General features: G+C 64.2%; 57 protein-coding genes (1 of these 57 only partly in view). 31 read left to right on the plus strand and 26 right to left on the minus strand.

Annotation, left to right across the window (positions count from 1 at the left end):
• Nucleotides 1–287: 287 nt before the first annotated feature.
• Together Hhyl2_RS09700 and Hhyl2_RS09705 are read left to right on the plus strand one after the other, a co-directional pair.
• On the plus strand, nt 288–1016 hold the full coding sequence (locus tag Hhyl2_RS09700) for an IS630 family transposase (protein ID WP_483550570.1): 729 nt from the start codon (nt 288–290) through the stop codon (nt 1014–1016).
• A 170-nt stretch (nt 1017–1186) separates the two neighbouring features.
• Nucleotides 1187–2296 carry a glycosyltransferase family 4 protein gene (locus Hhyl2_RS09705; protein WP_483550571.1) on the plus strand — a complete coding sequence of 370 codons (1110 nt, stop codon included), beginning with the start codon at nt 1187–1189 and terminating at the stop codon, nt 2294–2296.
• 41 nt (nt 2297–2337) lie between these two features.
• Here Hhyl2_RS09705 and Hhyl2_RS09710 read toward each other — a convergent pair whose 3' ends face one another.
• Complete coding sequence (locus Hhyl2_RS09710) at nt 2338–3426, minus strand: glycosyltransferase family 4 protein (RefSeq protein ID WP_483550572.1); 1089 nt, start codon at nt 3424–3426, stop codon at nt 2338–2340.
• 99 nt (nt 3427–3525) lie between these two features.
• Here Hhyl2_RS09710 and asnB point away from each other — a divergent pair, with 99 nt between their 5' ends.
• Nucleotides 3526–5370, plus strand: a complete 1845-nt coding sequence (gene asnB / locus Hhyl2_RS09715; protein ID WP_483550573.1) for an asparagine synthase (glutamine-hydrolyzing) — start codon at nt 3526–3528, stop codon at nt 5368–5370.
• Nucleotides 5371–5490: 120 nt separating this feature from the next.
• Here the strand turns inward: asnB and Hhyl2_RS09720 are convergent, their stop codons facing one another.
• Complete coding sequence (locus Hhyl2_RS09720; RefSeq protein WP_483550574.1) at nt 5491–6693, minus strand: glycosyltransferase; 1203 nt, start codon at nt 6691–6693, stop codon at nt 5491–5493.
• A gap of 13 nt (nt 6694–6706) precedes the next feature.
• On the opposite strand from Hhyl2_RS09720, the gene Hhyl2_RS09725 reads away from it, so the two are divergent.
• The gene (locus Hhyl2_RS09725; RefSeq protein WP_483550575.1) at nt 6707–7924 is read left to right on the plus strand and encodes a hypothetical protein; all 1218 of its coding nucleotides are present in this window, start codon (nt 6707–6709) and stop codon (nt 7922–7924) included.
• A 71-nt stretch (nt 7925–7995) separates the two neighbouring features.
• Here the strand turns inward: Hhyl2_RS09725 and Hhyl2_RS09730 are convergent, their stop codons facing one another.
• A complete protein-coding gene (locus Hhyl2_RS09730) occupies nt 7996–9105 on the minus strand; it encodes a glycosyltransferase family 4 protein (RefSeq protein WP_483550576.1) in 1110 nt (369 codons plus the stop codon).
• 276 nt (nt 9106–9381) lie between these two features.
• Between Hhyl2_RS09730 and Hhyl2_RS09735 the strand changes: the two genes are divergently transcribed.
• Entirely contained in the window at nt 9382–10836 is a 1455-nt protein-coding gene (locus Hhyl2_RS09735; RefSeq protein WP_483550577.1) for a sugar transferase, read from the plus strand.
• A gap of 7 nt (nt 10837–10843) precedes the next feature.
• Here the strand turns inward: Hhyl2_RS09735 and Hhyl2_RS09740 are convergent, their stop codons facing one another.
• The 5 genes from Hhyl2_RS09740 to glmU form a co-directional block, all read right to left on the minus strand.
• Nucleotides 10844–11815, minus strand: coding sequence for an NAD-dependent epimerase/dehydratase family protein (locus Hhyl2_RS09740; RefSeq protein WP_483550578.1), 972 nt, complete (start codon nt 11813–11815; stop codon nt 10844–10846).
• Nucleotides 11802–12743, minus strand: coding sequence for an NAD-dependent epimerase/dehydratase family protein (locus tag Hhyl2_RS09745; RefSeq protein WP_483550579.1), 942 nt, complete (start codon nt 12741–12743; stop codon nt 11802–11804). The genes Hhyl2_RS09740 and Hhyl2_RS09745 overlap by 14 nt, the downstream gene beginning before the upstream one ends.
• Nucleotides 12740–13915, minus strand: a complete 1176-nt coding sequence (locus Hhyl2_RS09750; protein ID WP_483550580.1) for an NAD-dependent epimerase/dehydratase family protein — start codon at nt 13913–13915, stop codon at nt 12740–12742. Before Hhyl2_RS09750 ends, Hhyl2_RS09745 begins: the two co-directional genes overlap by 4 nt.
• Before the next feature lie 130 nt (nt 13916–14045).
• Complete coding sequence (glmS, locus tag Hhyl2_RS09755; RefSeq protein WP_483550581.1) at nt 14046–15842, minus strand: glutamine--fructose-6-phosphate transaminase (isomerizing); 1797 nt, start codon at nt 15840–15842, stop codon at nt 14046–14048.
• Nucleotides 15842–17032 carry a bifunctional sugar-1-phosphate nucleotidylyltransferase/acetyltransferase gene (gene glmU, locus Hhyl2_RS09760; RefSeq protein WP_483550582.1) on the minus strand — a complete coding sequence of 397 codons (1191 nt, stop codon included), beginning with the start codon at nt 17030–17032 and terminating at the stop codon, nt 15842–15844. The genes glmS and glmU overlap by 1 nt, the downstream gene beginning before the upstream one ends.
• Nucleotides 17033–17356: 324 nt before the next feature.
• On the opposite strand from glmU, the gene Hhyl2_RS09765 reads away from it, so the two are divergent.
• Nucleotides 17357–17638 carry a DUF8150 family protein gene (locus Hhyl2_RS09765; protein WP_483550583.1) on the plus strand — a complete coding sequence of 94 codons (282 nt, stop codon included), beginning with the start codon at nt 17357–17359 and terminating at the stop codon, nt 17636–17638.
• 35 nt (nt 17639–17673) lie between these two features.
• Here the strand turns inward: Hhyl2_RS09765 and Hhyl2_RS09770 are convergent, their stop codons facing one another.
• Complete coding sequence (locus Hhyl2_RS09770; RefSeq protein ID WP_483550584.1) at nt 17674–19581, minus strand: ABC transporter ATP-binding protein; 1908 nt, start codon at nt 19579–19581, stop codon at nt 17674–17676.
• 133 nt (nt 19582–19714) lie between these two features.
• Nucleotides 19715–19894, minus strand: a complete 180-nt coding sequence (locus tag Hhyl2_RS09775) for a hypothetical protein (RefSeq protein ID WP_483550585.1) — start codon at nt 19892–19894, stop codon at nt 19715–19717.
• Nucleotides 19895–20233: 339 nt separating this feature from the next.
• On the opposite strand from Hhyl2_RS09775, the gene Hhyl2_RS09780 reads away from it, so the two are divergent.
• The gene (locus Hhyl2_RS09780) at nt 20234–20560 is read left to right on the plus strand and encodes a DUF7344 domain-containing protein (RefSeq protein ID WP_483550586.1); all 327 of its coding nucleotides are present in this window, start codon (nt 20234–20236) and stop codon (nt 20558–20560) included.
• Between the two features lie 251 nt (nt 20561–20811).
• On the opposite strand, the gene Hhyl2_RS09785 is transcribed toward Hhyl2_RS09780, so the two are convergent.
• A complete protein-coding gene (locus tag Hhyl2_RS09785; RefSeq protein ID WP_483550587.1) occupies nt 20812–21672 on the minus strand; it encodes a CheF family chemotaxis protein in 861 nt (286 codons plus the stop codon).
• 248 nt (nt 21673–21920) lie between these two features.
• Here Hhyl2_RS09785 and acs (Hhyl2_RS09790) point away from each other — a divergent pair, with 248 nt between their 5' ends.
• The 8 genes from acs (Hhyl2_RS09790) to Hhyl2_RS09825 all read left to right on the plus strand — a co-directional run bounded on the left by acs (Hhyl2_RS09790) (nt 21921) and on the right by Hhyl2_RS09825 (nt 32482).
• Nucleotides 21921–23864 (plus strand): acetate--CoA ligase, encoded by a 1944-nt coding sequence (gene acs / locus Hhyl2_RS09790; RefSeq protein ID WP_483550588.1) that lies wholly within the window; start codon nt 21921–21923, stop codon nt 23862–23864.
• A 141-nt stretch (nt 23865–24005) separates the two neighbouring features.
• Nucleotides 24006–25676 carry a bacterio-opsin activator domain-containing protein gene (locus Hhyl2_RS09795; RefSeq protein WP_483550589.1) on the plus strand — a complete coding sequence of 557 codons (1671 nt, stop codon included), beginning with the start codon at nt 24006–24008 and terminating at the stop codon, nt 25674–25676.
• 78 nt (nt 25677–25754) lie between these two features.
• Complete coding sequence (gene acs, locus Hhyl2_RS09800) at nt 25755–27749, plus strand: acetate--CoA ligase (RefSeq protein ID WP_483550590.1); 1995 nt, start codon at nt 25755–25757, stop codon at nt 27747–27749.
• Nucleotides 27750–27866: 117 nt separating this feature from the next.
• On the plus strand, nt 27867–28331 hold the full coding sequence (locus Hhyl2_RS09805; protein WP_483550591.1) for a DUF4212 domain-containing protein: 465 nt from the start codon (nt 27867–27869) through the stop codon (nt 28329–28331).
• Between the two features lie 65 nt (nt 28332–28396).
• Complete coding sequence (locus Hhyl2_RS09810) at nt 28397–30004, plus strand: sodium:solute symporter family transporter (protein WP_483552019.1); 1608 nt, start codon at nt 28397–28399, stop codon at nt 30002–30004.
• Nucleotides 30005–30006: 2 nt separating this feature from the next.
• Nucleotides 30007–30468, plus strand: coding sequence for a universal stress protein (locus Hhyl2_RS09815; RefSeq protein WP_483550592.1), 462 nt, complete (start codon nt 30007–30009; stop codon nt 30466–30468).
• Nucleotides 30469–30476: 8 nt separating this feature from the next.
• Complete coding sequence (locus Hhyl2_RS09820; protein ID WP_483550593.1) at nt 30477–30707, plus strand: DUF8119 family protein; 231 nt, start codon at nt 30477–30479, stop codon at nt 30705–30707.
• Nucleotides 30708–30763: 56 nt separating this feature from the next.
• Nucleotides 30764–32482 carry a histidine kinase N-terminal 7TM domain-containing protein gene (locus Hhyl2_RS09825; protein ID WP_483550594.1) on the plus strand — a complete coding sequence of 573 codons (1719 nt, stop codon included), beginning with the start codon at nt 30764–30766 and terminating at the stop codon, nt 32480–32482.
• A 148-nt stretch (nt 32483–32630) separates the two neighbouring features.
• On the opposite strand, the gene Hhyl2_RS09830 is transcribed toward Hhyl2_RS09825, so the two are convergent.
• From Hhyl2_RS09830 to Hhyl2_RS09840, 3 genes are read right to left on the minus strand one after another with little or no spacing between them, the layout of a single operon-like run.
• The gene (locus Hhyl2_RS09830) at nt 32631–33491 is read right to left on the minus strand and encodes a CheF family chemotaxis protein (RefSeq protein WP_483550595.1); all 861 of its coding nucleotides are present in this window, start codon (nt 33489–33491) and stop codon (nt 32631–32633) included.
• A gap of 56 nt (nt 33492–33547) precedes the next feature.
• On the minus strand, nt 33548–33823 hold the full coding sequence (locus Hhyl2_RS09835; RefSeq protein ID WP_483550596.1) for a hypothetical protein: 276 nt from the start codon (nt 33821–33823) through the stop codon (nt 33548–33550).
• Between the two features lie 38 nt (nt 33824–33861).
• Complete coding sequence (locus Hhyl2_RS09840; RefSeq protein WP_483550597.1) at nt 33862–34674, minus strand: undecaprenyl-diphosphate phosphatase; 813 nt, start codon at nt 34672–34674, stop codon at nt 33862–33864.
• Between the two features lie 91 nt (nt 34675–34765).
• Between Hhyl2_RS09840 and Hhyl2_RS09845 the strand changes: the two genes are divergently transcribed.
• The 6 genes from Hhyl2_RS09845 (at nt 34766) to Hhyl2_RS09870 (ending at nt 39046) form a co-directional block, all read left to right on the plus strand.
• Nucleotides 34766–35875: a mechanosensitive ion channel family protein gene (locus Hhyl2_RS09845; protein WP_483550598.1), complete on the plus strand. Its 1110-nt coding sequence runs from the start codon at nt 34766–34768 to the stop codon at nt 35873–35875.
• Between the two features lie 143 nt (nt 35876–36018).
• A complete protein-coding gene (locus tag Hhyl2_RS09850; RefSeq protein WP_483550599.1) occupies nt 36019–36705 on the plus strand; it encodes an AzlC family ABC transporter permease in 687 nt (228 codons plus the stop codon).
• The gene (locus Hhyl2_RS09855) at nt 36705–37064 is read left to right on the plus strand and encodes an AzlD domain-containing protein (protein WP_483550601.1); all 360 of its coding nucleotides are present in this window, start codon (nt 36705–36707) and stop codon (nt 37062–37064) included. The genes Hhyl2_RS09850 and Hhyl2_RS09855 overlap by 1 nt, the downstream gene beginning before the upstream one ends.
• A gap of 116 nt (nt 37065–37180) precedes the next feature.
• Nucleotides 37181–38458 carry a tRNA pseudouridine(54/55) synthase Pus10 gene (locus Hhyl2_RS09860; protein WP_483550602.1) on the plus strand — a complete coding sequence of 426 codons (1278 nt, stop codon included), beginning with the start codon at nt 37181–37183 and terminating at the stop codon, nt 38456–38458.
• A gap of 85 nt (nt 38459–38543) precedes the next feature.
• Nucleotides 38544–38711 (plus strand): hypothetical protein, encoded by a 168-nt coding sequence (locus Hhyl2_RS09865; protein ID WP_483550603.1) that lies wholly within the window; start codon nt 38544–38546, stop codon nt 38709–38711.
• 158 nt (nt 38712–38869) lie between these two features.
• Nucleotides 38870–39046, plus strand: a complete 177-nt coding sequence (locus Hhyl2_RS09870) for a type II toxin-antitoxin system RelE family toxin (RefSeq protein ID WP_483550604.1) — start codon at nt 38870–38872, stop codon at nt 39044–39046.
• Between the two features lie 59 nt (nt 39047–39105).
• On the opposite strand, the gene Hhyl2_RS09875 is transcribed toward Hhyl2_RS09870, so the two are convergent.
• Nucleotides 39106–40356: an RNA-guided endonuclease InsQ/TnpB family protein gene (locus Hhyl2_RS09875; RefSeq protein ID WP_483550605.1), complete on the minus strand. Its 1251-nt coding sequence runs from the start codon at nt 40354–40356 to the stop codon at nt 39106–39108.
• A gap of 211 nt (nt 40357–40567) precedes the next feature.
• Between Hhyl2_RS09875 and rnhB the strand changes: the two genes are divergently transcribed.
• A complete protein-coding gene (rnhB, locus tag Hhyl2_RS09880; RefSeq protein WP_483550606.1) occupies nt 40568–41203 on the plus strand; it encodes a ribonuclease HII in 636 nt (211 codons plus the stop codon).
• A gap of 531 nt (nt 41204–41734) precedes the next feature.
• Here the strand turns inward: rnhB and Hhyl2_RS09885 are convergent.
• From Hhyl2_RS09885 to Hhyl2_RS09895, 3 genes are all read right to left on the minus strand, one after another.
• A complete protein-coding gene (locus tag Hhyl2_RS09885) occupies nt 41735–43288 on the minus strand; it encodes a preprotein translocase subunit SecD (protein ID WP_483550607.1) in 1554 nt (517 codons plus the stop codon).
• On the minus strand, nt 43285–44154 hold the full coding sequence (secF, locus tag Hhyl2_RS09890) for a protein translocase subunit SecF (RefSeq protein WP_483550608.1): 870 nt from the start codon (nt 44152–44154) through the stop codon (nt 43285–43287). The genes Hhyl2_RS09885 and secF overlap by 4 nt, the downstream gene beginning before the upstream one ends.
• Before the next feature lie 61 nt (nt 44155–44215).
• Nucleotides 44216–44683: a DUF5812 family protein gene (locus tag Hhyl2_RS09895; RefSeq protein WP_483550609.1), complete on the minus strand. Its 468-nt coding sequence runs from the start codon at nt 44681–44683 to the stop codon at nt 44216–44218.
• Between the two features lie 134 nt (nt 44684–44817).
• On the opposite strand from Hhyl2_RS09895, the gene Hhyl2_RS09900 reads away from it, so the two are divergent.
• Together Hhyl2_RS09900 and Hhyl2_RS09905 are read left to right on the plus strand one after the other, a co-directional pair.
• Nucleotides 44818–45186, plus strand: coding sequence for a MarR family transcriptional regulator (locus tag Hhyl2_RS09900; RefSeq protein ID WP_483550610.1), 369 nt, complete (start codon nt 44818–44820; stop codon nt 45184–45186).
• Between the two features lie 3 nt (nt 45187–45189).
• Nucleotides 45190–45408: a hypothetical protein gene (locus tag Hhyl2_RS09905; RefSeq protein WP_483550611.1), complete on the plus strand. Its 219-nt coding sequence runs from the start codon at nt 45190–45192 to the stop codon at nt 45406–45408.
• Nucleotides 45409–45544: 136 nt separating this feature from the next.
• On the opposite strand, the gene Hhyl2_RS09910 is transcribed toward Hhyl2_RS09905, so the two are convergent.
• The 3 genes from Hhyl2_RS09910 to Hhyl2_RS09920 all read right to left on the minus strand — a co-directional run bounded on the left by Hhyl2_RS09910 (nt 45545) and on the right by Hhyl2_RS09920 (nt 46749).
• The gene (locus Hhyl2_RS09910; RefSeq protein ID WP_483550612.1) at nt 45545–46060 is read right to left on the minus strand and encodes a DUF8056 family protein; all 516 of its coding nucleotides are present in this window, start codon (nt 46058–46060) and stop codon (nt 45545–45547) included.
• Between the two features lie 63 nt (nt 46061–46123).
• A complete protein-coding gene (locus Hhyl2_RS09915) occupies nt 46124–46477 on the minus strand; it encodes a type II toxin-antitoxin system PemK/MazF family toxin (RefSeq protein ID WP_483550613.1) in 354 nt (117 codons plus the stop codon).
• Between the two features lie 5 nt (nt 46478–46482).
• Entirely contained in the window at nt 46483–46749 is a 267-nt protein-coding gene (locus Hhyl2_RS09920; protein ID WP_483550614.1) for an AbrB/MazE/SpoVT family DNA-binding domain-containing protein, read from the minus strand.
• Between the two features lie 158 nt (nt 46750–46907).
• Here Hhyl2_RS09920 and Hhyl2_RS09925 point away from each other — a divergent pair, with 158 nt between their 5' ends.
• The 3 genes from Hhyl2_RS09925 (at nt 46908) to Hhyl2_RS09935 (ending at nt 49278) form a co-directional block, all read left to right on the plus strand.
• Nucleotides 46908–48203 (plus strand): glucose-6-phosphate isomerase, encoded by a 1296-nt coding sequence (locus tag Hhyl2_RS09925; RefSeq protein ID WP_483550615.1) that lies wholly within the window; start codon nt 46908–46910, stop codon nt 48201–48203.
• Between the two features lie 89 nt (nt 48204–48292).
• Complete coding sequence (locus tag Hhyl2_RS09930; protein ID WP_483550616.1) at nt 48293–49084, plus strand: lysostaphin resistance A-like protein; 792 nt, start codon at nt 48293–48295, stop codon at nt 49082–49084.
• 47 nt (nt 49085–49131) lie between these two features.
• Complete coding sequence (locus Hhyl2_RS09935; RefSeq protein WP_483550617.1) at nt 49132–49278, plus strand: CopG family transcriptional regulator; 147 nt, start codon at nt 49132–49134, stop codon at nt 49276–49278.
• 12 nt (nt 49279–49290) lie between these two features.
• On the opposite strand, the gene Hhyl2_RS09940 is transcribed toward Hhyl2_RS09935, so the two are convergent.
• Both Hhyl2_RS09940 and Hhyl2_RS09945 read right to left on the minus strand, forming a co-directional pair.
• Nucleotides 49291–49749 carry an NOB1 family endonuclease gene (locus tag Hhyl2_RS09940; protein WP_483550618.1) on the minus strand — a complete coding sequence of 153 codons (459 nt, stop codon included), beginning with the start codon at nt 49747–49749 and terminating at the stop codon, nt 49291–49293.
• Complete coding sequence (locus Hhyl2_RS09945; RefSeq protein WP_483550619.1) at nt 49750–49989, minus strand: PRC-barrel domain-containing protein; 240 nt, start codon at nt 49987–49989, stop codon at nt 49750–49752.
• 93 nt (nt 49990–50082) lie between these two features.
• Here Hhyl2_RS09945 and Hhyl2_RS09950 point away from each other — a divergent pair, with 93 nt between their 5' ends.
• From Hhyl2_RS09950 to Hhyl2_RS09965, 4 genes are all read left to right on the plus strand, one after another.
• Nucleotides 50083–50619: a plastocyanin/azurin family copper-binding protein gene (locus Hhyl2_RS09950; RefSeq protein ID WP_483550620.1), complete on the plus strand. Its 537-nt coding sequence runs from the start codon at nt 50083–50085 to the stop codon at nt 50617–50619.
• A 100-nt stretch (nt 50620–50719) separates the two neighbouring features.
• Complete coding sequence (infB, locus tag Hhyl2_RS09955) at nt 50720–52528, plus strand: translation initiation factor IF-2 (protein WP_483550621.1); 1809 nt, start codon at nt 50720–50722, stop codon at nt 52526–52528.
• Nucleotides 52529–52574: 46 nt separating this feature from the next.
• Nucleotides 52575–53489, plus strand: coding sequence for a response regulator (locus tag Hhyl2_RS09960; protein ID WP_483550623.1), 915 nt, complete (start codon nt 52575–52577; stop codon nt 53487–53489).
• Nucleotides 53490–53527: 38 nt separating this feature from the next.
• The gene (locus Hhyl2_RS09965; RefSeq protein ID WP_483550624.1) at nt 53528–53722 is read left to right on the plus strand and encodes a DUF8015 family protein; all 195 of its coding nucleotides are present in this window, start codon (nt 53528–53530) and stop codon (nt 53720–53722) included.
• 1 nt (nt 53723) lies between these two features.
• Here the strand turns inward: Hhyl2_RS09965 and Hhyl2_RS09970 are convergent, their stop codons facing one another.
• The 3 genes in view from Hhyl2_RS09970 to Hhyl2_RS09980 are tightly spaced (at most 49 nt apart) and all read right to left on the minus strand, a layout consistent with a single transcriptional unit that may run on beyond the window.
• Nucleotides 53724–54077, minus strand: a complete 354-nt coding sequence (locus Hhyl2_RS09970; protein ID WP_483550625.1) for a DUF5811 family protein — start codon at nt 54075–54077, stop codon at nt 53724–53726.
• Between the two features lie 49 nt (nt 54078–54126).
• Nucleotides 54127–54597 carry a pyruvoyl-dependent arginine decarboxylase gene (locus Hhyl2_RS09975; RefSeq protein WP_483550626.1) on the minus strand — a complete coding sequence of 157 codons (471 nt, stop codon included), beginning with the start codon at nt 54595–54597 and terminating at the stop codon, nt 54127–54129.
• Between the two features lie 39 nt (nt 54598–54636).
• Nucleotides 54637–55683, minus strand: the 3' portion of a protein-coding gene (locus Hhyl2_RS09980) for an outer membrane protein assembly factor BamB family protein (RefSeq protein ID WP_483550627.1). 171 nt of this gene lie beyond the right edge of the window; 1047 of the gene's 1218 nt are visible here — the last part of the coding sequence; its start codon lies off the right edge, out of view; its stop codon occupies nt 54637–54639.

A 55683-nucleotide genomic window follows, 5' to 3' on the forward strand; every position in this document is an offset into this window, starting at 1 on the left:
AGATGCTGCTTCGGTGATCGAATCACCGGCGTAGAGGTTCTTAATAAGGCATAATCGCCGAACTACGCGTGTTTCTTCGTTTGATTGAGCTTCGTCGATCGCGGCGTCAAGCTCTGATTCATCCAGATGTTTTCTCACCTCTTTCGACGGGCCAGGCATTATTGACCCAACTCACTGTGACAATACAAAAGTTTCGGCAGTCACTAAAGGGCGCGCTCGCTGGACACTCCACCTCCTCGCAGACACCCTTGTCACTCTCGATGAGATCGATGTCGAGTCGATCTCACATGAGACCGTTCGACAGATTCTCAAAAAACGAACTGCAGCCTCACCGATCCACCCAGTGGGTGATTCCCCCCGGCCAAAACGCCAAGTTCGTCTGCCGGATGGAGGATATTCTCGCCCTCTACCACGAACCGTATGATGAGGATCGGCCGGTCGTCTGCTTCGACGAAACCAACAAACAACTTCTCACCCACGTCCGCGACCCGCTCCCGGCGAAACCGGGAGCGGTCGCTCGCACTGACTACACGTACCGAAGAGGCGGAACGCACAACCTCTTCGTGATCAGTGAACCACTGGTCGGCTGGCGTCACATCGATGTGACCAAGAAACGAACCAAGGTCGAGTTCGTCGAGCAGATGCGCCAACTCGTCGATGTGCACTACCCGGATGCAGATCGTATCCGGGTGGTGCTCGACAACTTCAGCACTCACACCGAGTACGCCTTCTACGAGTTTCTCCCGCCAAAGGAGGCTCGGCGGTTGCTTGCGAAGCTAGAGTTTCACTTCACACCACCGCACGGAAGTTGGCTCAATATGGCAGAAATCGAGCTCAGCGCACTCGCGTCTCAGTGTCTCGACCGCCGGATTCCCGACGCAGCGACGCTCCGTGCGGAGGTCGCTGCGTGGGAACGGAGCCGGAACGAAGCGGATATCTCTATCGACTGGCAGTTCACAACCGACGATGCCCGCATCAAACTTCGCAGGCTCTATCCCGTCTCAAGTGACGCTTGAAGCACCACTAGACAGTGCCCCACTTATAGATGTTTCAATTTGCGTTAGTACTGTGTTCTGGGGTCGTCTTCCGCATACCAACATCCTATAAGGGAAAGATTGTAAGTGTCGCGCGCAAATTAAAGATAGGGTTAAAGCGAACGACAATACTCAGTTACACTGATAGAGCGATGGTACCGACTATCTGTTTTATCTGTCTCCGCACGTACGGATATTTCAACCCGAGCATTACCTTTCAGGGTGGTGGTGCGGAACGACAAATCTATCTCCTTAGTCGAGCGCTCGCGGACGAGTTCGATGTCCACGTAATCGTTGGCGACTATGGCCAAGAGAAGCGAGAGCAACGTGAAGGAGTCACGATACACCGTGCGTATCCGCTCCACGACCGCCAGAATCCCCTCCAGCCGATAAAACATCTGGCGATACTCGGCTTGGCGATGAGACGAGCCAACGCTGATGTATACATCCACCGGGGGTTTCTCCGCGCGGCCGGTCTGAGCTACCTGTTAGCCCGGGGGCTTCGAACTCGATGGGCCTTCAACATCGCAAACGATTCTCACATCTCGAAGGATCCAGCAGCGCTTCCAGCCCCTCTTCGCCGGCTACACCACTGTGCGATGTCGGACGCGGATGGAATCATTGCTCAGACACCCCATCAGAAACGCGGGCTCAAGGACCAATACAGCGTCGATGCGACGGTCGTCTCAAACGGATACCCGCCAGCCGACGGCACTCCCCGGTTCAGCCGGCGCGAGCGCTTTCTCTGGGTCGGAAGACTCGCCGAGGGGCAGAAGCGTCCACATCTACTGTTAGATATCGCGAAACGGATTCCCTCAGAATCGTTCGCAATAGCTGGCCCTGCTGACCAGCACGGGCAGTATGCTCAAGCAGTCATAGATAGGGCTGATTCGCTACCAAATGTCGAGTACTTGGGTCTGCTCAACCCCGACGAGATACACGAGGAATATCGCCGCGCAATAGCTCTCATCAATACATCTACGCACGAAGGATTTCCGAACACGTTTCTTGAAGCATGGCGTCAGGGTACTCCCGTCATCAGTCTCGACGTGGACCCAGATCGGTTTCTCGAAACGGAAGATCAGAGAATCACTGCAACAGATGATATCAGAGCTACCGTCCAAAGATGTCGAACCCTCGCTGAAGACGAAAATCACTGGACCGAAGTGTCCAAACTCAGTTTGACCGCGTTCGAATCGAAGTACACAATTACCGCCGTGTCGAACAAGTATGCATCTGCCATCGAATCAATACTTAATTGAGGGGAACGTCTTCAACCGCAAATTTGGACTGTTCGACTGGATCACAACGATCGAATCATCGTTTCATACTGCTTTCCAACAGTCGACATTCGGTACTTCTTTTCGAAGGTCATCCGACCAGATTGCCCCAGCTGGCGTCGTACTGTTTCGGACTCCGCAACTCGACGGGCTAGTGAACAGAGCACGGATAAATCCCCACTTGCATAACACCGGTTGTCGGGTTCGGAAAGGAATCGATTCGGGTCAACAGACAGTCCTAAGACAGGCGTTTCGTACCGCCACGCCTCTAAAAAAGTATTCGGGAACCCCTCTACCAGTGACGTGTTTACAAGCGCAAGCGAATTTCGATAGTATTCATGAACCTCGTCCGGATTAACCGATCCGAGGTAGTCAACGTTGTTGAGTTTCTTGGCTCGGTCCAGTAAACGGTCGGTATAGCCGGAATCCTCTTTGGGTCCTGCAAAGAGGAATGAATATTCTGGCATTTTTTCGGCGATATCAAGGTATAGATGTGGACGTTTGTTCTCTCGGGTGAGCCGGCCTATCCATAAGAAATACTCCCTAGTGGCGTGGGGAAGCGTATTCTCGACAGGTGAATATCCGTTTGGGATCGTCTTTGAACTCTGCCCGTGCAGAAGCTTTAGAGTAGTCTGCTGATAGTCAGTTTGTGATACAATTTTGTCAGGAACAGCTAATGCGCGACGGAACAGAGAAGCCGTAATTGGACTATATATAACCGACGGCGTCTCGATAAACTGATCCGAGACGACGTGATAAACCAGCATCGAATTTTCGATTCGGATAACAGGAGAAAAAGTTAGCAATTTTTTCGGTCCGCCTTCAATGATGTATACGTCAGCGTCAGCGTTGCGGACTGCGCACCAGAATCTTTTCAGATTCGATGCCTGTTCAACGGGCGAGCTCTGTGGTGAAGGTGCGTAAGACCGGTGTAGAGTTACATTTTCTTGCTGTTTTCGTTTTTGCTGCCCGTAGTCGCCCACAATAAAGTGCATGTCGAAACTATCTGCAAGGTGCTTACTTAGCAGATAGAACTGGCGGGATCCAAATGCATCATCGCCCGAGAAATACCCATATGCGGAATGAGAGATAAAACAGACACGCTTTGTCATCTACCGGATACAGTAGTTTGTTGTATATAAGGGTGTTTGGCTGCAAGCGTAGCTGTTCCGGATGATTGACGATAGTGGGGGGAAAACATTGGAGTACGCATGTGTGGAATCGGAGGTAAGGTATCTTTTAACGCACGTCCCGACGTGGCAGTCGCTGAGCGAATGGCCGCTCGGATGACCCACCGCGGACCCGACGACTCGGGTGTCTACGCAAATGGTCCGGCCGTCCTGTCTCACCGACGCCTCTCAATTATTGATCCTTCACCAGCCGGTCAACAGCCGATGGCAAACTCCGACGGAACCGTCCATATCGTTTTCAACGGAGAGATATATAATTATCAAGAGCTGCGCAACCAAGTTGACCATTACCGATTCAATTCTGAGACGGATACTGAGGTCCTGCTGCATCTCTATGAAGAGTATGGCACAGATTGTCTTCAGTACCTCCGCGGGATGTTCGCGTTCGGTATCTGGGACGAAAATCGCGAGCGTCTTTTTCTGGCACGCGATCGGCTGGGACAGAAGCCGCTGTTCCTTCATGAGGGCAACGAAAGTGTTGTGTTCGGTTCGACGATCAAAGCAATCGCAGCCGACGAGAACGTCTCAATGGGACCGGACTACGATGCGCTTCAGTCGTTCCTCACCTACCAGTACGTCCCCCACCCACTAACTGGATTTCAGGACGTAGAGCGCCTTGAACCGGGCGAGTACGCCGTCGTCGACAGAAACGGAATCCACCGCAACCACTACTGGTCAGTGTCGTTCCGAAACAAGCGTTCTTCCTCAATGGCCCAAACGGCGGGGGCCCTCCGGACAAAACTCGAGGAGGCCACACGACTCCGAATGCGTAGCGACGTCCCTCTGGGCGTGTTTCTATCGGGCGGGCTCGATTCTTCTATCTTAACCGCGTTGCTCGCGGAAATGAGTGACGACACAGTAAGCACATACTCCGTCGGCTTCGAGGAGGCCGCGTACGACGAACTGGGCCACGCCAAAACTGTGGCCGAAATGTACGACACGGACCACCACGAGTATACCGTGACGCCGGATGCTGCCGAGGTTTTGCCGAAGCTAGTTACCGAATATGAGATGCCGTTCGGCGATCCGTCTGCACTGCCGACCTACTACATCTCCGAGGTAGCAAGCGACGAGGTGAAGGTCGTTCTCGGTGGTGATGCCGGTGATGAGAACTTCGCTGGTTACGACCGCTACTGGTGGGACCAAGTCGCGAGCGAACTCGAACGACTGCCAGAAGTGCTCAGGCGAGCCGGCGTCGCCGCATTCTCAATCGCGCCCGAATCGGTTCGCGATCATTCAGCAGTTCGGTATCCTCGGGAAGCCCTCGTGACAGCAGGACTGGACCCTGTCGAGCGGTACGCAATGTTTATTTGCCACGCTGTTGGCGAGGATTTAACATCAGTTTGGGACAGGACTGGTGAGGATACCCTCGCCCCACTCCGTGCAGCCTTTGAGACGACCGATGGGCCGACCCGACTCGATCAGCTACTGCAGGTCGACATAACCACGTATCTACCGGACGCCCTCTTAGTCAAGGTTGACAGAGCGAGCATGGCCCACTCCCTCGAAGTTCGATCACCGTTCCTGGATCACGAACTCGTTGAGTTCGCCGCGACCATACCTGCGAGCCAGAAGCGACAGCGGTCGAACGGCAAGCGCGTTCTGAAGCGCGCCTTCGCAGAGACACTGCCAGAGTCGATACTATCGCGCGAAAAATCAGGATTCAGTGTCCCCATCAACGAGTGGTTCCGGGGGGAACTGCGGTCATTCGCCAGAATCCGACTGAATCGACTCGGCCGACGTGAACGGTTCGCCGACTCAGGCATTGATCGCCTCTGGCAGGAACATCTCGACGGGACAGACCATGGATTCCGACTGTGGGACCTGGTCGTGCTTGAGGAGTGGTTCGAACAGTGGATCGATTAGTTATCGTGTGATGAACTCCGCGAGAGCGACGACAACGGTCCAGAAACATCAATACGAAAGAGGTGGAGATCAACGTACTGTAGCACGATCCTCATCGAAGAGCGTTGAGAAGGATGCTATTCATTCACACAGTCGTTCGTCGTACAGTCTCTGGAAGTTTTCGACCATCACATCAATCTCGAACTCCGCGGCCGCACGTTCGTGGGCAGCCACGCCGTGCTCAGTTGCCAATTCGTCATCTGTGATATACTTCGAGATAGCTTCCGACAGGGCAGTAACATCCTCGGCTGGAACGTGGGTTCCGTGAACCCCGTCTTCAACCAGTTCCGAACAGCCGGCTACAGGAGTAGTTACAATTGGCAACTCGGCGCACATTGCTTCCAGAAGCGCACCCGGGAGTCCTTCGAAGTGGGAAGGGAACGCAAACACATTGAACAGCGCCAAGAGCGACGGGACATCTTCACGCTGGCCCAGAAGGTGTATTGAGTCGGTACAACCCAGTTGGTTGATCTGCCAGCGGAGACGGTTGTAGACCGGACCATGACCGACAACCACGAGCTGGGCCTCTTCATGATCTGCCCTTACCGACGGCCAGGCAGCCACCAAATCGTGGTGGCCCTTCCTACGGATGAGCCGTCCGACCGTACCGACGACCGGACCCGGGGGGATTCCCAGACTCTCGCGGTAGCCCTCCGGCACATCGCGGTTGTAGTGGTCGACGTCACGCCCGTTGTGGACGACAGACACTGCTTCAGGTGGTGCGCCTCGGTCAATAACCCACTCGGCGCCAGCCCGGGAATTGGAGACGATGGCGTCGGATAGCCTCATGGTCGCGCGGTCGATCAGGGCTCGATGGTACGGGCGGTCGTCAGGGACAGCACGTACGCCCGTGATTACTGTCGTTTCTGGGCTAGCAATGCCAGCCAACCGGGACAGCGTATTGTCGAAGTAGAGGAATGACTGGAGAAGCGGTGGCCGCTGGCGACGGAGCGCGCGGGTGAACCGCAATGGAGCGCGGAAATCAACCTTCGAAGTTGCACCTAGCGAGCGGACTGGGATGTCTGGCGGCACGTCATCCGCGAGCGGCCCTGGCTCTGTGATAGTCCAGATTGTCGGCTCGAACCGATCGTCCAAACCCGACACGAGGTCAACTAGCGTCCGCTCGGCTCCTCCAACTGCAAGTGTTCCAATCAAGTACCACACTGGTACTGGTTGACTCTTGCTCGTTCGCGGATCACCGTGGCCTCCAGAAGGCACACTGTCGAGTGCGTTGGGGTCCGGATTAGGTCTGTCGCTCCCCGCAGCTATTTGAGTGGACATCATATATCTTCAACCTGTGTTGTTGGCACTCGTCGTGACGCTCGTCGTTCTCGTTGCAGTCTTCTATCTGTTCGATGACTGGATTTATACCATCACCGCCGGAATCGCATTCCTACTTCACATCGTCGCCGCCGTCGCCGCCCTCGAAGTATTCCCTTACCAGTGGGATATCGACCTCTATCACCAGACAGCTCTCGAATTGCTCGCTGGACAGCCCACCGGCGAGACGCTATCGACGGTCGCGTTCGGCTGGGTCGTCGCCGGTCTGTATACAGTATTCGGCGTCGACGTCCGTGTCACCGCAGTATTCAACAGTCTGCTCGCGGTCGTCCTCGTCCTCCCGCTGGCGATGCTTGCCCGTCGACTCTACCCTGATCTCGATGAAACCGACGGTCTTCGGACAGTCGCGCTGTTTCTCCCCCTGTCGTTTCTGTTCACGAGCATCCCGATGCGGGATACGCTCGCCCTAGCGTTGTTCGTCGGGACGCTGGCGGCCGCAGCGACCGCACTGACGCGGCGTCGACTCGCGGCGCTGCCTGCTGTGGTTGGACTCGTCACACTCGGACTGTTTCGGGTTGAACTGGCTGGGCTAATTCTGACCGGGGGTTGTCTGGCCGTCGCCGTCGCCATAGTCGAGTGGCGACTGAAACGGTCCGTTCGGATATCTGAATTATTTCTGGGCGTCGGTCTCACCGGCCTTATCGGGCTCGTTCCGTTCTCGATGCGATACAGTATCACGACACTCAACACGCAGTTGTCGATACGCGGCGTCGGCGGCGCGGTCTACTTTCCACAATTTCGCTATGGCTCCTGGTTAGATGTCATATTTGCGGCCCCGGTGCGGGGTATATATTTTCAGTTCGCACCCTTTCCCCTCCACGTGAACGGACTGTTCGATTTCGCGGCAGCACTGGTACTCCCGCTGCTCATTGTGCTTGTCATCGCCGCGGGCCGCTCGCTCGCCGCCAGAGAGTGGCGAACCCCGGTCGGTGCAATGCTGGGATTGGTGTATGTCGGTGGCGTCCTAGGCTACGGCCTGGTCGATACTAACTTCGGGACGACTGTCCGCCACCGTGTCCCGTTCGTCTTTGTCCTGCTCGTGTTCGCTGCGCCGGTCGTCTCACGATGGTGGGCTGCCCTGCTCGGTTGGCTTCGTGTAACGCCAGGTGACAGCGGTGACCACCGCGGCGACCAGCAGGAAACTCCCGAACGCGACGGCCTCGACGGGGCGTGACCACAGGATGGCGATTATACTCAGTACGAACCACGCGCCACAGCCGAGTATCAGCGATAGGTCGAGGCGGTTCACTCGTGTCCTCCCGCAATCTCTTCGAGAGCAGCCGTCGTCCGTTCGACTGTATCAGTCCAGTCGTACTGACCGGCAACAGTCTCGGTTGGCGAGTACGAATCGCGGGCATCCAAGACGGTTGCCAACGCTACGGCGAACCCTCGTACATCACCAACTGGAACGGTCTCACCTCCCTCAGGGTTAATGATAGGTGCGACTTGTTCGAGATCACTCACTACGACCGGCGTCCCCGATGCCATCGCCTCCAAGACCGTCCGGGGGAGTCCTTCTGCGCGACTCGGCAACACCAGCACGTCGCCAGCGCGATACACTGCAGGCATCACGTCGTACGGAAGATGACCGAGAAATGAAACTGAATTATCAAGACCGCATTGACGTGCTTCTGCTTCGAGATCGTCACGCAACGGTCCCTCACCACAGATGTTCAATACTGCGTCAGGGAACCGGTCACGGAGCTGGTTAAATGCTGCAAGCGCGTCGCCGGGTCGCTTGCCTTCGACCAACCGGCCGACAAATAGTACGGCCGGATCACCGCGTATCGCGTCGTGAGCAGATCCACCTGGAGTGAACCGATCAGTGTCGATCCCATTGTGGATGACCGCAATATCCGTCGAAATTCCACGCTCGCGAAGCCGATTACGGTCCTCCTCGGTGTAGCAGAAGACGACATCAGCCGAATCGAACGTCCACCGACCCAGTGTCCGTAGATACATGTCAAACAACCATTCGGGCGCAGTCTGGGAGTACAGACCGTGGTTAGTGATCGCCAGCGGTGTAGAACCGAGACGTCGGCCGAGCGCGGCAAGATTAGTTGAAAAGTACAAGTGAGAATGGGCGTGTATGACATCGAATTCGTCAGCGTTGGCGAGGAAAGACGCCACGTCAGATGATACCGCATTTCCGAGGGGCTGAGCGATCGATGGATAGCGTACGACAGTGTACCCATCACGCTGTTCAACGTGTGGCTGTTCGGTATCCGTTCCGACCGTCAGGACGGTCACGTCATGGCCCATCTTTGCCTGATCACGGCTCATCGCATGGATGTGGTAGGACCCACCACCAACGACATCGGGATATACTTTCTGTGCAACTCGAAGAATTCGCATTTATAAGTTCATTCCCGGATCCCTATATTGTATATCGATTGTCCGCCACTCAAGCACCCGAGTTTCGTACCGAGCGGGATATCCAAAGGTATCTGCCCACTCACTGCCGGGAGATTGTTGGGAGATATACTAAAGCCGCCCGGTCCAAGCAGTCCGAATTGATAACAGCGGCTTACCGAACAAGCGTGGGCCGGATCCAAGGAGGGACACGGGTCGTTCTCATCGGCGATAGCAGGCCCGATGGACTTATTCCCCGGCATAAACCATGACCTACTAATGACCGGTGGCTGGCGGTACCGACTCGCCGGCGGGCTGGGGGCGGTGACACTCACCGTCCTGTCAATCGCGGTCGCGTACCAGCCACTGGTACAGGACCTCATCGTCCTTGTCCCGGTCGTCGGCAATCTCCCGATCCGGTCGGCGACACCCCAGGAGTTCGCGTTCGAGGCGCTGACGACAGCGACCGTCGTCGCCATCGCGTTCGCGCCGCTGTACAAGCCACAACCGCGTCGACTGCTCGACACCTGGCTGTTCGCGGTTCGTCGGACGGCCATCGCCGTGCTCGCGCTCGCGACGGTCGGGTACTTCGACTACACGTACAAACTCCCCAGGTTGACCCTCATCACGGCCGGAGCGGTCCTCGCAGCGACGCTGCCAGCGTACTTCGTCGCGATCCGCCGTCGCCCCGCCGATGGCGAAGAACGGACGGTGATCGTCGGGAACGCCGCGGAGCGGATCCCGAGGATCAACCGTGCAGCGGACGCGAACGTCGTCGGATACGTCGCTCCACAGGCCGTCGGGGACAGCGAGATCGGTATGACCGATGGTGGTCACGTGACTTCAGTCGACATCCCACGCCTCGGCGGGCTCTCGCGACTCGAAGAGGTGTTGCTCTCACACAACGCCGATACGGCGGTCCTCTCGTTCGCCGGCGAGGACCGCTCGGAGTTGTTCGGCGCACTCACGACCTGCCACGAGAACGGCGTCCAGGCACAGATCCACAGCGATTACGCCGACCCCGTCCTGACTCGCGAGGTGGGGAGCGAGCCGCTCGTCGAGGTCGATCTGGAACCCTGGGACCCACAAGATCAGGTCCTCAAGCGATTGTTCGATATCATTTTTTCGGCCGTCGGACTCACCGTCCTGACCCCGGTCATCGCCGTCATCGCCACTGCGATCAAACTCGAAGACAGCGGCCCGGTCCTCTACTGGCAGGACCGAACGGCGGCATTCGGCGAGACCTTCACCATCGCGAAGTTCCGCAGTATGGTCCCGGACGCCGAAAGCGAGTCCGGCGCGACCATCTCGGTAGAGGACGAAGGTGGGACCGATCCCCGCGTCACTCGTGTCGGGAAGGTACTGCGGACGAGCCATCTCGACGAGATCCCTCAGCTCTGGTCGGTGCTCCGTGGCGACATGAGCGTCGTCGGCCCTCGCCCGGAACGACCCTCGCTCGACGCCGACATGGAGTCGACGGTCGAGGAGTGGCCCAACCGGTGGTTCGTCCGGCCTGGCCTGACGGGGCTCGCCCAGATCAACGGCGTCACTGGGGCCGATCCGGAACGGAAACTCCAGTACGATATCGAGTACATCCGACGGCAATCGCTGGCCTTCGACGGGAAGATCGTCATCCGGCAACTGTATCAGGTGTTCGTCGATGTCGTAGGCCTCCTCCGGTCTGATACCGCAAGCGGAGAGGATCGGATGGACTCCGGCACCTCGGAGCGGTAGCGCTACATCATTCAAACGCCGCTTGGACCGCGTCGGCGACGGTTCGCTCGGCCACCCAGCCCAACCGGTTCCGAGCGGCGCTCGTGTCGACAGTGAACGACTCGACGAGCGTCTCGTCGTCCGCGCGCGGGTTTTCGACAAACGTGACGGGGACGTCGACTCCCAACTGTTCGGCAGCGCTTCCCTGGACGAGTTCGGCAACACCCTCCACGCTTGGGTCCTCGCCGCTCGCCAATTCGAACTTCTCGACGCCGGTCGCGCCATCGGCACGCTGTGCGAGCAGTCGCTCGGTACTCCGGACGTACGCTCTGGCGACGTCCGTGACGTGGACGAAGTTCCGCGACTGGCTGCCGGGTTCGTAGACGGTCAGAGGCTCTCCTGCCCGCGCTCTGTCGACGAAGAAGTTGATGACCGTCCCCTTCGAGACCGTGGTTCCGTCGACCTCGTGGCGCCCGTAGACGTTCGAGATCATGTACTGGTGGGCCGGGAACGCACCGGCGGCGAACTCGTCGATGGCGCGTTCGCTCAGCAATTTGGTCCGGCCATACCAGTTCACGGGGTCCCGTGGATGGTCGACGGTGATCGGGAACTGTTCGGGGTCGCCGACGACGGCCATCGAGAACGGGAAGACGAGTGCTGCACCCGTCTGCCGGCAGAACCAGGCAACGTTGTTCGTCCCTCCGACGTTGACCTCGTAAGCCAGATCAGCGTTCTCGTCGCAATCGTCGACACCCGAGATAGCGGCCAGGTGGAGGACGACATCGGCGCCCGAGAGTGCCGTCTCGAGCCGTCGTCGGTCGCGGATGTCGACGTGGTCGATCGCGACATCGCCGACCGAGTCGAGTGTCCCCTCGTAGAAGTTGTCGATGGCGATGATCTCCCAGTCGGGGTGCTGTGACTGGAGTTCGACGAGGATGCGACTCCCGATGTAGCCGGCGGCCCCTGTCACTGCGATCTGGGGCGTATCAGTGCGGACCATCGGTGAACCTCCCTGCGATATCCAGGATCCCCTCTCTGAGTGTCCATTGTGGACGGTATCCGGTCGATCCCAACCTGTCGAACTCGACGTGGTAGGACGGCCCCGGGTGTTCGTCTTCGAGATACGTGATGTCGACCGTACCGACCGCCTCGTCGACGATCTCGGCGATCTTCGAAATCCGGTAGTTCTCGTCCGTACTGCCGACGTTGTAGACGCGTTCGTCCCAGTCGTCGGGGGAAAGCGCCGCGTGCTTGTAGGCCCGAGCGGCGTCCGAGACGTGGATGAACGGCCGCCAGTTCGAGCCGTCGCCGTAGACGGTCAGCGTCCGGCCGGTCAGTGCCCGGAACACGAAGTAATTCACGACGAGGTTGAACCGGACGCCGGGGGAGTAGCCGAAGTTGGTCGCCATCCGCAGTGCGGTCCCGTCCATCCCGAACTCCGCGCAGTACTCCGCGAGCAACGTCTCCGAATCGAGTTTCGTCTCGGCGTAAGGGTTGATCGGGTCGGGGTCGACCGTCTCGTCGATGTGCGTGCTCGTCGCCCGCCCGTAGACGTTACACGAGGAGGCGAAGACCACGTTCTCGACGCCGAGTTTCCCGGCGGCGTTCAGAATGTTCTCGGTACCGTCGTAGTTCACTGCGACCGTCTCCGCGCGGCGGTCGTGAGTACTATCAGCGCCGGTGATCGCCGCGAGGTGGACGACGGTGTCGGTCCCACGCATCGCGCTCTCGACGTCACCGTACTCGCGGACGTCGCCGCGCCGGAAGGTGAGGCTGTCGTCGACGGCGCCCATCAGGACGCGGGGCGACCCCGACGTGAGACTGTCCAGGACGACTACGTCGCCGACGCGCTCGTCGGCCTGCAGGCGCGGGACCAGGTCGCTCCCGATGTACCCACAGCCGCCCGTGACCAGGACGTCAGTCGTCATTCGTCGTCGACGAGGACGCCGGGCAGGAACCGGTCTTCGTAGGACGCGATGGTGTCGTCGTAGCGGGTCAACGTCTCGAAGATGTCACGGACCCCCTCCTCGAAGGTCTGGTCCTGTCCGCCGATGAGGTCGGCGTACCGGTCGTTCTCGATCTCCATCTTGTGGGTCTCGTCCTCGTCACGCGGGTTCTCGAAGTGCTCGACGGCGACGTCGAGATCGAACTCACTACCCACATTGGCGATGGTTTCGGCGATCTCGACGATGCTGATCGCGCGGGTGACCTGGTTGTAGACGGTCAGTCCCTCTGGCCGGTCGTCGGGGTCTTCGAGTGCGACCTGTGCCAGCCCCTCGACGGCGTCCTCCAGCGAGATGAACGGCTTGCGCTGCTCGCCCTTGCCGTAGACGGTGACCGGGTAGCCCGCGACCGCCTGTGCACAGAAGCGATGCCCCACGGTCCCGAAGTAGTAATCGAAGTCGAACCGGGTCTTCAGCCGGTCGTCCTCGCGGGTCTCGGCGGTCTCGGTCCCATAGACGATGGCGGTGCGAACGTCCGAGATCGGAATGTCGAACTGCTTGTGTGCCAGTCGGAGGTTCGCCGCGTCGTGCGATTTCGTGAGGTGGTACCAGCTCCCGGCCATCGCCGGGAACGGGACGTCGTCGGCCTCCCCCTGGTTCTCCATCGTCGCGCCGCCTTCGGGGATGGGGAACTCCGGCGCGCCGTAGACGCCCGTCGTCGTCGTCTCGACGAAGTGCGTGTCGGTGAGGTCGTGTTCCTCCAGCCCCCACAGGAGGTTCCGCGTGGCCTGCATGTTGTTGTGCTGGGTGTAGTTGGCCCGCTCCCCGTTGATCTGGGAGTACGGCGCGGAGGGCTGAGCCGCAGCGTGGACGACGACGTCGGGTTCGTGGACCGCCAGTAGTTCGTCGACGAAGGACTTCTCGACGAGGTCGCCCTCGACAAAGGAGAGGTTCGAGAGCCCGTGAACCTCGCGCGCGGCGTCGAGACGCCGGTCGATGCTGGAAACGGGTGTCGCGCTCGTGGCGCCGACCTCCTCGACCCACTCACGGCGGGCGAAGTTGTCGACGAGGACGACTCGGTCGTCGGTCCGTGCAGCGATTCGGAGTGCCGTCGGCCACCCGAGATAGCCGTCGGCACCGGTTAGCAGGATCGACATCGGTGGTCTGCCCGAACCCACACCACTGCGCCATTTGTTTATGAACGTGCTACCCGGCGGTAGCCGTCTCCTACGGTATGTTTCCGGAAACAGCGGAACAGTTCGGCAGAATAGTGGCGGGACCGTCGGTCTATTCGACGGTCACGCTCTTGGCCAGGTTCCGTGGCTTGTCGATGGGCCGCCCGAGCAACGCGGCCGTGTGATACGACACTAGCTGGAGGTGGATGTTCGCCAGTACGGCCGCCGCCCGCGGGTGGGTCTCGGGTAGTTCCAGTACCTCGTCGGCGTAGCGAGCGGCGTCGTTCTGGCCGTCGGTCACCGCGACCACGGGGGCATCCCGCGCTTCGACCTCCTTGATGTTGCCGACCGTCTTCCGCGCGCGCTCGTCGTCGCCGGTGACGACCGCGAAGACGGGTGTCTGCTCGGTCACCAGCGCGAGCGGGCCGTGTTTGAGTTCGCCGGCCGCGAACCCTTCGGCGTGTTTGTAGGTGATCTCTTTCATCTTCAGGGCGCCCTCCAGCGCGACCGGGAACTGCTGGCCCCGGCCGATGAAGAAGTAGGCGGTGGCGTCCTGGTAGAGTTCGGCGACCGCCTCGGCCCGAGAGTCGTCGAGGATGGCCTGAACCTGACCGGGCAGGTCCCGCAACGCGGCGATGACCTCGCGGCTGTCGTCGGTCGAGGTCGTCCCGAGCGCGAGCAGGTTCAGCGCGGCCAGTTGGGAGGCGAAGGTCTTGCTCGCGGCGACGCCGATCTCGGGGCCGGCCCGGATGTACAGTGCGTGGTCGCACTCGCGGGCCGCGGTCGATCCGACGACGTTGGTGACGGCCAGCGTGCGCGCGCCACGCTTGCGGGCCTCCCGGAGTGCCGAGAGCGTGTCGGCCGTCTCGCCACTCTGGGTGACGCCGACGACGAGGGCATCGCCGATCGGCGGGACGCCGGTGGCGTACTCGCTGGCGAGGAAGGCCTGGGCCGGGATGCCCGCTTCCTGGAACAACTGTGCGCCGTACAGCGCGGCGTGATAGGAGGTCCCGCAGGCGACGAACTGGACGCCCGTCGGCGAGAGGTCGCCGAGGTCGCCGATGTCGACGGACGCGGTGAGTTCGTCGACTCGGCCGCGGAGACACTGCCGGAGCGCACGGGGTTGCTCGTGGATCTCCTTGAGCATGTAGTGGTCGTAGCCGCTCTTGCCGGTCTCCTCGGGGTCCCACTCGACGGTGTCGATCTTCTTGTCGACGACGGTCCCCTCACTGTCGGTGACCGTCCAGCCGTCGGCGTCGAGGCGGGCGAACTCGCCGTCGTCGAGGTAGACGACCTGGTCGGTGAAATCGCGGAACGCGGGGACATCGCTCGCGAGGAACGTCGCGTCCTCGGTGAGTCCCAGCACGAGCGGCGAGTCGTGGCGCGCAGCGAAGACCGTCTCCGTGCCCGCGACGACGACGGCGACGGCGAAGCTCCCGTCGAGTTGGCGGATCGCCGTCCTGACCGCAGCTTCCGGGTCGGCGCCGCCTTCGAGTTCCCGCTCGATGAGGTGGGGGATCACCTCGGTGTCAGTGTCGGAGGTGAACGTATGGCCGGCGGAGACGAGTTCGTCGCGGAGGTCCTGGTAGTTCTCGATGATGCCGTTGTGGACGACGGCGACCGAGCCGTGACAGTCCTGATGGGGGTGAGCGTTCGCGTCGGTCGGCGGTCCATGGGTGCTCCAGCGTGTGTGACCGACGCCGACAGCACCCGACAGCGAGACGCTCTCCAGGGTCGCTTCGAGTTCGTCGATATCGCCGGCGTTCTTGCAGATGCTGACCGGCTGGTCGGCGCTCGTCAGCGCGACCCCGGCGGAGTCGTAGCCGCGGTACTCCAGTTTCGAGAGGCCGTGGACGAGCGTGTCGAGCGTCTCGTCGCCGCGGCCGACACAGCCGATGATCCCACACATCAGCGCATCACCTCCACGCCGTCGCCGACGTTCTCGCCGACGGTCACGCCCGCGTGCAGCGTCGCATCGGTCCCGACGAGAGTGCCTGGCGCGATACTGACGTCGCCGTGCGCGTCGGTCCAGTCACCGATGACGGCACCGAGGCGCTGGTTCTCGAAGACGGTCGTCCCGACCTGCACGTCGGCCGATCCCCCGGGAGCGACGGTGTTGGCACGCAGGTCGACGTCCTGGCCGGTGACCGTGTCCACCAGCGTCGAACTCGGGCCGACGCGCGTGTCGGCGTCGAGCACCGACCGCTGGACGACCGCGTTGGCGCCGATCGTGACGTTGGCGCCGACGGCCGTGTCTGGACCGACGACCGCTCCGGGGCCGATCTCACAGTCCGGGCCAATCACGACCGGACCCCGCAGGACAGCCTCGTCGTGGACGTGGGCCTCTGCGTCCACCCAGACGTGTTCGTCGCGTGCGATCTCGATGACGCGACCACGGTTGAGAACCTCGCGGGCGACGGTCAGCAGGTCCCACGGGTACGTCGCGTCGACCCACATCCCGTCGACCTCGACCCCACGGACGCGCTCGTGGGCGACCAGTCGCTCGATGGTGTCGGTGATACCCAGTTCCCCTGCGGTCCGGGGCGTCTCGTCGATCGCCTCGAAGATACTGCCGGGGAAGGCATAGACCCCAGCGTTGATCAGCCGGTAGCCGTCGTCGCGCGGTTTCTCGACGAAATCGGCGATGTCCCCGTCTCGGAGTTCGACCGCGCCGTAGCGGCTCGTATCCCGCCGTTCGGTGACGGCGATGCTCGGATCGCCGGTCTCGGCGAAGGAGGCATCGACCGCCTCGATCGTTCCGGCGTCGATGAGTCGGTCGCCGTTGAGGACCAGCAGCGGGCCGTCGACCTCGTCGCGTGCCTGTGCGAGTGCGTGCCCGCTCCCGAGTTGCTTCTCCTGGAGGACGTACGTGATGGGGACGTCACGGTAGGTCGGGCCAAAGTGGTCCTGGACGCGGTCGCGTTTGAACCCGACGACGACGACCAGCCGCTCGATCCCCGCATCGACGAGTGCGTCGAAGACGTGTTCGAGGATCGGCCGGTTCGCCGCCGGTAACATCGGTTTCGGCCGGTTGCGTGTCAGCGGCCGGAGCCGGGTCCCCTCGCCGGCAGCGAGGATCACCGCGGTATCGATGTGCATACCTCACCCTGTGCACGGTGCGGTTTCAACCTTCTGGGCTCGGCGGCTTTCGCGCCGTGGCTGTTCGTTCGGTCGGTCGCTGTCATCGTCCGTCCGTACGGCTCGGGGTACTTCGTTTGGCTCCAGTTACCGCCAGTTTCGAGCGGTGAATATCCAAGAGTACTACACATGTTCAGAAATGCGAGGGATTCCCACACGTACGGACCCCATCAGTCCACATGGGGACGCAGAAAGACGTCGAGGATGCTATCTACCCCTTCGAGCAAAGCCTTAGTGTCCCGCGACTCGAAACCTGGGTAACACGACTGGACGTCGAAACCGAATATGAGCGACTCAAACGTTCGTGAGCAGTTCGATCGGAAGCACGAGCGGAACCAGAAGGAGCGCATAGAGGGGATCAAGCGCTGGGTGGAGTATATCGAATCGAACCCGCCAGAAGTGTGGGGTCCTCAACAGAACGCTGTCGTCGATGGCCAACTCGACGCCGCACAGAGCGCTGGGACGACGGCCGAACAGCAGCAGCACGTGACAGACGTCGCAGCCGAAATACTCGACACCAAAGCCGACTCGGAAGACACCGCAGAGCCGGATCGCGAGTCCACCTAATTCTTCTCACGCGGCCAGCCTTCGGACCTCCCCGACTACTCCGTGTCGTCGGTATCTCTGACGATAGCCGACTGCCGTTCCAGCGCGCGTTCGAGGAACTCCCGGGGGAGTGACTGGATGTCCCCGACCTGCACTCGCCAGAGGTTGGCGTACAGTTCGTCCGCCCGGAGCAGTTCCGCGTGGGACCCGTCCTCGACGATGCGGCCGTCGTCGAGGACGAGGATCCGGGCGGCGTTGCGGATCGTCGACAGCCTGTGTGCGATGACGAACGTCGTCCGGTCGGCGGCGAACTCCTGGAGACTGGCCTGGATGAGCGCCTCCGTCTCCGTGTCGACGGCGCTGGTCGCCTCGTCGAGGATCAGTATCTCGGGATCTTTGAGCATCGTCCGGGCGATCACCAGGCGCTGGCGCTGCCCGCCGGAGAGCTTCACGCCGCGCTCGCCGACCATCGTGTCGAAGCCGTCGGGGAGGTTGCGGATGAACTCGCCGGCCTGTGCGCGCTCGGCGGCCCGTTCGACCTCGGCGTCCGTCGCGTCGAAGGTCCCGTAGCGGATGTTGTCGGCGACGGTCCCGTAGAACAGGAACGGCTCCTGACTGACGTAGCCGATCGACCGGCGCAGACTCCGCAGAGTCACGTCCCTGACGTCCTGACCGTCGATGCGGACCGCGCCAGTCTCGACGTCGTAGAGCCGCGGCAGCAGTTTCAGCAGCGTCGACTTGCCGGCCCCGGTCGGGCCGACGACGCCGACGGTCGTGCCGCCCTCGACCGCGATATCGATGTCCCGGAGGACGGCCTCGTCACCGTAGGCGAACGTGACGTCCTCGAACGTGACGGCGCCGTCGGTGGCCGTCAGTTCCGTCGCGTCCTGGGCGTCGCCGACGACGGGGTCGCGGGCGAGCAGTTCGTCGACGCGTACGCCGGCGGTCTTGGCCCGCTCGTAGTCGTCGACGACGTCACCCAGCCGGATGATCGGCCAGATGAACTGCTGGGCGTAGATGACGAACGTCACGAACGCGCCGGGTGTGAGCGTCCCCGCGATCCCGAGCGGCGCGACGCCGAGCACCCACAGGCCGCCGACCAGGAAGGTGATCGCGAAGCCGACGCCGGAAATGATGTTCAGCCCCGGGAAGTAGGTGATACGGACGCGGATGGCCGCCAGACTCGCCCGGAGGTAGCTGTCCGAGGCCTGGCGGACCCGCTCGGTCTCGAAGCGCTCGGCGCCCTGTGTCTTGACCACCTCGATGCCGCTGACGCTGTTCTCCAGGCGGGCATTCAGATCACCGATCTGTTCACGGATGCCGAGATACCGCGGCTCGATGATCCGCGTGAACGCGAGCGTAAAGAGCGCCAGCACCGGGATCGGCAACAGCGTGATCGCGGTCAGCGTGGGATTCAAGCCGATCAGGATCGCACCGATGCCGCCGACGGTGGCGAGGATCCACACCGTCGCGCTCAGTCCGTCCTCTAGGAACGTCTCCAGAGCGTTGACGTCGTTGTTGAGCACGCTCATCAGATCGCCCGTCCGTCGGCGGGTGAAGTAGGCGAGTTCCTGTCCCTGGAGAGCGTCGTAGGCGTCGACGCGGATATTTCGCTGGACGCGCTGTGCGAAGACGCTCCAGCCCCAGTCCTCGACCCACGAGGCGACCGCACCGCCCGCCGTCGCGATCAGCAACACTGCGATGGAGAAGTAGAGCTGCCCGACCGACTGGTCGGGGACCAGCACGCCAGGGACGAACGGCAGCACGTAGGGCCGCTCGGAGAGGAAGACGGCGTCGACAGCCAACCCGATCACCAGCGCCGGCACCAGGCCAAGCGCCCTGCCGACGAGCGTCGCGACGGTCCCGAGGACAGCGTATCCCCGTCCGCCCCGAGCGTACTCGGTGTACAGCCGCCAGACGACGTTTCCGGACCGGGGTGGAGAGGACAGGTCCCGCTCAGTCATGCGTCGAATTGGGCTCCCACGTGTATCAGGATGGGGGCAGAGCGGGACCCGAGCGACCAGCGTGGGACGACACCCCAGCTCCCACCGCAGGAGCGTCGCGACCCGCCCAGGCGCTCACCGCTCGGTGGATCGATCAGTCGGACGTCTCTACCTCGACGAACTTCTCTCCCATCCAGTCGGCCTCGCTGGGGGAGAGTGCCAGCAGTCGCTGACTGAGTTCGCTCTTGCGGTGGGCGGTCTGGAGGTGTCTGTAAACGATCTGTTCGTCGGCTCTGAACTGACAGAGTGGACAGCGGCGACTGGGTGTACTCATCGGATTCGTTCTCGCTCGGATGGGAGCGCAATTAGGTATACGGCCGCTACTCGAAACCGCCGATAGACCGGTTTATTTCACAGAAGAGAAGCACATGTAATCGACTGTCGGCGGTCTGGACGTGTGCTGTAAGTTACCCGTAGTGTGACAGCCACTCACGCCTATCCGCGGTTGTGCCACACCGAGCGACGACGGTCGAATCGAACAGGGTGTCCCACTCGGTGGCGCGCCAGTCGACGTCGATAATCAGGTCTTAGCAGCGCAGTGGGTCTGACGCCGGGTCCCCTAGCTGCTACCTACACGAAGCATTGATATCGGGGGCGCCAGGAGTGGCCCACGATGTGTGAGGTCGACGAGATATTCACCGCGGTCGCGAACGAGCGACGGCGTCTCGCGTTGTCCCACCTGGAGCGCCATCTCACCGTCACGCTCCCGGACCTTGCTGAACTCGTCGCCGAGACGGAACGGCAAGAAAACGTCTGTGACATCAGCGGTGAGCGGGTCAAGCGCACGTACATGTCGCTGTACCATCGTCACCTCCCCCGCCTGGAGACTGCGGAGCTGGTCCGGTACGATCAGGAGACAGACGTCGTCAGCCGGACAGAAGCCACCCCGGACGCGCTCGCTGCCGCTCGCGAGGCGCTCCGACAGATCGAGACGAACTGAGAGCGTGGCGCCACGTCGAACGCCGGAAGGGCGTGGTGTCGGCCGTTCGCGTTTGGAGACTCCTCGTGATACTCGGAGTCTCCCTGCTCACGGCTCCGTCGTCGCCGTTCGCTTTCGAGGGCCGCTCCCGTTGGTCGCGCCCCTCGCCCTGGTCGCGCCCCTCGCCCCGGTCGCGCCCCTCGCTACTGCTCGCGGTTCCCTGCGGTCACCGCTGCGCTTTCCCGAGACCCCTCACTCCGTTCGGGCTCTCGTCACTGCTCTCCCATCCGTTCCCCAGCAACCCGCCGCCCTTTCGTCGTCAGGTTCACCTCGGTCCGCTCGCGGACGACACTGATGACGTCGAGTTCGATGAGGCGATCGAATATCTCCTCGGTCTTCTCGACGTCGATGCCGACGAAGTTCGGGATGTCGAACGGGGAGACACCGGAGTGCAGCGCCATGATGACGCGTTTCTCCGTCGAGGAGAGGTCCAGATCGGCCCGGTTCTGCTCGGCGCTCTCCTCCAGCATCACCTGCAACACCGTCGCGTGGAACTCCTCGCCGGCCAGGTGGGTCTCGACGCTGATCCCGTCCTCGGAGTGTTCGACCTCGATGACGGCCCGTTCGTCGCCGTTGACCTGTTTGTCCTCGACGACGAGGTCGCCGATGTCCGCCCTGTCGATGGTGACCGCTTGCCCGTCGGCCATCGCGACCCGCAGCGCCTCGTCGCTGACCTTGAGTCGGCCCTTGGTCCACTCGGCGTTCTGGACGACGCCACCCTTGAGCGCCGGGTGCTGGACGCGGATGACCTCGCCGTTGAGACTCGCTCGATAGAAGTCGGTCTCGAACTCGGCGTGGTTCGACGCGGAGACGAGGATGACGTCCTCGCCGACGTGGAAGCCGACGTACTCGGAGACGCCGGCACTCTGCTGATTGACGTCGAAGCGGTCGGCGATGCGGTCGATGTCGGCCAGCGCGACCTGGCGCTTGCCGTCCGACATCAGCGCGATCCGCTCGGTCGTGAGGATGATCCGACAGTTCTGCCACTCGGCGTCGGTCAGCCGCTGGCCCTGTGACACCGCGAGCAGGTACTTGCCCTGGGTGTCGGCGATCTTCTTCTCCGTGTTGCTCATCCCCGGAACTGCCTCGTTGGTGCCTGTTGTCGACAGTGGGAAGTATAAGTTCCGCCGCGAGTATCGCCTGCGACAATTGGGGCTTTCTCCCTGTTGTATGAATCTAGCGACCCTGAATGCAAACAAGGGCTCTCTGTACACGCCATCGTTGCATACCGACAGGGAAGATGCAACGATCGCGTGACCCATCGCTGCCCCCGAACTGCCTAGGAGGAACGTTTTTCCCCGGCGGGACGAAGGATACACCGATGACAGCGGGCGACGGGTCGGGCCGTGATACGGCCCTCTCCGACCGACCAGCCCTGGACCCTCCAGCGTGGTTCACCGAGCAGGCCAACGTAACCGACCTGTCGATCACAGAGCGGTTCGAGCGGGAGTGGCCCGACTGCTGGCGGGCCGCCGCCGACATTCTGGAGTGGGACCGCGAGTACGACGCCGTCTTCCGGGGCGAGGACGGGCCGCCGTTCGAGTGGTTCCCCGGCGGGCAGCTCAACGCGTCGTACAACTGCCTGGATAGGCACCTCCCCGAGCGAAAGAACCAGCTGGCGCTCATCTGGGAGGGGCACCTGGGCGAGTCCCGGAGCTACACCTACCGGGAGCTCTACCGCGAGGTCAACGCCTTCGCCGCGGCGCTGCGTGAACGGGACGTCGCACAGGACGACGTGGTGACGGTGTACCTCCCGATGGTGCCCGAACTCCCGGTGGCGATGCTGGCGTGTGCCCGCCTGGGCGTGCGCCACAACGTCGTCTTCGCGGGCTTCTCCGCGGACGCGCTGGCCGAGCGGATGGAGCGGACGGGCTCGGAGTACCTGGTGACCTGTGACGGCTACTACCGACGGGGCAGCGCGGTCGCACAGAAGAACAAGGCCGACAACGCCCGTATCGCGGTCGACCAGGACGTGGACGTGGTCGTCGTCGACCGCCTGGGACTGGACGTCCATCTGGGCGACGGCTACCACGACTACGACAGCCTGCTCGACGGCCACCGCGGGACCGAGATCGAACCCGTCTCGCGGGCCGCGAGCGATCCGCTCTTCCGGATCTACACGTCCGGAACGACCGGCGAACCGAAGGCCGTCGACCACACGACCGGCGGCTACCTCGCCCACGTCGCCTGGACCAGCCAGAACGTGCTGGACATCAAGCCCGACGACACCTACTGGTGTTCGGCCGACATCGGCTGGATCACCGGCCACTCCTACATCGTCTACGGCCCGCTCGCGCTCGGGACGACGACGGTGCTGTACAACGGGACGCCGGACCACCCCGAGAAGGACCGCCTCTGGAAACTGATCGACCGCTACGCCGTCGACGTCTTCTACACAGCGCCGACGGCGATCCGCGCGTTCATGAAGTGGGGGGCGGAGTATCCCGCCGAACACGACCTCTCCAGCCTGCGCCTGCTGGGGACCGTCGGCGAACCCATCGACCGGCGCGCCTGGGAGTGGTACCGCGAGCACATCGGCGGCGGGGACTGCCCGGTCGTCGACACCTGGTGGCAGACCGAGACCGGCGCTATCCTCGTCTCGACGCTTCCCGGCGTCGACCGGATGAAACCCGGCTCTGCAGGTAAACCCCTACCCGGTATCGAGACGGCTGTCGTCGACCCGGCGGGCCAGGAGGTCGACCAGGGCACCGCGGGCGAACTCGTCGTCACGCGGCCCTGGCCGGGGATGCCCAGGTCACTCCTGGCCGGCGAGCGCTGGGGGGCCGACGCCGCCCGGGGCGAGGAGTGGCGTTACTACCCCGAGGACGGCGTCGTGGAGGACGACGACGGCTACCTGACGTTCCTCGGTCGGGTCGACGACGCCATCAACGTGGCCGGGCGGCGGTTCTCGACGATGGAACTGGAGTCGACCATCGCCAGCGTCCCCGGCGTCGCGGAGGCCGCCGTCGTCGGCGCCGACGACCCGACGACCGGGACGGCCATCTACGCCTACGTCTCGCCCGAGCGCGGCCGCTCCGAACAGGACCTCCGGGACGAGATCGAGGTCGCCGTCGCCGACGCCATCGGCGAGATGGCGACCCCGTCGGAGATCGTCTTCACGCCGGACCTCCCGAAGACCCGGTCGGGGAAGGTGATGCGACGGCTCCTGACGGCGATCGCCAACGACGAGGAACTGGGCGACATCAGCGCGCTCCGGAACCCGGCGATCCTCGGCGAGTTGCGGACGACGACGTCGAAGCGCTGAGGGGGATTCGCTGTTCTCGATATTTCCGAAATATTTCTGGGCAGTTCCGTCGCCATTTCTGCCAGTCTTTCGCCGTTGCTGCCGTCCAGGGTAGATACCGCCGGTACACTTATTTCGTTTTTCTGTGAATAGGCGAACTGTATGACCGACGGCCCCGACGTGCTCGGCCAGGACGGCTACCGACAGCTCAGGCGGGCGGCCGACAGCTACCGGGCCGACCTGGTGCTCAGACTCGGTGGGGAAGTGGGACTCCGACCGGCCGAGATGAGTCGTCTGCGTACCGCAGACGTCAGAGCTCACGGCGACGCGTTCTTCCTGGCGGTCCGGGACGAAGACGGCGTCGCCCGAGAGGCGTACCTCCCTGCGCCGGTCGAGCACGACATGCGGAAGTTCGCGGGCGCGAACGATCGGAGCGACGACGAACCGCTGTTTTCGGTCTCGACACGCCGCCTCCAGATGCTCGTCAGCGAGGTCGCGGCCCGTGCGGGCGAGGACAATCCCCGACTCACGGACGTCTCCGCTCGGGACCTCCGCTGGCGGTTCGCCGCGTCGCTGCTCGACGACGGCGTTCCGCCCCACGTCGTCTGTGCGCTTGGTGGCTGGGACCGACTCGACAGGCTGGCACCGCTGCTCTCGGTCCCGGACCGTGAGACGGTCGTCCGGGCCGTCGACGGCGGCGACGAGGACGGGCCACCGCCCCGACTCCGGCAACTCATCGCCGTCGTCGCGGACGTCGGCGAGACGCTGGTCGGTGCCGGGACGGGCGCGGAGATCGAACAGACCGTCTGTGACCGACTGACCGACACCGACGGCTTCGAGTTCGCCTGGGTCGCCGAGCGAACCGGTGACGGACTCACACGGCGGGCAGTCGCCGGAACAGCCCCGGAGACCGCTGCAGCACAGCTCCAGACCCACCGGGACGCGCTCGCCACTGCACTCGACACGCGTGCTGTCCGCGAGGTCGAGGCGGGCGGATTCGTTGCGGTCCCCATCGTCCGGGGCGACACCGTCGTGGGTGTCCTGGCGGTCGGAACGGAGAGCCACGTCGGTGACGCGACACAGAACCTCCTGGCCGCGCTTGGCACCCAGGTCGGACATGGCCTCGCCGCCGTCGAGCGGAAGCGGCTCCTGCTGGCCGATACGGTCACGGAACTGACCTTCGAATGCACCGACGACCACGCAGTGACCGTCGATCTCTCGCGTCAACTGGGCTGTACTGTCGATCTCTCCGGACTGGTACCCGTCGGCGGCGGGTCGCTGCTGTACTATCTCACCGTCGAGGGCGCGCCGGCCGGCCCGGTGCTCTCACACCTCACCGACGACGACGCCGTCGAAGACGCCAGACTCATCGAGGACTACGGCGACGGCGCGCTGCTGGAGGTAGTCGTCACCAGCACGCCCGCGCTCGCGCTCGTCGAACGCGGCGGGCGCGTCCGTGACCTGCACGTCACCGACGGGACGGCGACGCTGGTGACGGAACTCCCCGGCGAGACGGACGTCCGCCCTGTCGTCGACGCCGTGGTCGATGCCTACCCGGCGACGACGCTGACCGCGAAACGCGAGAGCGAGCGCCCCGTCGAGAGCGAGACGGGCTTTCGCGACCGCCTCTCGGACCGACTCACCGACCGCCAGGCGACGGTCCTGCGAGCGGCGTTCCACAGCGGCTACTTCGAGTGGCCCCGCGGATCGACCGCCGAGGAACTGGCCGATTCGCTCGACGTCTCCTCACCGACCCTGCACAACCACCTCAGGCGAGCCCAGCAGAAGGTCCTGACCGCGTTCTTCGAGTCGCCGGGCGAGCGGGCGGACTGACCCGCCGAGACCGGACAGTGTATTAGCACAATTAGATACCCCGTTTATTAGCCACCTGGGTATTGTTGGTGATAGACCATGTCAGAAGACGACGTGCAACTTGAGGCTCGGCTCGAGGAACAGGAGGTCTTCGAACCCCCGGCGGAGTTCGTCGAGCAGGCCAACGTTTCCGACGAAGGTATCTACGAGGATTTCGAGGAGAACTGGCCCGAGTGCTGGGAGCAGGCGGCGGACCTGCTCGACTGGGACGAGGAGTACGGCCAGGTACTCGACGACTCGAACCCGCCGTTCTACGAGTGGTTCACAGACGGCTCGCTGAACGCCTCGGCGAACTGTCTGGACCGTCACCTCGACGAGCGCGGTGACGAGGCAGCTATCGAGTGGGTCGGCGAACCCGTCGAGGAGGACAACGTCACCTACACCTACGCGGACCTCCACCGCGAGGTCAACGAGTTCGCGGCAGCACTGCGCGACCAGGGAGTCGGCGAGGACGACGTCGTCACGATGTACATGCCGATGATCCCACAGCTCCCCATCGCCATGCTGGCCTGTGCCCGCATCGGAGCACCCCACTCGGTCGTGTTCGCCGGCTTCTCGGCGGACGCGCTGGCGACCCGGATGAACGCCGCCGACTCCGAGCACCTGATCACCTGCGACGGGTACTATCGCCGTGGCGACCCGCTCGACCACCTCTCGAAGGCCAACGAGGGCCTGGACGGCGTCGAGCACGACGTCGAGAGCGTCGTCGTCGCCGAACGCCTGCTCGACGGCGACGGCTTCGGTCACGACTACGCCGACAATCAGGTCGCCTTCGACGACCTCGTTGCTGCCCACGAAGGCGAGACAGTCGAACCGGTCTCGCGTGACGCCGAGGACATGCTGTTCCTGATGTACACTTCGGGGACGACCGGCCAGCCCAAGGGCGTCAAACACACCACCGGCGGCTACCTCTCGTATGCCGCCTGGACCAGCCAGGCAGTGCTGGACATCAAGCCCGAGGACACCTACTTCTGTTCGGCCGACATCGGCTGGATCACCGGTCACTCGTACATCATCTACGGCCCGCTCGCGCTCGGGACCACGACGATGATGTACGAGGGGACCCCGGACTTCCCGGACAAGGACCGCCTCTGGCAGATCATCGAGGACTACGAGGCGACGCAACTGTACACTGCGCCGACCGCGATCCGGGCGTTCATGAAGTGGGGCAAGGAGTACCCCGACGGTCACGATCTCTCCAGCCTGCGCCTGCTGGGGACCGTCGGCGAGCCGATCAACCCACGCGCCTGGAAGTGGTACTACAAGCACATCGGCGACGAGTCCTGCCCGGTGGTCGACACCTGGTGGCAGACCGAGACCGGCGGGATGATGCTGACGACCCTGCCCGGTGTCGGCGACATGAAGCCCGGTTCGGCCGGCCCACCGCTGCCGGGCATCAGCGCGGACATCGTCGACGTCAGCGGCAGCCCCGTCGAGGCCGGCCAGGCCGGCTATCTCGTCGTCAACAAGCCATGGCCCGGCATGCTCCGGACCCTGTACAACAACGACGAGCGGTTCATCAACGAGTACTGGCGCGAGTACTCCGACGTCGACAGCGACGACCCCGCAGACTGGGTCTACTTCCCCGAGGACGGCGCGAAGATCGACCAGGACGGCTACATCACCGTACTGGGCCGCGTCGACGACGTGCTGAACGTTTCGGGTCACCGCCTCGGGACGATGGAGATCGAGAGCGCCATCGTCGGCGTGGAGGGCGTGGCGGAGGCTGCCGTCGTCGGCGGCAAACACGAGATCAAGGGCGAGGCCGTCTACGCCTACGTCATCACCGAAGACGGTGCCGACGAGGACGAGGCACTCCGCGAGCAGATCATCGAGGCCGTCGAGGACGCCATCGGCCCCATCGCCCGGCCCGAGCAGGTCATCTTCACGCCTGAACTCCCGAAGACTCGGTCCGGGAAGATCATGCGGCGACTCCTCGAGGACATCGCCAACGGCGAGGAACTGGGCGACACCAGCACGCTGCGCAACCCCGACGTCGTCAGCGACATCGAGTCGAAGGTTCGGGGCGACTGAGACCAGACGCCCCGCCCTGCAGTTCGAGTACACACGCTATCCGCGTCTACACGATCGGAGCACACACGCTGACAGCCCACACACAACCAGAGTACATACACGAATTCACCGGAGTCCATGACAGAGAAACACACTCACGAGTCGAACGACCGTATCGAGACCGACGGTGGCACCGCCACCCAGGCAGCACAGGCACACCAGAACACAGACTACCTCGACGAGGAGGTGAACCTCCTCTCCCCGAGTACCGCGTTCATGCGGGACCACCTCCGCGTGGTCTGGACCGGCTTCATCATCTGGGCGCTCGTCGTCTTCGGGCCGGTGACGCTCACCGCCATCGCGCCGGAGACGATGACCTCGATCACCGTCCCACCAGGGTTCCCGCTACACTACTTCTCGGTCGGCTTTGCCGGCCCGACCGGCGCACTCGTACTGGCGTTCTGGTACGCCCGCAAGCGCGACGCGCTGGACGAGAAGTACGGCATCGACCCGAGCAGCGTCGAGGCCGACGCCAAAGACAGCAGCGCTGACGCCGACGAGACCGGCGACGCCACAGCCACCGACGGAGGTGTCGAGCAGTGATCCCCCTGCAAGCGGAGGCGCTCGACATCTCGTTCAAGCTCCTGCCGGCCATCATCGTCTTCCTGATGATGGCGTCGTTCCTCGTCATCGGCTACGTCTTCAAGGTGGCCGACACCGAGGGGATGTGGGTCGCAGGCCGCGGTATCGGAAACATCGAGAACGGAATGGCCATCGGCGCCAACTGGATGTCCGCGGCGTCGTATCTCGGACTCGCGGGGCTGGTCGCCCTCTCGGGCTTCTACGGCCTCGCGTTCATCATCGGCTGGACGACCGGCTACTTCGTCCTGCTGATCTTCCTGGCCGCCCAGATGCGCCGGTTCGGGAAGTACACCGCGCCGGACTTCGTGGCCGATCGGTTCAACTCACCGATGGCCCGCGCGCTGGCAGCGTTCACGACGCTGCTGATCGCGTACGTCTACTCCGTCGGTCAGGCCCGCGGGATGGGCCTGGTCGGCCAGTACGTCTTCGGGCTGGACATCATCCCGATGATCGTCGTGATGATGACCATCACCGTCGGCTACCTCGCGCTCTCGGGGATGCTGGGCGCGACCAAGAACATGGCCGTCCAGTACGTCATCCTCATCGTCGCCTTCCTGGCCGGCGTCTACGTCGTCGGCTTCACGCAGGGGTACTCGACGATCCTGCCACAGATCGAGTACGGCGCGCTCATCAACGAGCTCGGGCGGCAGTTCTCCGAGCCGTTCCAGAGCGCCTCCTACTACGTCTGGGTCGCGACGGCGTTCTCGCTCATCTTCGGGACCTGCGGGCTCCCGCACGTCCTGGTGCGGTTCTACACCGTCCAGAACGAACGGACCGCCCGCTGGTCGACCGTCTGGGGGCTGTTCTTCATCATGCTCCTGTACTGGGGCGCGCCCGCGATGGCCGCCTTCGGCGTCGACCTGTTCGCGGCGGTCAACAACCTCTCGCCGGACGCCGTCTACACCGGCGAGCAGGCGATGTCCGGCGCCGAAGGTGACGTCATCGTCGTCCTGGCGGCGCAGTTCGCCAACCTTCCGACGTGGTTCGTCGGCCTCGTCGCCGCCGGCGGGATGGCCGCCGCCATCGCGACCACCGCGGGGCTGTTCATCACGGCCTCCTCGGCGGTGGCCCACGACATCTACTCCGAACTGATCAACCCCGATGCGACCCAGCGCCAGCAGGTCCTCATCGGCCGCGCGACCATCGTCGGTATCGGCGCGCTGGTCACCGTCACCGCGTTCAACCCGCCCGCGCTGATCGGCGAACTGGTCGCCTACGCGTTCTCGCTCGCGGGGACCGTCCTGTTCCCGATGTTCTTCCTCGGTCTCTGGTGGGAGAACACCAACCGGCAGGGCGCACTGGCCGGGATGACCGTCGGCCTGTTGCTGTGGATCGGCTCCATCGTCAACAGCGTCCTGCCGGCCTACGTCGGCTTCCTGGCCGACATCGCCGGCGGGCCTGGACAGGCCCTCATCCCGATCTACGCACAGTACGTCCCGCCCATCGGCGCGGCGCTGGTCGGGACGCCGCTGGTGTTCATCGTCACCATCGCCGTCTCGCTGGCGACGCCGGAGCCACCGCTTGAGACCAAGCAGATGGTCCGCCAGTGTCACAGCCCCGAACCGATGGGCCAGCAACAGACCGCCGAAGACATCGTCTCCAGTAGCGGCGGTAACACTCCCGCAGACGACTAACAATGTACGAGCACATCCTCATCCCGACGGACGGAAGCGATACGGCGAACGTCGCGGTCGACCACGCGGTCGACCTCGCCGCGAAGTACGGCGCCCAGTTGCACGCGCTGTACGTCGTCGACATCAACGCCGTGAACTTCGGTCTGGGTACCGAACAGGTCGACCGCATCAGACAGGGCAACTTCGGCGAGATGACCGAACTCAAGGAGAAGGCCGACGACGCGACCGGCGCCGTCGTCGACGTCGCCGCCGAACACGACGTCGAGGTCCGCGAGGAGGTCCGTGTCGGCACCCCCCACGACGTCATCGCCGGTTACGCCGACAACAACGACATCGACCTCGTGGTGATGGGGAGCCACGGCCGGTCGGGCGTCCGCCGGGCCCTACTGGGCAGCGTCACCGAGCGCGTCCTGCGGTCGACGCACGTCCCGGTCCTGGTCGTCGACGAACACGAGGAGGAGTGACCGTGCCGATGACGTCACCCAAGGGCCTGCTCGAAACCATCGGCGAACACGTCGAGGAACACCGCTCGGGGATGCTCGTCGACTTCGTGTTCGCCCTGACCTGGGTGACCGTCGTCACCGTCGTCTTCGACATCATCCTGGGGGCGCCACAGTGGGCGTACTACCTCGCGCTGGCCGGCGGCGTGATCGCCTACTACGGCTTCTTCTGGTCGCTCGAAGCGGTTCGCGAGGAAGAGTAGCGGTGCCCCGCTGACTCTCCCGTAGACTTTTCATCCTCGTTACCAATTGTCAGGCCATGAGCGCCGCGGCGCAGTCGATGGCCTTCTTCATGCTGATCTGTGCCGTCCCCATGATCGGGCTGGCCGCCTACAGCTACCGGCACCGCGACCGGCCGGGCGCGAACGGCCTCCTCCTCTGTCTGGTCGGGATGGCCGGCTGGTCGGTCCAGCTCGCGCTCGTTACCTGGCCGACCCCCGTCCTCCCGCTGTACATCAACACGACGATCCGTCACTTCTTCCAGATCCTCGTGATCTTCGGGTGGCCGCTATTCGCCTGGGAGTACATCAACCGTGACCGGGTCGAACTCTCCCGGTCGTACGCCGCTGCGCTTCTCGTGATTCCCGTGCTCACCATCGTCTTCACGGCGACGAACCCGATACACCACCTCGTCCTCGGTGCCGAGACGCCACCGAATCCAGTCGGTATCAGCGAGTTCGTCCTCGGCCCCTGGTATCTCGTCCACATCGGGTTCGCCGTCGCGATGGTGATGCTGCCGGTGGGCTGGCTACTCCGACGGCTCCGCGTGGCCCACGGCGCCCACCGCAAGCAACTGCTGTTGTTGCTCACTGGCTGGGCCATCGGCTTTCCCGGTGCCCTCCAGACACACCTCTTCCGACTCGTCGACGCGATCCCCCTCTACGTGGATCTGACGCCGGTGTCGTTCCTGGTCACGTCCGGGCTGTGGGCGCTCGCGCTGTTCCGGTATCACCTCTTTACGATGATCCCGGTCAGCCGCCGGACCGTCGTCGAGACGATCCCCGACCCCGTCATCGCCGTCGACCAGAACGGCCGTGTCGTCGACATCAACCCGGCCGGGAGAGCACTGTTCGAGACGCCGCCGAACGTCGCCGGCCGCGCGATCGAGGACCTCTTCGAGGACTACCCCGAGATCGTCGAATATTACCGCGCCGGCACGAGAGACGCCGAGTTCGAACTCACCCGCGACGGCCGCCGACGCCAGTTCTCGGTCACCTGCGAGCGGATCCGCGAGAGCGGGACCGAGGCGATCATCGTCCTCCGTGACATCACACCGGTCAAGCGGCGCGAACGGGAACTCAGTCAGCGTGAGCAGGAGTTGCGAATGCTCAAACGCGTGTTCTCCAGAGTCTTCCGGCACAACATCCGGAACGAGCTCACCGTCGCGCTGGGACACATGGACGCCATCGAGGACCGCACCGACGACGATCAGACCAGAGAGACGGTCCAGACTGCCATCGCTGCGACGGAACGGCTGATGAGCCACGCCGAGAAGACCAGGGAGATCGAACGACTCGTCGACGAGGCCCCCGACACGACCGTCCAGTCCCTCCAGACACTCGTCTCCGACGCCGTCGACGCGACCCGAGACGTGCCCGATGGTGTCGTGTTCGACGTCGCCGTCGACGACACCGACGTCCAGGTCGTCGAGCGATTCCAGACCGCGATCACCAACAGCATCGACAACGCTGTCGAGCACAACGATCCACCACTCACCGTCCGGATCCGCTCGGTCTCGAACGGCGAGACGGTCGACCTCCGTATCGAAGACGACGGCGGCGGCATCCCGTCGAACGAGATCATTTTCCTCTCTGACGACGAAGAGACTGTCCTCGACCACAGTTCCGGCGTCGGCCTCTGGGTCGTCAAGTGGTACGTCGAGCGGTCGGGCGGCCACCTGTCGGTTGCCAACACGGATCAGGGGACTGCTGTGACGATGACACTCCGGTGCCACCGCGACAGCGAGGCGGGCAGTTGATCGAGGGCTCTCGCTGCTCACGGGTCGCTTCGCTCCCCGTTGCGCTTTTTGGAGATTCCTCGCGATGCTCGGAATCTCCCTACTGCTCGCGGGTCGCGACGCTCCCCGCTCGCTACTGGAGGGCCGCTCACTCCGTTCGCGCCCCTCCCTACTCCCCACTCATCGCTTCACTCGCCATGTTCCGCCCCTGGGCGTTCAGCGCCACCTCGGTTCGGGTCCGCACCTCGTCGACGGCGCCGACGTCGAGCAACCGCTGGTAGATCTCCTCGACCTCGTCCGGACTGATGCCGACGAAGTCGGACATCTCGAACGGTGAGACCCCCGAATACAGCGCCATCAGGACCTGGCTCTCCATCTCGGAGAGTTCGTAATCGTCCTCGCGGGCCTCGACGACGCGCGTAAAGAGCGTTTCCAGGGCGTTCGTGTGGTGGGCCATCCCCGAGAAGTGAGTCTCGACGCTGCGGCCCTGTTCGTCGGTGTGTTCGACCTCGATGACCTGCCGTGGCTCGCCCATGACGGTGCTCTGGCTGCGCTCGATGGTGCCGACGTCCTCGATGTCGAACGCCGTCGCGTCGCCCCCGGGGAACTGCAACCGGATCTCGTCGTCGTCCAGCGCGAACCGGGCTTTGCTCCACGCGGCGTCCTCCTGGACGACGCCGCCGACGACCGCCGGGTCCCGCGCGAGGATGACCTCGCCCTGCAGGGTCGCCCGGCAGTACTCCGTCTCGAAGTCGTCCATCCCCGCGTCGACGAGCAAGACGTTGTCGCCCACCTTGAGCGGGGTAACGGCCCCACCCACGTCGTCGGGGATCACCGACTCCGGGTCTTCGGGAACCTCGATCTTCGAGTGGCCGATAGCCTGGCGGTTGCCGTTGGTCGCCAGCACCAGCCGCCTGTTGGTAACGATAATCCGACACGATTGCCACTGGCCATCTACTGCCTGGCCATCCCGGACGGCGTACCGGAAATCGCCGGACGTGTCGACTACCTTTCGTTCGTCACCACTCATGCCCGCTGTCGCCAGAGAATTGACGCCGAAGGGTATATAAGTTCCACACCGGCGCTTCAGAGCCCGCCGTTCCCGCCGTAGCCACCGGCCTCGGCTTTCATCTCCTGCTCGCGACGGTCACCGTCACCGGAGTCGCTGTCTGTGTCGCGGTACTGGCCCCACCCATAGAGGAGCGCGACGGCGCCGAGCGCCGCGAGACCGACGAGCGCGAGCGTGAGCCACTCCAGCGACGCGGGCGCGACAGCCGCAGAAAGTGCCGCGAGGAGCGTGCTCGCGGCGGTTCCCCTCCAGAGCCACAGCGGCGCGATATCGACGGGGTCTAGCTCGCTCATCACTAGCCGGTCGTGTTCGCCGGCTGAAAAAACCAGGGTCACAGCGTCACGAGGAGCCCACCGACCAGTCCCAAGCCGCCGAAGACGGTACAGACCGTCCAGAACGGCACCTGGCGGACGAGGCGGACCAGCGCGTCGACGGTGAGGTAGCCGACGACGGCACTGACCGCGAGCGCGACGACGGCACTGGTCGGTTCGATGGCCGGCACGCCGTCGGTCGCCAGGACGAGACCGTTGGCCGCCAGCGACGCCGGGATCGAAAGGAGAAAGGAGAGTCGCAACGAGGACTCGCCCTCGTGCCCACGGAGCAACAGCGCACTGACGGTCGTCCCCGAGCGCGAGACGCCGGGCAGTATCGCCAGCCCCTGGAGGCCACCGACCAGCAGTGCGTCGACCCAGTCCGGCCGCGAGCGCTCACCCAGCGACAGCGCGACGGCAAAGCGCTGGAGCAGGCCCGTCAGGACCAGCAGGCCGCCGATGAGCGCCAGGAACAGCCCCCCTTCCAGTCCCGAGACCGCGGCGTCCAGCACCAGGAACGCCGGCAGCCCGGTGACGGCCGTCGCCAGCGTCGCCAGCACGAGAAAGGAGAGGTCGGCCGTCTCGTCGGCGAAGGGCGTGCGCGAGAGCCTGCCGACGTCGCCGGCGAGGGCGCCGATCTCGCCGCGGTAGTACGCCACCGCCGCGAGCGCCGTCCCGGCGTGCAGGAACAGCGCCAGTCTGGTCGCAGCGTCGGGGTCGACACCGGTCAGGACGGTCGAGGCCAGCGCCACGCCGCCCTCGCTGGAGACGGGAATCCACTCCAGCGTCCCCTGGAGCAGGCCCAGCACCACGGCGACCAGGATCGGGTTCACACCCCGCACACGGACGCCCGAGGGCAAAGGCCGTTCGGTTGTGCCGGTCAGACGGTGTCAATATATATACAGCCCGCCGCGTACATCTGGCATGCAACTGGACGGTCCCGTCGTGGAACTACTCGCTGGCCTCCCGGCCTGGCAGGGCATCGTGGTCATCGTCGTCGGCTTCCTGGCGCTGGCCGCCCTGGTCCACGCGCTCGGCGACCGGTTCGTCCGGCAGGTCACCACTCGCATCGACGGGAACGTCGACGACATCGTCCTCCGGAACCTCCATACCGCGCTGTATCTCTCGCTCGGACTGGTGGGCGCCTACGTGGCGACGGACTTCTACGAGGTCTCGCCGGACATCGCGGTTCCGCTGGAGGCCGGGACGCTCTCGGCGATCATCGTCGTCTGGATGGTGACGCTCGTCCGCATGGGCCGGAAGGTCTCGGCCGCGGTGCCCGACAGCAAGTACATCGACCGCCAGATGGTCCCAATCCTCCAGAACGTCTGGAGCGCAGTCATCTCGGTCGTCGGTGTCTTCCTCCTGCTCGTGCTGTGGAACATCGACGTCACGCCGCTACTGGCCTCGGCCGGTATCGTCGGCATCATCGTCGGCCTCGCCGCCCGGGACACGCTGGCGAACTTCTTCGGATCGCTGTCGCTGTATCTCGACGGGACCTACCGCGTCGGCGATTACGTCGTCCTGGAGACCGGCGAACGTGGCCGCGTCGAGGATATCTCCGTGCGCTCGACGGTCGTGCGCACCCGCGACGACATCCTCGTGACCGTCCCGAACGCGACGCTGAATAGCGCCGCCATCATCAACGAGTCGACGCCGAAACGCAACCGACGCATCCGCGTCCCGATCGGCGTGGCCTACGGGACCGATATCGACGTCGTCGAGGAGATCCTGCTGGAGATCGCCGAGAGCGAGGCGCTGGTCCGGGACCGGCCCAGTCCGCGCGTGCGGTTCCGCGAGTTCGGCGACTCCGCGCTCAACTTCGAGCTCCTGTGCTGGGTGTCGAACCCGGCGGTGGCAGCCAGAGCGACCCACCACCTCAACAGCGCCATCTACCGCCGGTTCCAGACCGACGGCATCGAGATCCCGTTCCCCAAGCGGGACATCTCGGTGACGAACGGTGCGGCGGGCGAGGCGTTCCAGCCGGCTCCCGAGTCCACCCCGGGCGAGGTCTCGACGGACGGCGGGCGGTGAGGAGCGCTGACTGGTTCGGACAGCGTACCGTACTAGTTAGATTTTTGACTTTTGGCGCAGTTAGAGGGACGTATGTGGGTCCGTCACACTCGCTCTGATACTGACGGGACACGAACGTTCTCCGTCCCCTCGGTCGTGTACAGATGACCGTCCGGTCTGACTTCCTCGACGGGGCGAAAGCCGTCTCGCCGTTGCTCGTGCCGGTCTTCACCATCGGCGCTGTCGCCGGTATCGCAGCGACGGACGCCGGAATCCCACCGCTCCAGACGCTCGGGATGGGCGTGCTGTTCTTCTCACCTGTGTCGACCATCACGACGATCGAGTTGCTCGAGGCGGGCGCATCGGCACTCGTCATCGCAGTCACCGCCCTCTCGGTCGTCGTCCACTTCACCGTCCTCAGCCTCTCGATCGCACCGCTGTTCGAGCGACAGTCGGCAGGCTGGAAGTGGTTCCTCGCGTACTTCCTCAACACACCGAACTACGCGCTTTCCGTCGAGCGATTCGAGGCAGAACCGACGACAGACGTCCGGGGCTACTACCTGGGAGTGGTCGTCCCGTTCTGGCTCGTCTGGCAGGTGGCACTCGTCGTCGGCATCGTCTTCGGCTTCGGCGTGCCGCCGCAGTTGGAGGTCGAGTTCATCGTCCCACTGGTGTTCATCGGGTTGCTGGTCAGTATGGTCAACGACCGCACCGCCGTCGTCGTCGCCACCGTCGCGGGGACGGTCTCGCTGGCCGGTGGCGTGATTCCGCTGAACGTCGGCGTGCTCGGCGCGGCGCTCGTCGGGACCGCGGCAGGGGTCCTGCTGCAACGCAGCGAGGAGACAGACTGATGCAGGTTGCCCCCGGGTCGGTGGCATCGTGGACACTGCTGGTCGTCATCGGCCTCGGCATCTTCTCCATTCGACTCTCGTTTATCCAGTTGCACGCTCGGCTGGGTGGTATCCCTCCGGCGGTCGAACGAGCGTTGCAGTTCGTTCCGGTCGCGATTATCGCCGCGCTCGTCGTCCCTGACGTGTTCGTGATAGGGGGACGACTGCCCAGTCTGAAGGCGCTACCCGGTGTCCTCGTGACCCCTCGGGTACTGGCTGCAGCGGTCGCTGTCGTCACGGCGCGCCGGACGGGGAGCATCCTCGCAACGGTCGCCGTCGGTATGGGGACGCTCTGGCTCGTCCGACTCCTCCTCGGCTGATGACCGGGCTGTCCGATCGAGCGGGGTGGCAGGCGAGGACCGGCGACCGGCACGGCGCGATTGCGCGATGTAGCGAGGTCGAAACGCAGTTACGGACCGGCCGCCACACCTCGACAATGACGCTACTGGAGGACGCCCGGGCGGCAGTCGAGGCCGGCCCGCTATGTGACAACTGTCTGGGCCGCCTGTTCGCCGACCGGAGCTTCGGGCTCTCGAACGCCGAGCGCGGCAACGCGCTCCGCGTGACACTCGCGCTGGAGGCCGACGAGCCCTTCGAGGCGAGCGAGGACTGCTGGGTGTGTGAGGGTGAGACCGACCGCGTGGAGTGGTGGGTCGAGCAGGCCGTCACCGCCGCGCGGGGCTACGAGTTCGACACCTACCAGGTCGGAACGCGCGTCCCGCCGCTGTTAGAGGAGAACGACGCGCTCCTGCGGGAAGACCTCGGCATGGACGAGGACGCCGGCGAGGCGCTCAAGACCGAACTCAACCGCGAGGTCGGTAAGCGAATCGGGCAGGAAACCGACGCCGAAGTCGAGTTCGGCCGTCCGGACGTCCAGTTCACCATCGACCTGGCGACCGACGAGGTCGACGTCCAGGTCAACTCCGCGTTCGTCTACGGCCGCTACCGGAAACTCGAACGGGACATCCCCCAGACGAAGTGGCCCTGCAACGACTGCAACGGCACCGGCCGCTGGCAGGGCCAGCCCTGTGACGGTTGTGACGGCACCGGCTACCGCTACGACGAGAGCGTCGAGCAACTGACCGCGCCGGTCGTCGTCGACGCGATGAACGGGGATAGCGGAACGTTCCACGGCGCCGGCCGCGAGGACGTCGACGCCCTGATGCTCGAATCGGGCCGCCCGTTCGTCATCGAGGTCGAGAATCCCCGGATCCGCAACGTCGACGCCGAGCAACTCGAAGCCGACATCAACGCCTTCGCAGACGGGAAAGTCGAGGTCGAGGGCCTGCGGCTGGCGACCTACGAGATGGTCGAGCGCGTCAAGGAACTCGACGCCTCGAAGACCTACCGGATGGACGTCGAGTTCGACGCCCCGGTGACCGACGCGGACCTCCAGGCCGCACTCGACGACCTGGAAGGGGCGACCATCGAGCAGGAGACACCCCAGCGGGTCTCACATCGCCGGGCCGACCTCACGCGGACCCGCGAGGTGTACGCGGCCAGTGGCGAACTGATCGACGAGCGCCACGCTGACCTCCGCATCCACGGCGAGGGCGGCCTCTACGTGAAAGAACTGGTCTCCAGCGACGAGGGCCGGACCACTCCCAGTCTGTCGGGCCTGCTCGGTGTCGATGCCGTCGTCACCGCACTCGACGTCGTCGACGTCCAGGGCGAGGACGAACCGTTCGTCACCGAGGAGTTCGTCCGGGAGTGAGTCGCTCAGTGCGGTTCGGCGAGCGTTGAACAGCGACGGTTCTGCCAGACGATGATTTATAACGATAGGCGACAGACAGTACACTATGTCGAGTGATTCGGACGACGCCACGGCCGCCGAAGCCGAAGAGGAGATGCTCCCCGATGAGCGGGCGCTGATCGCCGAGCGCGGATCTGATCTCGATGAGTTGGATGACGACGAGTTCCTCTCTATCGACGAGGTTGCTGAAGAGCTCGATCTCGAACGTCGGTAAGCGTGCCACAGGCGCCGTCGAGCTTTCGAATCCATCCCGCTGTTGTTCAAGATATTGGACAGATCAAGCAGCACAACCCGGACCACGCCCAGCGCTGTTTCGATGCAATCGAGGACTGGGAACGACAGATAAAGTGGGGGCGCGTCCCGCAAGAGCAGATGACATATCTCACCGGCTCAGATCGATACAACTTCTATCGAGAGTGGGTTGGCAGAAGTGGGTACCGAGTCATCTACGAGATCTCCAGCGACACGATGACTGCCCTCGCAGTCTTACCGAAAGGCGACGATACGTACGATTTGAACGAACTCGACGAGCAGATGAACGAACTGTGACATCCTCCTCACCGTAAACGGCGAGGCTTCCCGTACCGCAGGTTGGGATATTTGCCGGTCTACGATACGGCCTGTTCTCTCGTGTTGAACGTCCCGCTCTCGCGGTCGAACAGGTGTACCGATGGCTGTGCCACACAGCCGTTACTCCTATCCTCACCGTGAGGACTCGGAGTTATCTTCTGCCGCATATTCTCCGCCCCATTACAATCCGCGTTGGCTACCAACTCACATGACGAGCAGACATACAGCCCACGTTCGACACGGTTCGACTTCGTATCGTCGCCGCACGCCGAACACGTCTTCGAGGTGTCCCACTCGTTCTCTTTCAGCACTTCAACACCGCGCATCTTGCCTTTGTATTCGAGGTACTGGTAGATGCGGTCGAACGCCCACGAGTGCAGCTTCTTGTTGCCGGTCTTCCCCCAGTCGGACTCTTGGATGTCTTCGGGCCAGCTCACTGCGAGCGTTCCTACATTCCGCTCAACGCACTCGGTGATGATGGTGTCTGTGAGAACGTGGTAGAAATGTGTCTCCCGTTCTGCGAGTTTCCGACGTGCCCACATCGACTTCTGCGAGGGGCCGTTCTCACCCTCAGTGTCGTACTCTTCGCGGGTGAAGTAGTGCTTGTCTTCTTTGAGCGAGTTGCCGGGGTAGAGAACGTACTCGTCGGGGAAGGCGACCGTGGCGATGTTCTTGATGCCGAGGTCAATGCCTGCCACGCCATCTCCTGATGAGTCGTTGGTTTCGAGTTCGACTTTGCAGACGAAGTGCAGTTCCCACTCCTCGCCAGTCCAGACGGCGCGAACGTTCTGCACGCTGTTGACTTCTGTGAGGTCAACGTCTGGCCGTGTCTGGTACTCGCAGAGGATGAAGTCCGACCAGTTTTCTTTCAGGTTTGAGCCTTTCGAGAGGCGAACGCGGTTGTTCTCAGGGTCGTGTTTGAAGCCGTCTTCTTTGAATGTGACCGTGGAACGTGGTCGGGTGTCGCCGTGTTTGCGGTAGCCGGGCGGATTCGCCTCGTCGTCCTTGTGTCGTAGGTCAAACCATGACTGGAAAGCGTCGGAAAGTTCTTCGATGACTTTCTGACTGGATTGTGCATTCAGGTCTTTCCAGCACGGTTGGTTCTTCATGTACGATTTCAGCACCCCTTCCTCTGGGATTTCGCCGGTCTCATCCCAGATGTGGTCGGCTGTCCATCGTGCGACGTTCCAGATTTTGGAGGCGGAGTCTCCGAGCGAGTCAAGGCCATCGCAGACCTGTCGGTGGTTCTGAATGGAACCAACGTAGGTGCGCGTGGCCTGAATCGCCATACATAGCCTATGTAGACAAATTTACTTAGTGGTGTAGATTAGCATGGAATATCCGGTCTGCTGTCGAGCGGTGGTTTGCGTAGTTGAGTGGCGCGATTCACGCCCGCCGTGAACGGCGGGATTCTCTCGCTGTCTAAAGATAGATTTACAACTCGACTCCGCTCCCTGACCGACCACAACGGCTTTGCTATCGGCCGGTGACCTCCCGGCCATGCCATTCGGCGTCGACGAGGCCGGTAAGGGACCGGTGCTGGGCTCGATGTTCGCCGCGGCTGTCCGGGCCGACCCGGAGAGCCTGCCCGACGACGTGGGCGACTCGAAGGACATCGCACCGGCGCGTCGCGAGGAACTGGCCGCGCTCATCCGCGATACCGCCGACGGCGTCTGCGTCGCCGAGATCCCCGTCGAGCGTATCGACGACCCGGAGACGGACATGAACACGCTGACCGTCGCCGCCCACGCCGAGGCGCTCTCGCCGGTCGCGCGCGACGGACTCGCCGGGTGTGTCGACGCGGGCGATACCGACGCCGACCGATTCGGGCGCCGAGTCGCCGACCGCGTCGACGCCGACCTCACGGTCCGAGCGGAACACGGCGCCGACGAGACCGACCCGCTGGTGGGTGCGGCCTCCATCGTCGCGAAGGTCGCGCGGGACACCCACGTCGACGCGCTGGCCGAGTCCTACGGCGCGGTCGGATCGGGCTACCCGAGCGACCCCACCACACGGGAGTTCCTGGCGACCTACGTCGAGTCCCACGGCCAGCTCCCCGCGTGTGCGCGTTCGTCGTGGTCGACCTGCGAGGACGTCCTGGCGGCCGCCCAGCAGTCGACACTGGGCGAGTTCTGAGGACGGCGCGTTCGCTCACCGAGTGAGTCCGTAGAATCCACGAACGTGGCTTGGACCTGGACGGGAGATGTTTTCGACAGCCCGTACGGCCCTTCCAGCACACGTGCCAACGTTAGCCGGGCTTCCACCGGCGTTGTCCTTGCGGACTTTAGCTGGGCTTTCACCAGCTTTTGCTGGCGTGCTGGATTCCCGAACGCCACTTGCGCGACGTCCGGTACTTGGCCTTCGCACCGATCCTGCCGGCAGGACAGGTCTCGGGCTGTGGCGGTTCTCCTTCAGAGCGTTAACCTCGGAACCCTGTTACAGGCTGCTTGGTTGTTGCCCCCAACGCATCCCGTTCCATCCTGATCGGATGGTCTGAGACGCGTCGTCCAGTGTGTCCCCGCGTTCGTGGGGAACTGAAGATACGACGGGAGGGATAATAAATCATTCTGATGGAATTTGGTACTACCCCACACACGACATATCTGTTGTCTGAGAATCACGTATCGACGGTCGAGTGTGAACAAAAACCGGAGTGGAAACCGGGCGTCAGTCCTCGTCGAGGACGAACGTCCGGAGGATGTCACCGTAGGCCGGCCGGGTGACGAGCACACCCAGCAGGACACCCACGATGGTGATGATGGCGAACCCGGAGAGATCACCCAGCGAGAGCACCATCAGCGGACTCATCGCGACGATGGTCGTCGCCGCGGCGGCACCGATGACCCAGAACGCCTTCCGGAAACGGCTCTGGAAGACCCGGCCCGTCTCGACGTTGCCCTGCTGGAGGATCTCGTCGGCGATGATGATCAGGTCGTCCACCCCCGTCCCGATGACCGCGATGAACCCGGCCAGGTGCGAGAGGTTCAGGGGATACTGGACGAACGAGACGAACCCGAGCAGGAGGAACACCTCCGAGAGAGCCGTCACGACCATCGGCGCTGCCACCTCGGCCCGGCCGTAGCGGCCGTAGACCACCAGACTCACCGCGAGCACGGCCAGCAGGCCGGTGATCAGCGAGTTCTGCTTGAACTGCTCTGCCAGGGCCGGCGACAGCGAGATACTCTGGGAGTTCTCGAAGTCAAGCGGCGCTGGCAGTCGACCCGCTTCCAGGTTCAGTTCGATCTCGCGGGCCATCTCCATGTTCTCGGCCGGCAGGACGAAGACGGGATCGTTCTTGAACGTGTTCTCGCGGAACGCCTGTGCCAGCCCGGGAGCGACCCCGCGGGCGTAGAACGGCTCACCGTTCAGCGTCGCGACCAGACAGCTTCCCTGGGTCTGCTGGATATCGCTGTGATTGTAGTTGGTACAGGACCGCCGCTGGCCGAAGCCGGCATCGACCATCTGCTGGCTGAACCGTTCGGCTGCTGCCTCCTCGACGGTGACCCGAGCGATGGGGCCCTCGGTCTGTGAGTTCTCCGACGCAACGCCAGCGAACTCGTCCTGTGCGAGCACCTGCTCGCGGACGTAGGTGCCGTTGTCGTTCGGGTAGACGGCGTACATCCGGACGACACCCCGTTCTTCGAGGATCCGGACGAGGTCCTCGCGGTCACGGCCAGGTGCCGTGATACTGATGAACTGCTCGCCACCCGGCGCGCTGACCTCCTGGACCGACCCGCCCGAGAGCGCGGAGGTACGGATCTTGTCCTGGACGCTCGTCACCATCTGCGAGCGGGTCTCGTCGGTGACCCCGCCGCGGATCTGGTCGGGCTCGTACCCCTCGGCTTCCAGTGCCGAGCGGAACGCCGACCGTTCGACGTCGTCGGTGAACAGCTCGACGGTGCCGCTCTCGTCGGGGCGAGCGCCAGCACGGACCTCGATGTCGATGGGGTCTACGTCGAGTCGGCTCGCGAGGTTCGCTGCGAGCTGTGTCGTCTCGTTCGGATCGACGTCGACACCCTCTGCGGTCTGGCCGACGATGGGTGCTCGGATGCGCGTCCCACCGCTGAGCTGGATCCCGTACTGGAGGTTCGTCGGTGCGTCACTGGTGGCGTTGCCCCCCGTGTCACCGGCAGGGACGCCGGGGACGAACAGCGCCGCCGACGATGCCACGAGCAGGACGACCAGCAGGCCGATCCGCCAGTTCTCCTTGATGGAACTCATCGGTTCACCCCCTCGTACTTGTACCAGCGAAGCAGCGTGACGTTGAGCATGTAGGTGTTCATCAGGTCAGCCGTCAGCCCCAGCACCAGAACGATCCCGATAGAGGCCATCAGGTCGATGCCGAAGATGGTGGCGGTGACGGCCATGACCGCCATCGCGGCGATAGAGGTGACCGTCATGGACACACCGGTCTGCATCGCCCGGTAGGTCGACTCGTAGAACCCGCCCGATCGGCGGAGGACGTGATTGTTCAACAGGATATCGGAGTCGACGCTATACCCGATCAGCATCAAGAGTGCGGCGACGGTCCCCAGCGAGAGCTTGATCCCGACCAGGTTCATGATAGCGATCGGGATCATGATGTCCGAGAACGCCGAGATGACGATTGCGATACTCGGCACGAACGTCCGGAAGAACGCGAACGCGAGCAGGCTCATCCCGACGAAAGCGACGCCGACGCCGATGACGGCCAGCCGCTGGTTCTCCGACCCGAAGATCGGCGAGGTAGAGCCGCTCCGGAGGATCGTCAGCTGCCCGTTTGCCTCCGCCGTCGCGCGGATATCGTCGATGTTCGACGAGTCGAACGTGACGACGTAGCGGTTGTCACCGCCCTGGATGGCCTGGACCGAGACCACCGGTTCGTCGAAGATCTGTGCTGCTTGCTGCTGTGAGAATGACGATGACGACTCGACAGTCAGTTCCGACCCGCCCGTGAAGTCGACGCCAGGTGTCACTGGCGCACCGGTCATGGCCCACCAGCCGGCGATGACCAGCAGGGCCAGTCCCAGTACGACCAGCGGAACCGCCACCAACTGGCGGTTCGAATACTGGGTGTAGTCGACTTCAGGGACCTCGAACGCGACCATGGGCGACGGTGTGAGACCTGCCCGAATAAGCCTTCCTTTATCGGTGTTGGTGTTCGCCCCCTCAATCGGGCAGGTAACGGACGCTTACGACCCCGCTCGCGGTCCGGATCTCGACGCGGTCGACGCCGAGCCGCGCGGCCCGCGAGACGGTCGCTTCGTCCGCGACGACCTCGTCTGCGGCCGTCTCGGCCTGTCCCTCCTCGACGGTCAGGACGTGCAACTCGCCCTCGCCGGCCCGCTCACGCGTCGTCAACTCGCCGACGGGCTGGTCGTCGGCGAGGTCCTTCGTCTGTGCGGTCGGTTCGAGGTCGACCCGCTCGACCGGGATGGTGCGTTGCTCGCGCAGCGAGGCGACCTCGTAGGTCACCTCCATCGGCGGTTCGGCCTCCAGCACCCCTTCGACGACCTCGCCGGCTTCCAGACCGGGGTTCTCCGAGAGCGTGAACACCTGTGCGTTCGTGACGTCCCGGAGCGTGGCCGAGGAGTCGTCGGCGTGTGTCACCAGGAACGTCCCGTCGGTGGCAGTCATTACACCCGCGTAGCCGTCCAGGGCTCTTTCGGGTTTCGACCGCGAACTGCGGTGGCGCGTCCTCAACAGTCCGTCGCGTGGTCTGACCGACCTGCCCCCAAACTCCTAATACGATCGTAGTACAATTCTCGTATGTGCCGGTCGATTTCGAGACACACGAACCCGGAAACCCGCGCATCGACCTCTCTGAGGGCACCAACGCGAGGCGGTTGCTGGAGTTCCTGCTGCAGACACCGACCGTCGGCTACACGCCAGCTGAACTGGCAGAAGCAACCGACATACCGCGTGGAAGCGTCGGCCCGACACTGAACCGACTCGAAGCCGCGGGCCTCGTTCGCCACAAGGAACCGTACTGGGCGGCCGCGGAAGACGACCGGATCGCATCGGCGACAGCCGCGTTCCTCGGGATCGAGACGGCTGGGTCGGCGTACAGCGACGACTGGTACGCACAGAACGACGGGTGGGACGAGGAGTTGCCCGACCTGAGCGACGAGGAGTCGTAGCCAATGGTCTATTCGCAAGGCGCTATCGTCGTCGCCGAGGACCCGTTCGGTAACAACCCGAAGCGTCCGTACCTGGTTCTCTCGAACGATACCGTTCCCTTCCACGGGCAGGAGTACGTCGCAGCGGTGGTCACGACGACGGCTCGAACGGAGGCCGTCGAACTGACCGACGACAGATTCGAACGGGGGCGGCTCCCTCGAACCTCGTACGTGTCGCCGTGATCTGTCCTCACGCTCAAAGACTGGATGATCACGAAGCAACCCGCAGAAGCGACTGCCGACACGGTCGATGCGGTGCGGCAGCAACTGGACACGTATCTGCAGACTGGCTGAATCGAGAGGGTCGCGTTCTACCCACTCATCGCAACAGCCGATGGACGAGATACAACAGGCCGACCGCGAGCAGCGGCGGCGCCAGCCCGGCCAGTTGTGGGAGGCCGTACAGCGCCGCGACGACGGCGCTCTGGGTGGGTTCCTGGAGCGCGGGCGGCACCGAGATGATTAGCCCGACGTACAGCGACGCCACGAAGACCAGCGCCGACAGGCCCATCGCGCGGTCGTACTGGGTCGACGAGCCCTGCCGGCGGTGGCGGCGGGCGACGAGCAACACCGGTGCGAGCAGGGGCGCGACCACGAGCAGGCCGACGAACAGGAAGAACGCTCGCGAGAAGGTGAACGTCCCACCCCGGACCGACGCGGACGCTCCCAGCAGGACGACGATGCCGAACACGAACATGAGCGCGATGCCCACCGACAGCAGGAGTGCGATGCCGACGTAGAGTTTGAACAGCAGCGAGTCGCTGGCCCGGAACGCGTAGGGGAACGCGCCCGGGAGGCCGTTGTACGACTCCGGTTCGTCGGCGGCGGCTGTCATTACCCCTCGTAGGGACAACACGCGGTTAAGCGCCGTGTTTCGGCGGGCCGGACATAGCGGTCGTCATATCTCGGTAAGGCCGAGACTGTATTCGAGCGCAGTGTTCACCTCGTCCATCCGTGCTGCAGGAATCGAACCGAGATTGTCGGTGATCCGCTGTTCGATAGAGACAGTTCGAATCTGGCTACAGAGTGCGACAGAATCTTCCCGGAGTGCGCATTCCGCAGCCGGGACGAGTACTTCGAAGGGATAGAGCTGGTCCCCGAAGGAGGTCGTAAAGGGAACGACAATCGTCGTCGGAGCGTTCGCATTCCCCACGTCGTTCTGGACGACGAGACACGGGCGTGTCTCTCGTTGTTCGGAGCCCTGTGTCGGATCGAGTTCGACAACGACGATATCGCCTCGACGAACCCGCATCGTCGCTACCACTCCGGAGTGTCGCCGAGGTGTTCGTCGGCCTCGCTCGAAACACTCGCCAGTTCGTCAGTGAGTGCACGGGATCGGCGGGCATGCTGCCGGTATCCCTCGGCTAGCTCTTCTCGTGTGGTCGGCCGTTCGATGACGAGTTTCCCGTCTTCCTCGTGGATGACGACCTCGTCTCCCCCTGTAATGCCGAACCGCTCTCGGAGGTCCTTTGGAATCGTCACCTGTCCTCTCTCTCCGACTTTCCGGCGTTCGCTTTCACCCATACATATTCATTTCAAATTCATATTCATAAGTCGTTCGGCCCCATGGCCGACGATATCGGCGGAGATGAACGGGTGGAGACGAGCGTCCTGTCTCACTGATGGAGCAGTCAGCGGCACTCGACCCCCGAAGTGATGTGGGTGCCGCTCCAGGCTGGCGTATGCACGTAGATATCGGTGCAGCGCTGGCGTCGGCCGCCGACCCAGGGGTCGACGAGGACAGACTGGACGACCTCGACGAGCGCGTCCGGGACGCACACGAACGCATCGCCGCGGGACGGGCCGACGACGAGTTCGGCTACGCCTCGCTGAACCTCCCCGAGCGGACCGACCCGGCTGCGATCCGGGACGCGGTCGAGCCGGTCGCGGACGTCGAGTACGTCCTCACCGTCGGTATCGGTGGCTCCGCGCTGGGCGCGCGGACCGTCACGTCGGCGCTGGCCGACGAACCCGAACGCCACGTGGTGCTGGACAACGTCGACCCCGAGCACGTCGAGCGGACGCTCGCGGACCTGCCGCTTTCCGACACCGCGATCAACGTCGTCTCGCGGTCGGGGACCACCGCCGAGACGCTGGCGAACTTCCTGGTGGTCCGGGACGCCTACGAGGACGCCGGTGTCGACTGGACTGAGCTGACCGTCGTGACGACCGGCGACGAGGGGCCGCTGCGCGAACTGGCCGACGCCGAGGACCTGCCGACACTGGCGGTTCCTGAAGGTGTCCCCGGCCGGTTCTCGGCACTGTCGGCGGTCGGCCTGGTGCCGCCGGCCATCCTCGGCGTCGACATCGAGGGCGTCGTCGACGGCGCTGCCGCGGTCGCTGACGACCTGGGCCCGTCGCTGCACGACACGCCGGCCTACGCCTACGGTGCCGTCCTCCACGGACTCGAACAGGAGGGGGCCGCGGTCAACGCCGTGATGCCCTACGCCGAGCGCCTGGAATCGTTCGCCGAGTGGATCGCACAGCTGTTCGCCGAGAGCCTCGGGAAGGAGGGACAGGGCCAGACGCCGGTGCGAGCACTGGGTGCGACCGATCAGCATTCCCAGATCCAACTGTATCGTGCCGGCCCCAAGGACAAGGTCGTCACGTTCGTCCGGCCCGGCGAGCGGCCCGACCTACCGATCCCGTCGGCCGACCACGAGGCGCTGTCGTATCTGGACGGCGTCGACCTGGGCGAACTCATCGACGCCGAGTACGCGGCGACGGTCGCGAGCCTCCCGGCGGCCGACCGGCCGGCGATCGAACTGGAGATCGACCGGCTGGACCCGCAGGGCGTGGGCGAACTGCTGTACGCGATGGAGGCGGCCTGTGTCCTGATGGGCGAACTGGCCGACGTCGAGACGTTCACCCAGCCGGCCGTCGAGTGGGGGAAACGCGCGACCAGAGCACTGATCCAGGGCGAGTCCACCGAGGAGACGGCGGTCGTCGACGAGCGGACCAGCCACGTGATCGAGTAGGGAAGAGCGGTCACGCGAACGCCTGGACGGCCGAGCTGAACAACCGGTGGGGTCTTGAACGTCCATCGCGTACGCCCGGGCAACAGGCAATGGCTCTGACCCGCCCGTACGTCGACCTCGCAGACAACGACACCATCCTCGTGAGTTCCATCCGTGCGCTCGCGGTCGTCGCAGCCGCGTTCATCCTCGCGTCGCTGCTGGGCCAACTGGGGATGAGCGCCGTCGGCGTCCAGTCGCTCGAAGCCCTCCAGGCCGATCCGCTGTTGAATGCCACCGTCCAGGCCCTCTCGTTCGTGGGCTTTCTCGCCGCTTCCGTCGGCTACCTGTGGCTTCGACAGGAGTCCGAGATCCTCCATCTCCGTCGCCCGACGCTCTCGGACGCGGGCTGGGCGCTCGTCGGCGTGGTCGGTATCCTCGTCGCCGCACTGGTGATGGGCGTCGTCGTCGAGTTCCTCTCGGCGCTCGCAGAGAGCCTCTTTGGCACGGAGATCACCACCGGCCAGAACAGCATCATCACCCAGGGGCGTCAGAATCCGCAGCTCTTCCTCTACATGATTCCAGTCGCGCTCTTCCTCGTAGGTCCCGGCGAAGAGCTGGTCTTCCGCGGCGTCGTCCAGGGGCTGTTCCGTCGCTCGTTCGGCGTCGTTCCCGGACTCGTCCTCGCCAGCGGGCTGTTCGGCCTGGGCCACTACTTCGCTATCAGCAGCGGCAACGCCTGGACCTACATCCTCGTCGCTGGTGCACTGGGGCTCGTACTCGGGGCCATCTACGAGTACACCGAGAACATCGTGGTCCCCGCAGTCACCCACGGGCTGTGGAACGCCGGCCTGTTCGCACTCCAGTACTACCTCGCCACGACGGGCGCACAGCTCCCCGCATGACGGCTGTCTGACGGGTGTTTATCCGGACGGCCTGTGAACGATGTGTCATGCCAACCCGGTATACGGTCGTGTGTGACGACGACCAGTCCCGGGCGATCGAGACACTGGCACGTCGCTACGGACTGACCACCGAGGAGGTCATCCAGCAACTGATCGAGTCCGGACTCGACGACGTCGAGAATCAGCCGATCTGAGCCAGTCGACACTCAGGCGGGGTTCTTTCTGGACAGCGAACTGCCACACACCGGACAGCGGTCGTGGTTCTCCTCGAACTCCCGCCCGCAGCCGGCACACTGGAACAGCCAGTCGCGGCGCTCGGTGATCCCCTCGCGGGCGATCACCTCGACCGAGACATCCAGTTTCTCGGCGACGTTCTGCATCGCGTAGTCGTCGGTCACCAGCGTCCCGTCGAGTTCGAAGGCCGCGGCCACGAGCTGGATGTCAGTCGCGGAGAGTTCTTCCAGATCGCCAGTCTCGCGAGCGGCCCGCTCGATGCGCTCGACGGTGTTCTCCTCGGGGATGTGGAGGTACATGCCCGAGCCCTCGAGCGCGTCGAAGCGGTAGGCCGCCTCGTCTTCGAGTTCCTCGCGGACCTCCGGCACGGCCGCTATCCGTTCGTCGGTGTGGTACTCGTTGATGAAAGCAGACGAATCGAGAACGTACATCTAGCGTTGGACGATCATGTGGTCTTTGACCGCCTTCACGCGCTCGACGGGAACGAGCAGACGGCCCTGGTCGCTGTACTCGAACTCGCTGTCCCGCACGGTCTCGGCGGGGTCGATGATCAGGTGTTCGAGCGATCCCGAGGCGAGGTCCATCGTGATGTTGTAGAGGCTGCCGAGTTCGGCGCCGTCCGTACCCATCACGTCTTTCCCGGAGAGGTTCTCTGCGAGTATCTCTGCCATACCCCCATGTTCCGAGTGGGGTTACATAAACGCCACGGGGGCGTCTGACGGCTGGCACACCACAATTATCCCCGCTCGGCCCGCAGTCGGCCTATGGAACGGACCCGACGGCGGTTCCTGGCGGCGGTCGCGGCCGGAGTCACCGGTAGTCTGGCCGGATGTGGCGGCGACGGGAGTGGGACGGACACGCCGACGGATACGGCGACTCCGACACCGACCGAGACGGCCACGGCGACGCCGACACCCACGGCTACGGCGACTCCGACACCGACCGAGACGGCCACAGAGCCACAGACGCCGACAGCCACCCCGACCGCGACGCCGGCGGCCGACCCCGACCAGGTCGTCGCCGTCGCACCCGGTGATTTCGTCTTCGACCCGGAAACCTTCGAGGTGTCGGTCGGTGGCACCGTCCAGTGGCAGTGGGAAGGCGGCGGCCACAACGTCCGACCAGAGGACGGAGGGATTCCGGACGCGAGTGACTGGACCGGGACGCCGGGCGGCGACGGGACGGTCTACAGCTCGGGCTACGTCTACGACTACACCTTCGAGGTCCCAGGCGAGTACAGCTACTACTGTTCGCCCCACCGGAGCCTGGGGATGACCGGGTCGTTCACCGTCACAGAATAGAGCGAGCAAACCGTCCCGAACAGCCGCCGAGGCGGCGAGCGGATGACGACGAACTTAACTGCTGTGGCCGACTGGGTTCGCCCAACTTCTGGAGCCATCTATGTCTGACACGGACGCCCCCCCAGAGACGGACGCCGACACCCTCAGAACACCCATCGTCGCGGTCCTCGGGCACGTCGACCACGGTAAGACGAGCCTGCTCGACCGGGTCCGCGGCTCGGCCGTGGCCGCCGGCGAGTCCGGCGCCATCACTCAGCACATCGGTGCGACGGCGGTCCCGCTTTCCGTCATCTCGGAGATCGCCGGCGAACTGGTCGACCCGACCGACTTCGACCTGCCCGGCCTGCTGTTCATCGACACGCCGGGCCACCACTCGTTCTCGACGCTGCGCTCCCGTGGCGGCGCGCTGGCCGACATCGCCATCCTCGTCGTCGACGTCAACGACGGGTTCCAGCCCCAGACGCTGGAGGCCATCGACATCCTCAAGCGGACCCAGACACCCTTCATCGTCGCCGCGAACAAGATCGACACCGTCCCCGGGTGGCGCGCCGAGGAAGGACGGCCCGTCCAGGCAGCGATGGAGGCCCAGTCCGACCGCGTTCAGTCTGATCTCAACGAGAAACTCTACGAGATCATCGGCGAGCTCTCCGACAACGACTTCTCGGCGGACATGTACTGGCGCGTCCAGAACTTCCAGGCCAACATCGGCGTCGTCCCCGTCTCCGCCGAGACCGGCGAGGGCGTCCCGGACCTGCTGACGGTGATGATGGGCCTCTCCCAGCGGTACATGAAAGAGGAGATGGCTATCGACGCGACCGGCCCCGGCGTCGGGACTGTCCTCGAAGTGAAAGACACCCAGGGCTTCGGGACCACGCTGGACGCGATCATCTACGACGGGACCATCCGCGCCGACGACACCATCGTCGTCGGGGGGCTCCAGGGCCCCATCGTCACGGACGTCCGAGCGCTCTTGCGCCCCCGTCCGCTGGAGGAGATCCGCACCGAACAGAAGTTCGAACAGGTCGACGAGGTCGCGGCCGCCGACGGCGTGAAGATCGCCGCACCGGACCTCGACGGCGCGATGGCCGGAGCGCCGATCCGGGTCATCCGGGACCGGGACCGGAGCGAGGTCATCGCCGAGGTCGAAGCAGAACTGGCCGGCATCGAGGTGACCACCCAGGAAGAAGGGATCGTCGTCAAGGCCGACACACTGGGGTCGCTAGAGGCCATCTCCAGCACGCTCGAAGAGGAGGAGATTCCGATCATGCGCGCGGAGGTCGGCGCCGTCGCCCCGCGTGACATCCGCGTCGCCGAGACCGCCAACGAGCCGACCCACCGGGCCATCCTCGCGTTCTCCGTCGACGTGCTCGACGACGCCCGCGACCTGGCCGAGCAGGAGGACGTCGAACTGTTCGAGAACGAAGTCATCTACCAGCTCATCGAGGAGTACGACGACCACGTCACCGCCATCGAGGAGGCCCAGCAGGAGCAGATCTTGGAGAACATCACCCGCCCGGCGAAGTTCCGCATCCTCAAAGACCACACCTTCCGCCAGTCCGACCCGGCCGTGGTCGGCGTCGAGGTGCTCTCGGGCCTGCTGCGGCGCAACGTCAACGTCGTCCGCTGGGAGGGCGGCGAACCCAAACGCGTCGGCCGGCTCAAGACCATCCAGGACGAGGGCGAGGACGTCGACGAGGCTCGCACCGGCGAGCGGATGGCCGTCTCCATCGACGGGCCGACGGTCGGCCGCCAGGTAGAGGAGGGGGACGACCTCTGGGTCGAACTCCCCGAGAAACACGCGAAGATCCTCGAACAGGAACTGCGGGAGGATATCTCGGTCGACGAACGCGAAGCGCTGTCGATGTACTTAGAGAAGCGCCGCGAGCAGGAACCCTTCTGGGGGAAGTGACGACCCCGCCGGTGGCTCTTTGTGTTGGGACGCGGATAGTAACCCCATGAGCGCCGCGGTCGGCGGGTCGGTCCACCTGCTCTGTGTCGACGACGAGGAGGCGTTCGTCGAGATGACCGCCCAGCGTCTCGAAGCCGTCGCGGACCGCTACAGTACCGTCGCCGTGACGAGCGCCGACGCCGCCGAGCGACACCTCGCGTCCGAGCCCGTCGACTGTATCGTCAGCGACTACGATATGCCCGATCGGACGGGCCTCGATCTGCTGGGTAGCGTCCGCGAGGCGCATCCCGACCTCCCGTTCGTCCTCTTCACCGCGAAGGGCTCGGAAGAGATCGCGAGCGCCGCCATCTCCGCGGGTGTCACCGACTACGTCCAGAAGCAGGTCCACGGCGACCAGTACACGCTGCTGGCCAACCGCATCGACCGCGCGGTCGAGCAGTACCGGACGAACCGCGAACTGGAGTGGTACCGGACGGTCGTCGACGCCGTCGACGACTTCGTGTACGCAGTCGACCCGGCGGGGACGGTCGTCTTCGCCACCAACACCTGTGCGTTGACCGGCTACGACCCCGGAACACTGGTCGGGGAGCATATCTCGCTCGTGATGGGCGAACAGAGCAGACAGAAAGCGCGCGACCAGATCGACCGATTGCTCGACGACCCCGACCGGACCGCCGCGACCTTCGAACGGACCCTGGAGACCGCAGACGGGGCCGTCGTCCGCTGTGCGGACCACATGGCACTCCTGCCGACCGACGACGGCGAGTTCCGTGGGACGGCGGGCATCGTCCGTCGGCTCGACGACGAACTCGACCCCGACCAGTCCACGTCGCTCGACCGTCTGCGTCGCTTGCTCGCGGAGTACGAGACGAGCGGCGACGAGCGACTGCTCGGTGACGCCCAGCAACTGGCCACACGGCTGGCAGCAGAAACCGGTCGGTCGACTCCCGAGACGGAGTAATAATATTTAATTAGCGAGCGTCCGACAGTCCACTCACGATGGCCGTCGGTAACCTCACCATCTCGACTGCTGACTTCGTCCTGGCCAGCATCGCCCTCTCGATGGTGCTGGCGGGCCTGGGTGCGGCAGCGTCGTCGCTCAGTGTCGTCGCCGCGCTGGGCGCAGGCAGCCTGCCGGCCAGTGGTTCGATCGGCTACGCACTGTTCTACAACCCGCCGGTCGACCCCAGTTGAGCTACTGTGCGGTCGGGGTGGCGTCGTCGCCCATCACCTGCTTGACCTGGAGTGCGGCCGACGCGGCGATCCCCTGGGCGAGTTCGTCGCGCTCGGCGTCGCTGATCGCGACCTCCTCGGGATTGTCCGGCGTGTAGTCGGCACTGACGACGGAGCCGACGGGTGGCTGGACGGCGATCCGTGCGCGTGGGCCGGCCTGGCCGTCGCTGATCTCCGAGCCGACCACGAACTCTCCGGGGAGCAGTTCGCGTGTCCGGGCGGCGACGTTGGCGAGGTCTCTGCGGAGCTGATGGCGCTGTTCGGACGTCAGCGTCACCGGTTCGGTGTCCCCACCGAACGGCGTGTTGCCATACATGGACGTTCCTGCACAGGTAGGGGACGGGGTACTAAAAACCCGGTGACTCTCACACGACTGGCCGGCTCTCGCCGTAGGTCGCCAGGACGACCGCACTCGCGTGGGTCTCCGTGGGTTCGACCGAGCGGACGACGACCTCCTCCGCGACGAACTCCCAGTCCCGGAGCTCGCGCCCCGCGGCCAGTCCCTCTCGGATCTCCGCTCGCACCGCGTCGGGGTCCTCGCCGTCGACCTCGTAGAAGATACCGGGGCCGTCGGCGGTGCGTGCCCAGCCGACGCCGGCGGCCGCCTGCTCGCCCGGCGTCGCTGTCACCGACGACTGGACGACCTCCAGCGCCTCGCCCGGCGGTCCCAAGTTCGGGGCCTCCCCCACGACCTCGATTGCCGGGCCGGCGGGGATAACAGACGAGAGCGTCACGAGGTTGTAGTTGTGGACGCCGGCCTCGGCGAGGGCCGCGTCGTACGACGAGAGCGCAGTCGGGCCGGTGGCGGTCCCCCACACGACCCGGATGGTACTCATATCGCTATCTGGACGCCAAAGCCCGTAAGGCGTTTCGCTTCAGCCCGTCGCTGTCAGTTTGTAGCACATCCCCGGCTGGTCGGCCTCGCCGTCGACGGCGCGCTCGGTGTAGTAGATCGACTCGGGCGTGACCAGTGGCGCGCTGGTGACCTGGCCCCGGTTTGCGACCGTCCAGACGACGTCGCCGGTGGCCTGCTCGACCGCGTAGACGTTCGAATCGTAGGACCCGACGACGACGTGTTCGCGCGTGGCGACGACGCTCCCGATGAGCCACCCGCCAGCGTCGAGACGCCACTGCTCCTCGCCGCTGTCGAGGTCGATGGCGTAGAGGTGGTCGTCGTGGCTCCCGACGAAGACCGTGCCGTCGTGGACCGCCGGCGCACACATCACGTCGCCGGATGTCTCGAACGTCCACGCTTCGCTGCCGTCCGTGACGTCGACGGCGGTCACCGTCTCCGACCACGACGGGACGATGGCCAGTCCGTCCGCGACAGCCACCGGCGCCTTGATCTCGGCGCCGGTGTCGTAGGTCCAGGCCCGTTCGAGGTCCGGGAACGTCCAGGCGTAGCAGTGGCCGTCGTTGGACCCGAAACAGAGATAGCCCCGCTCGCGATCGATGGTCACCGTCGAGTGAGGATGGTTCGTCGGCCGGGAGTCACGCCACTGGACGTCGCCGGTGGCCGCGTCGACCGCCGCGACGCTGCCACTCGGTGCTGCGTGCTCGACGGCCACGTAGAGCGTCCCGTTGTAGTAGGTCGGACTCGCACCGATGGCGTCGCCCAGATCTGTCCGCCACCGCCGCCGGCCGCTCTCCAGGTCGATGGCCGACACCGCGCCGTCGTAGGCCCCGATGTAGGCGGTGCCGTTGGCGATGGCCGGCGTCCCGTGGCTCCCCCGTCCCGCCTGCGTGAACGTCGTCGCCCACCGCACCTCGCCCGCGGGCGTGAGCGAGCGGATGCGGCCGGTATCGTCCGCGACGACGACGTTCCCCGCCGGGTCCAGCACCGGACTCCCCTTGGCGGCGGTGTGGTCACCCCGGTTGGTCGGCACCTCCCAGGTCTTCTCGACGCTGCTCGGCAGGTCGAC

Source organism: Haloarcula sp. H-hyl2 (genome assembly GCF_056934385.1).

Coding starts and splice junctions, on each gene's coding strand:
- Hhyl2_RS09700 (WP_483550570.1), top strand. CDS start 288: ATGAGACCGTTCGACAGATTCTCAAAAAACGAACTGCAGCCTCACCGA.
- Hhyl2_RS09705 (WP_483550571.1), top strand. CDS start 1,187: ATGGTACCGACTATCTGTTTTATCTGTCTCCGCACGTACGGATATTTC.
- Hhyl2_RS09710 (WP_483550572.1), bottom strand. CDS start 3,426: ATGACAAAGCGTGTCTGTTTTATCTCTCATTCCGCATATGGGTATTTC.
- asnB (WP_483550573.1), top strand. CDS start 3,526: ATGTGTGGAATCGGAGGTAAGGTATCTTTTAACGCACGTCCCGACGTG.
- Hhyl2_RS09720 (WP_483550574.1), bottom strand. CDS start 6,693: ATGATGTCCACTCAAATAGCTGCGGGGAGCGACAGACCTAATCCGGAC.
- Hhyl2_RS09730 (WP_483550576.1), bottom strand. CDS start 9,105: ATGCGAATTCTTCGAGTTGCACAGAAAGTATATCCCGATGTCGTTGGT.
- Hhyl2_RS09735 (WP_483550577.1), top strand. CDS start 9,382: ATGACCGGTGGCTGGCGGTACCGACTCGCCGGCGGGCTGGGGGCGGTG.
- Hhyl2_RS09740 (WP_483550578.1), bottom strand. CDS start 11,815: ATGGTCCGCACTGATACGCCCCAGATCGCAGTGACAGGGGCCGCCGGC.
- Hhyl2_RS09745 (WP_483550579.1), bottom strand. CDS start 12,743: ATGACGACTGACGTCCTGGTCACGGGCGGCTGTGGGTACATCGGGAGC.
- Hhyl2_RS09750 (WP_483550580.1), bottom strand. CDS start 13,915: ATGTCGATCCTGCTAACCGGTGCCGACGGCTATCTCGGGTGGCCGACG.
- glmS (WP_483550581.1), bottom strand. CDS start 15,842: ATGTGTGGGATCATCGGCTGTGTCGGCCGCGGCGACGAGACGCTCGAC.
- glmU (WP_483550582.1), bottom strand. CDS start 17,032: ATGCACATCGATACCGCGGTGATCCTCGCTGCCGGCGAGGGGACCCGG.
- Hhyl2_RS09765 (WP_483550583.1), top strand. CDS start 17,357: ATGAGCGACTCAAACGTTCGTGAGCAGTTCGATCGGAAGCACGAGCGG.
- Hhyl2_RS09770 (WP_483550584.1), bottom strand. CDS start 19,581: ATGACTGAGCGGGACCTGTCCTCTCCACCCCGGTCCGGAAACGTCGTC.
- Hhyl2_RS09775 (WP_483550585.1), bottom strand. CDS start 19,894: ATGAGTACACCCAGTCGCCGCTGTCCACTCTGTCAGTTCAGAGCCGAC.
- Hhyl2_RS09780 (WP_483550586.1), top strand. CDS start 20,234: ATGTGTGAGGTCGACGAGATATTCACCGCGGTCGCGAACGAGCGACGG.
- Hhyl2_RS09785 (WP_483550587.1), bottom strand. CDS start 21,672: ATGAGCAACACGGAGAAGAAGATCGCCGACACCCAGGGCAAGTACCTG.
- acs (WP_483550588.1), top strand. CDS start 21,921: ATGACAGCGGGCGACGGGTCGGGCCGTGATACGGCCCTCTCCGACCGA.
- Hhyl2_RS09795 (WP_483550589.1), top strand. CDS start 24,006: ATGACCGACGGCCCCGACGTGCTCGGCCAGGACGGCTACCGACAGCTC.
- acs (WP_483550590.1), top strand. CDS start 25,755: ATGTCAGAAGACGACGTGCAACTTGAGGCTCGGCTCGAGGAACAGGAG.
- Hhyl2_RS09805 (WP_483550591.1), top strand. CDS start 27,867: ATGACAGAGAAACACACTCACGAGTCGAACGACCGTATCGAGACCGAC.
- Hhyl2_RS09810 (WP_483552019.1), top strand. CDS start 28,397: ATGATGGCGTCGTTCCTCGTCATCGGCTACGTCTTCAAGGTGGCCGAC.
- Hhyl2_RS09815 (WP_483550592.1), top strand. CDS start 30,007: ATGTACGAGCACATCCTCATCCCGACGGACGGAAGCGATACGGCGAAC.
- Hhyl2_RS09820 (WP_483550593.1), top strand. CDS start 30,477: ATGACGTCACCCAAGGGCCTGCTCGAAACCATCGGCGAACACGTCGAG.
- Hhyl2_RS09825 (WP_483550594.1), top strand. CDS start 30,764: ATGAGCGCCGCGGCGCAGTCGATGGCCTTCTTCATGCTGATCTGTGCC.
- Hhyl2_RS09830 (WP_483550595.1), bottom strand. CDS start 33,491: ATGAGTGGTGACGAACGAAAGGTAGTCGACACGTCCGGCGATTTCCGG.
- Hhyl2_RS09835 (WP_483550596.1), bottom strand. CDS start 33,823: ATGAGCGAGCTAGACCCCGTCGATATCGCGCCGCTGTGGCTCTGGAGG.
- Hhyl2_RS09845 (WP_483550598.1), top strand. CDS start 34,766: ATGCAACTGGACGGTCCCGTCGTGGAACTACTCGCTGGCCTCCCGGCC.
- Hhyl2_RS09850 (WP_483550599.1), top strand. CDS start 36,019: ATGACCGTCCGGTCTGACTTCCTCGACGGGGCGAAAGCCGTCTCGCCG.
- Hhyl2_RS09855 (WP_483550601.1), top strand. CDS start 36,705: ATGCAGGTTGCCCCCGGGTCGGTGGCATCGTGGACACTGCTGGTCGTC.
- Hhyl2_RS09860 (WP_483550602.1), top strand. CDS start 37,181: ATGACGCTACTGGAGGACGCCCGGGCGGCAGTCGAGGCCGGCCCGCTA.
- Hhyl2_RS09865 (WP_483550603.1), top strand. CDS start 38,544: ATGTCGAGTGATTCGGACGACGCCACGGCCGCCGAAGCCGAAGAGGAG.
- Hhyl2_RS09870 (WP_483550604.1), top strand. CDS start 38,870: ATGACATATCTCACCGGCTCAGATCGATACAACTTCTATCGAGAGTGG.
- Hhyl2_RS09875 (WP_483550605.1), bottom strand. CDS start 40,356: ATGGCGATTCAGGCCACGCGCACCTACGTTGGTTCCATTCAGAACCAC.
- rnhB (WP_483550606.1), top strand. CDS start 40,568: ATGCCATTCGGCGTCGACGAGGCCGGTAAGGGACCGGTGCTGGGCTCG.
- Hhyl2_RS09885 (WP_483550607.1), bottom strand. CDS start 43,288: ATGAGTTCCATCAAGGAGAACTGGCGGATCGGCCTGCTGGTCGTCCTG.
- secF (WP_483550608.1), bottom strand. CDS start 44,154: ATGGTCGCGTTCGAGGTCCCTGAAGTCGACTACACCCAGTATTCGAAC.
- Hhyl2_RS09895 (WP_483550609.1), bottom strand. CDS start 44,683: ATGACTGCCACCGACGGGACGTTCCTGGTGACACACGCCGACGACTCC.
- Hhyl2_RS09905 (WP_483550611.1), top strand. CDS start 45,190: ATGGTCTATTCGCAAGGCGCTATCGTCGTCGCCGAGGACCCGTTCGGT.
- Hhyl2_RS09910 (WP_483550612.1), bottom strand. CDS start 46,060: ATGACAGCCGCCGCCGACGAACCGGAGTCGTACAACGGCCTCCCGGGC.
- Hhyl2_RS09915 (WP_483550613.1), bottom strand. CDS start 46,477: ATGCGGGTTCGTCGAGGCGATATCGTCGTTGTCGAACTCGATCCGACA.
- Hhyl2_RS09920 (WP_483550614.1), bottom strand. CDS start 46,749: ATGGGTGAAAGCGAACGCCGGAAAGTCGGAGAGAGAGGACAGGTGACG.
- Hhyl2_RS09925 (WP_483550615.1), top strand. CDS start 46,908: ATGCACGTAGATATCGGTGCAGCGCTGGCGTCGGCCGCCGACCCAGGG.
- Hhyl2_RS09930 (WP_483550616.1), top strand. CDS start 48,293: ATGGCTCTGACCCGCCCGTACGTCGACCTCGCAGACAACGACACCATC.
- Hhyl2_RS09935 (WP_483550617.1), top strand. CDS start 49,132: ATGCCAACCCGGTATACGGTCGTGTGTGACGACGACCAGTCCCGGGCG.
- Hhyl2_RS09940 (WP_483550618.1), bottom strand. CDS start 49,749: ATGTACGTTCTCGATTCGTCTGCTTTCATCAACGAGTACCACACCGAC.
- Hhyl2_RS09945 (WP_483550619.1), bottom strand. CDS start 49,989: ATGGCAGAGATACTCGCAGAGAACCTCTCCGGGAAAGACGTGATGGGT.
- Hhyl2_RS09950 (WP_483550620.1), top strand. CDS start 50,083: ATGGAACGGACCCGACGGCGGTTCCTGGCGGCGGTCGCGGCCGGAGTC.
- infB (WP_483550621.1), top strand. CDS start 50,720: ATGTCTGACACGGACGCCCCCCCAGAGACGGACGCCGACACCCTCAGA.
- Hhyl2_RS09960 (WP_483550623.1), top strand. CDS start 52,575: ATGAGCGCCGCGGTCGGCGGGTCGGTCCACCTGCTCTGTGTCGACGAC.
- Hhyl2_RS09965 (WP_483550624.1), top strand. CDS start 53,528: ATGGCCGTCGGTAACCTCACCATCTCGACTGCTGACTTCGTCCTGGCC.
- Hhyl2_RS09970 (WP_483550625.1), bottom strand. CDS start 54,077: ATGTATGGCAACACGCCGTTCGGTGGGGACACCGAACCGGTGACGCTG.
- Hhyl2_RS09975 (WP_483550626.1), bottom strand. CDS start 54,597: ATGAGTACCATCCGGGTCGTGTGGGGGACCGCCACCGGCCCGACTGCG.